Genomic DNA, 57,671 nt, shown 5'->3' with positions numbered 1-57,671 from the left:
ATGCTTTGTATTTTTTCTTGATATCCCTGGTTAAGTTAAACAGGTATTCGAGTTCATCTTGGTTGAAATCGCTGAACTTCAGGAAATGTTTGAGATCTTTCATTTCGATTCGTTAAGGAATTGTGTAATTACTGAAGAGAGTGTAGATACTAGAAGTTTAATTTGCTCATCGTCAAGGATCAAAGGTGGCAACAGTCGAATGACTTTATCAGCGGTCACGTTGATCAGTATTCCTGCCTCAAGCGCTAGGTCAGTGATAGGTGTACATGCTCGGTCTAGTTCAATTCCAATCATGAGGCCTTTATTTCGGATTTCGATAACTGAGGTTACACCTTTAAGATTGTTTGCTAGACCGTTAGTAATGGCGTCGCCAATATATGTTGCACGATCAACTAAGCCATCTAATTCGATGGCTTCTATAGTCGCCATAGCGGCTCGACTGACAAGTGGGTTTCCCCCAAAAGTCGAACCGTGAGTGCCTGGTGTTAATGTCTCTGCGGCTTTCCCGCGTGCTAGACATGCGCCGATAGGAATGCCATTACCCAAACCTTTGGCTAGTGTCATTACATCGGGAATGATCGCGTTATGTTGGTGAGCAAACCAAGCACCTGTTCTTCCCATGCCGGTTTGGACTTCATCGACCATCATGAGCCAATCAGCTTCGTCAGCTATTAGTCTTAGCTCATTTAAGTATTGGGGGGAGGGGATCTGAATACCACCTTCTCCTTGAATGGGTTCTACGAAAATAGCGACCACGTTTTCATTGTTGAGTGCAACTTGACGTATTGTTTCAACGTCTCCAAATGGTACTCTTGCGAAGCCCGATAAAAGAGGTTCAAAGCCAGCTTGAACCTTACGATTTCCCGTCGCAGAAAGTGTAGCCATTGTTCTGCCATGGAACGATTGTTCGGTGACAATAATGACTGGTTTTTCCACTCCTTTTTGGTGCCCATACAGTCTGGCGAGCTTGATGGCCGTTTCATTTGCTTCAGCGCCAGAATTCGAGAAAAACACAGTCTCCATCTTGGAGAGTTCGCATAGTTTAACTGCTAGCACTTCTTGCTCAGGTATCTGATAGAGGTTCGAGCAGTGAATTAAGGTGCTTGCTTGATCTTGGATCGCTTTTGTGACCCTTGGGTGATTGTGGCCTAATCCTGTCACTGCGATTCCACAGAGCGCGTCAAGATAACGCTTTCCTGAGGTGTCAAAAAGCCAAGCACCGTTTCCATGAGTAAATGCGACTGATTTTCTCCCATACGTTTTCATTACATGGCGCATAGTTATTCCTTAGTCCGCTCCCTATATTTTTTGCCAAATGTTGCTTTTTCTCTATATTTCTTTAAGTAGCATACCCTCAAATGAAAAACCCGCAGGACCAGCTGCGGGTTTTTAAAAACATCCAGCGGTTCAGTCGTTAGCCCATTGTTTTAATTGCACGAGAAAGTTTACTCTTATGCCGTGCCGCTGAATTTTTATGAATAATCTTTTTGTCCGCAATTGAGTCGATTCTACTTTGCGCATTTGCGTATGTACTGACCGCGACGTCCTTATCGCCAGCATATATTGCTTTCCGAACTTTTTTGATCATCGTTCGAAGCTCTGATCTAAGAGAAGCATTGTGGGCATTTCGTTTATCAGTTTGACGAGCTCGCTTCTTGGCTGATGCAATGTTTGGCATGTTTTTTAGTTCTGCTTGGCTGCTAATGAAAAGGCGCCGATTATAACCCTGCCTGTGGCTTTACGCAATATTGGTTAAATTTTTATACGATTTGGGGAAGAAAAACTGATAAGGTGAGCGCGTGAAGCGATATGTAGCTCACATTGAGCACACCAACGCCTAGAAATTATTAAAAATCATGGGTTTGTTTAAGTTTTTATCGGTTATCAGTTTCTTTACCTTGGTTTCTCGAATCCTCGGGTTAATCAGGGAAATGGTTATTGCCGCGAAGTTTGGAGCCAGCGCCTCGACTGACGCACTATTTGTCGCTTTTCGTATTCCCAACCTGTTGAGAAAGCTTTTCGCTGAGGGCGCCTTTGCTCAAGCCTTTGTTCCAATTTTATCGGAATATCGTGAACGAGAGGGCGATGAGCGAGCCAAATTATTGATTGGCCATGTCGCTAGTTTACTCTCTCTGCTGCTTCTGATTGTTTCAATAGTTGGTGTACTTTGTGCACCTTATCTGGTTTACGTGATTGCGACTGGCTTTAATGATTCAGCAGATCAGGCCGAGTTAACAGTAAATTTAATTCGTCTCACGTTTCCATATTTATTTTTCATATCTTTGACGAGCCTTTGTTCTTCTGTTCTGAATACTTGGAGTCGTTTTGCGGTTCCAGCGTTTACTCCGGCGCTGTTAAATATCAGCTTTATTGGATCGGCACTTTATTTAACGCCATTTTTTGATCCACCGATAATGGCTCTTGGGCTAGCCATATTAATGGGTGGCGCCGCACAGCTCCTTTTTCAGATTCCGTTTTTGCTGCGACTTAAACTTTGGCCAAGATTCCGTTGGAATCCTGCTGACCCAGGTGTGATTCAAATTTTGAAGAAGATGGCGCCCGCCGTATTGGGGGTCTCTGCGGCTCAGATTTCCTTGGTTATCAATACAAATATTGCTTCTAGAATGCAAACAGGTAGCGTGAGTTGGCTAACTTATGCGGATCGATTAATGGAACTGCCAGTTGGATTGCTCGGCGTCGCGATGGGCACTGTAATTTTGCCAGCGCTATCTATTTCTGTCGCAAACAGCAAAAAAGAAGAGTATCAAACCACTCTAGACTGGGGCTTAACCCTTATGTTGGTTATCTCAATACCGAGCGTGTTGGGGTTGGTCGTTCTATCCGAACCTATTCTTATGACACTATTTATGCGAGATCAGTTTTCGTTCGCAGATGTTTCTATGACGAAAATTGCGTTCTGGGGGTATGGCGTGGGTTTGGTTCCTATCGTGATGGTTAAACTTCTTGCCCCTGTTTTTTATGCCAATAAGGATACAAAGGCGCCAGTACAAATTGCTATTAAGGCTGTGTTTTTTACTCAGCTACTGAACGTCTTTTTTTTGATGTTTTTGCCGAATCATGTGAAGCACGCAGGGCTGGCCTTAGCGATTTCTGGAGGCGCTTGGTTGAACGCCGTTATGCTCATCACAAGTTTGCGTAGGCGAGGGCTATTTGTTGTCAGTAATAATTGGATATTAGTTTGCAGAGATTGTGCGGTAGCGGCTGGCGCAATGACTTTGACTATTGCTTATGTCTCTTTCAATATTGAGTGGTTGCATTTCGCTTCCTGGGGACGAGCCGGATTGCTCCTGTGTGTAATACTGCTTGGAGTAATAATCTACATACTTGGCTTGAAAGTCCTTGGCCATCGATTAAAGGATCTTTTGGTTGTGAAGCAACCCACCCAAACCTAAGGGCTTCTCTTAGCGCGCCTGTTTACTGACGATGGCGTCAACAGCGGTAGGATTAAGGTGCGGGGCAAACATGGATATGAAATCGTAAACATATCCGCGCATATAGGTGTTTTTTCGAATGCCAATACCGGTTGTGCTGGGTTCGAATAGGTGGCTGGCATCCATAGCTCTGATTTTATTATCGCGCAATGGGTCGAAAGCCATCATCGAAACTATCCCAATGCCGATCCCGAGCTCGACATACGTTTTAATTACGTCTGCATCTATAGCTGTCAGTATGATGTCTGGTTTTAAGCCGTTTGCCTCAAACGTTTGTTTGATGATGGGGCGACCTGTATGCGTTAAATCATATGTGATGATCGGATACGCACAAATCTCTTGCAAAGAAATATTTTTACTCTTTAACAGAGGATGTCGCGGTGGGGTTAGTACGCAGCGATTCCACTGGTAGCAAGGTAGCATCGCGAGCTCGTTAGTTAAAGACGTCGCTTCGGTGGCTATGGCAATGTCCGCCTCTCCCGACAACGTCATTTCTACTATCCGTGAAGGGCTGCCTTGGTACAGTGATAATCGTACTCTAGGATATTTTTCGCGGAATAGTTTGATGATGCTAGGAAGTGCATATCGAGCCTGTGTGTGCGTTGTCGCAATAGTTAAGCTTCCTGATGTTTCGTCCGAGAACTCGCTGCCTATCGTTTTTAGATTGCTTAATTCAATGAGCGCAACTTGGGATTTTTTGATGATTTCTTGGCCTGGCTCTGTAATGCCAACAAACCGTTTTCCTCGTCTGATGAAGATATCAACACCTAGTTCCTCTTCAAGCGCCTTAATCTGTTTGCTGATCCCGGGTTGGGATGTATATAGTTCGGTCGCAGCCTTTGATAAATTAAGGTTGTGTTTTGCAACCTCACATATGTATCTGAGCTGTTGTAGTTTCATGGGTTCAGCGATTCAGTTGATGATGGACTTAATGCTTCTTTGTTAGAACTTTGCAATATATAAATTTAATTCTATATAAGTTTTTTGATCTAGTATATGGCTATTTACCATAGTGCTTATCAGGGCTTTTGTAAAAGGCGATAGAATTGAGCCTTAATTAATCTTCACAAAATTATTTGTTAAATGCGAGTTTTAACACTCAGAGAGCCAGGATGCAAGATTGGGCGTGCCCTCACCATCGGTAATTTCGATGGCGTGCACTTGGGACATCAAGCCATATTGGAACATTTGGTATCTGTAGCTTCTAAAAAAAATCTCATTCCTTCCGTTTTGATTTTTCAACCGCACCCCGCAGAATTTTTTTCGCCTAGTAAAGCCCCAATCAGGCTTTATGGAATCCGGGAGAAAGTATGCTCGTTTTTTGACGCGGGTATTGAGCAAGTCTGTTTGCTCCCCTTCAATGTTAAATACGCCCGGATGCTAGCCGAAGACTTTGTGCATGATGTGCTGGTAAAAGAGCTCTCGGTGCAGTGGTTATTGGTTGGGGATGACTTTAGGTTTGGATCGGGCCGGAGCGGTGATTATCAAATGCTACAGAATCGTAGTCTTGAATTAGGTTTTGAGGTCGAGGCTAATCGAACCATTAAAATTAGCGAGGTACGCGTGTCTAGCACCGTTGTTCGAGAAGCTTTGTTGAGTGGGAATCTTAACTTTGCGGAAGAATTGTTAGGCAAGCGTTACAATATCATTGGTCGCGTAGTTCGAGGTGATCAAATTGGTAGGACGTTAGGATTTCCTACTGCGAATATACATTTTGGCAGAGAGTCTTTTCCTCTGTCTGGAGTGTTCACGGCTTATGTTGATGGCCCTGAACTTAATCAGCGGCCGGCGCTAGTAAGCGTTGGGAAGAGGCCTACCGTGAAGAGTAGGGGAGATGTTTGTATTGAGACATACATCCTTGATTTCGATGGTGATTTGTATGGCCAAATGCTTAATGTCACATTCGTTCGTAAAATTCGTGACCAAGAGGCGTTCACCAGTACGTGTGACCTTATTGATGCTATGAAAGAAGATGAAAGAAACGCTCGTCTTTCTTTTGAATTAAACGTTACTTAAAACGATGGCTGCATAGTATTAGGTATTCGTGACCATTAATGTTTAATCGCTTGAGGTAGTTGCTGAAACAGATGGACTATAAAAAAACATTGAATCTTCCTGATACGCCATTTCCGATGCGTGCGAATTTAGCGAAGCGCGAGCCTCTTTGGGTTGCACAATGGCAAACCGACGGCCTGTATCAAAAAATTCGAGAGAAAGCGAAGGGTAGACCTACGTTCATCTTGCATGACGGCCCACCTTATGCCAATGGTGATATCCATATTGGGCATGCTGTTAATAAGGTTCTCAAAGATATTATTGTCAAATCCAAAACGCTTGCTGGTTTTGATGCGCCGTATGTTCCCGGATGGGATTGCCATGGTTTGCCAATTGAACACCAGATCGAGAAGTTACACGGGAAGGGAATAGAACCTGCAAAATTTCGTTCTCTTTGTCGAGAGTACGCCGGGCAGCAGATAGACCGGCAAAGAAAAGATTTTATGCGTCTTGGTGTACTCGGGGATTGGGATAATCCCTATAAAACCATGGAGTTTCAAACTGAAGCTGATACGATTCGATCGCTGGCAAGCATTCAGCAAAATGGATTCTTGCAAGAAGGAGCTAAACCCGTACACTGGTGTCTTGATTGTGGCTCGGCACTCGCTGATGCTGAAGTCGAATACGAGGACAAAAAATCTCCAGCAATAGATGTTGGCTTTTCTGTTTCAGACACAAAGGCTCTGGCTTCCGCGCTGAGGTTTACGCACATCAACGATCCTGTATTTGCCGTGATCTGGACAACTACCCCTTGGACGTTGCCAGCAAATCAGGCGGTTGCTGTTGGAGCAGATATTGACTACTCGCTTGTTCGAATTTCGGATGGTTTGCTCATATTAGCTAGCGAGCTAGTTGGATCTTGTGTTCAGCGATATGGCATTTTGGAGTTTGAGATCCTATGTAATTTCAAAGGAGATAAGCTCGAGGGCCTTTGGCTTCAACATCCGTTTTATAACCGACGATCGTTAATAATTACTGGAGACCACGTGACCTTAGAAGCGGGAACTGGTTTGGTTCACACCGCCCCAGCTCATGGTGTTGAGGATTATGTGGCTGGTCTACGTTATGGCCTTGAGGTTGATAATCCTGTTGGTGCTGATGGTAAGTTCTATGCCTCGGTTCCCATTGTTGGAGGCATGTTGGTTTGGGACGCAAACAAAAAAATTATTGAGATTCTCCGTGAAAATCACAAGTTGCTGCAAGAGGTTGCGTATGAACACAGTTACCCTGTGTGTTGGAGGCATAAAACGTCAATTATCTTCAGAGCAACTAAGCAGTGGTTTATTGGACTCGATTGCGGTGAGGATTCCATTAGGAGTCGTGCAGCAAAGGCCATAGCTGAGACCTCTTTTTATCCCAGTTGGGGCCGTGCTCGATTAGAGGGTATGATCAGTAACCGACCTGATTGGTGTGTGTCTAGGCAAAGAAGCTGGGGGACGCCGATGTCGTTAGTGGTGCATGCTGAGACGGAGGAATTACATCCCGATACACCTGCTCTCATGGAGGCAGTAGCTAAGCGGGTAGAGATTAAGGGTATCGATGCCTGGTTCGAGCTTGACCTCGAGGAACTCTTAGGCGAAGACGCAAAGAATTGGAAGAAAGTCAGACATACGCTCGATGTCTGGTTTGACTCTGGGACTACACACAGGAGTGTTCTTGCGACGCGCGGAGATTTGACAAAGCCGGCGGATTTGTATTTGGAAGGCTCTGACCAACATCGAGGTTGGTTTCAATCAAGTCTTCTCACAGGTTGTGCGATCGATGGTCGGGCTCCGTATAAGAGTCTACTTACTCACGGATTTGTGGTGGATGGTAAAGGACGAAAAATGTCCAAATCCATGGGTAACGTAATAGCACCACAAAAGATCTCAGACACGCTAGGTGCTGACGTGTTGCGCCTATGGGCTGCGTCAACAGATTACTCTGCGGAGTTAACGATATCTGATGAAATTTTAAAGCGGGTGGTTGAAAGTTATCGGCGTATCCGTAATACGCTGAGATTCTTACTCGCTAATCTCAGTGATTTTGATCCAAAGGTAGATAGGCTAGACCCGGCTGATTGGCTTGAGGTTGATCGTTATGCGGTGCAAATTACTCAGCGATTACAGCAGAAAATTGAACGCGATTATGAGCAGTTTGAGTTTCATCATGTAGTGCAAAAATTTCAAACATTTTGTTCTGAAGATCTGGGTGGCTTTTACCTGGATATCCTGAAAGATCGACTCTATACAAGTGGGGAAAGTTCGCTTGAGCGGAAGGCGGCGCAGAATGCGATATGGCACATCACAAATTCTTTACTACGTTTAATGGCGCCGATCCTGTCATTTACAGCTGATGAGGCCTGGGCTATTTTCATTCGCGATGATCAAGATTCTGTGTTGTTATATGGCTGGTATGAGTTCCCTCATATCGATCAAGATTTATTGCCTAAGTGGGATCACCTGAGGCGATTGCGGGCGCTCGCACAGAAGAAACTAGAAGAGAAGCGAAGTGCTGGCGCTATTGGGTCCTCGTTGCAGGCTGAGGTTAGTGCGACTGCGTATGGACAAGACTACGACCTATTGAGCTCCCTTCAGGATGACTCGCGTTATTTATTCTTGACGTCCTCGTTTAATTTGACAAAAGGTGATTCGCCAGACTTTATTATGACGGTAGATAAGAGCTTGCATAAAAAATGCGAAAGATGCTGGCACTATCGGTCAGACGTAGGTTCCATCTCGGGACATGAAACTATTTGTGGGCGATGTGTCAGTAATTTATCTGGCGGTGGCCAGCAGAGACGTTATGTATAGCATCTTGTGTTCGATTGAGGTCAAACGTTTTGTCAAATGGTTGTTGTTTGCAGTGGTGCTCGTGTGTATTGATCAACTGACAAAGCAGTTGATTGTCCGGACAGTAGGTCCTTTTGACGTTAAGCAGGTGCTTCCATTTTTTGCAATTGTGTTTACGATGAATCCGGGTGCGGCTTTTAGTCTTCTGGCGGATGCATCAGGATGGCAAAGATGGTTCTTTTCTATCATTGCGATTATTGCAGTTGCCCTTTTGTTAGTTATGCTGTACCGAAGCACCAAAGACCGATTCTTATCGTTTGGTTTCGTTTTAATACTATCAGGTGCTCTTGGTAATTTAATTGATCGAATTATGCTTGGTGCGGTTGTTGATTTTATCTTGATTCATTGGCGAGATTTCCGTTGGCCTGTATTCAACGTGGCAGATTCTTGTATTTCTATAGGTGTAGGTATTTTACTATTTGATGGTTTTTTTCGGAAACGAGGCGAGGCGCGGCAAACTCTACCATGACGACTACCCCAATAGTTTCTGAGCTGCATTTAGCGAACCCGCGAGGGTTTTGCGCGGGGGTTGATCGAGCCATCGAGATTGTTGAGCTAGCTATTAAGAAGTATGGCGCCCCAGTTTATGTCAAACATGAAGTCGTTCACAACAAGTATGTTGTTGATGATTTGAAGTCTAAAGGTGCCATATTCATCGAGGATTTGAATGACGTGCCAGAGGGGCATATCCTGATTTATAGTGCGCACGGCGTATCGGTGCAGATTCGCACGGATGCGAAGAAGAGAAAATTACGGGTTTTTGATGCTACGTGTCCTCTAGTCTCTAAAGTTCATGCCGAAGTGGTTCGATATCGTAAAAAAGGTCTTGAGGTCATTATGATTGGTCACAAAGGACATCCGGAGGTTGAGGGGACTATGGGGCAGGTTTCAAGCGGTATTTTTTTGGTTGAAACTATCGATGACGTAAACAGTCTTGTTGTGAAAAATCCTGACTACTTGGCGTATGTGACTCAAACAACACTCAGTGTGGATGACGCCTCTCAGATTGTTAAAGCACTTGTGGCTAAGTATCCAAAGATAAAGGTCCCTGCGAAAGATGATATTTGTTATGCCACGCAAAATCGCCAAGATGCAGTCAAATTGCTCGCCGAGCATTGTGATCTGATTATTGTCGTTGGCTCAGCTAATAGCTCTAACTCGAATCGACTCAGAGAAGTGGCAGAAACCAGGGGTGTTCGAGCATTTTTGGTCGACAATGCTGCTGACTTGGAACCAGACTGGCTAACCGGGGTGACCAGAGTAGGAGTAACTGCGGGAGCCTCAGCTCCTGAGGTGCTTGTTGCTGCTGTCGTTGAGCGATTAAAAGAACTTGGGGTCACTGTTGTTAAGGAGTCTTCTGGTGTACAGGAGAATGTAGTTTTTTATGTGCCTGGTGTACTGCAGAGAAAAGCGTAAAAATTTCTGGTATCTTAAAAGTCAATACCATGAATATGTGATGGAAGTTTGTTATGGAGCCAACCACAGCTGTGCTAGATTTGATTGATCAGTTAAGGGATTGCGGCGTTACGCCGACTAAGCAACGCTTAACTATTGCTAAAGTTCTTTTTGGCAAGAAGCAGCATGTCAGCGCCGACCAGTTGCTAGAAATGGTGAGGCGGGAGGATTCTACTGTTTCTCGAGCGACTGTTTACAATACGCTGAATTTATTCTTGAATAAAAAGTTGATTAAAGCATTAATCATTGATAAGTATAAGGTTGTCTACGATACAAATACTTCGATTCATCACCATGTGTACTACGTCGAGACGGGAAAGTTGATAGACGTAAGCCCTAAAGATGTTGGGCTCTTAGAGTTGCCGCGGATCCCAATGGGGTTTGAGATTGAGGGTGCCGATGTTGTCATTCGTGTCCGTCGGATGCAATCTGCCTAGCAGTTTTATATATTTTTTTAGCTATATTTTTTCGGATAAATGTTCGGAATGATATCTAGTAGATTGAAAGGAATTACTGTGAATTACGAAAATATATTAGTCGAGAAGCGAGGCAATGTTGCACTTATCACATTGAATCGTCCTGAGGTGTTAAATGCTCTATCACCTGATCTTATGCGTGAATTGTCTTCGGCTGTCGATATGTTGGAGCCGGACCCAGCTGTGGGTTGTTTAGTCATCACCGGTAGTGAGAAAGCCTTTGCGGCAGGTGCGGATATTAAAGAAATGAAAATAAAGAGTTACATGGATGTTTATATGTCTGATTTTATCACCAGCGAATGGGAGCGCATTGCTCGGTGCCGTAAGCCGGTCATTGCAGCTGTTGCGGGTTATGCCTTAGGAGGTGGATGTGAGCTGGCTATGATGTGTGATTTTATTTTGGCTGCGGAAAATGCCAAATTTGGGCAACCAGAGATCAATCTGGGCATAATACCGGGCGCTGGCGGCACCCAACGATTACCACGGTTTGTAGGGAAGTCAAAAGCTATGGAAATGGCTTTGTTGGGTCAGGCTAGAATGATGGATGCAGCTGAAGCGGAACGGTGCGGTTTGGTTAGTCGCATTGTTCCCCTCAATGAACTTATTGATGAGGCGGTCAGTACGGGACAAAAGATTGCCGATTTGAGCCAACCTATAGTAATGATGGCTAAAGAAAGTGTGAACAGAGCTTATGAGACAACCCTTAATGAGGGTATTCGTTTCGAAAGACGTTTATTTCATTCCGCTTTTTCTACAGAGGATCAAAAAGAAGGAATGTCTGCGTTTGCTGAGAAGCGGAAGCCAAATTTTAAGAATAAGTAGTTTCTTAAGTTCTCACCGCCACAATATTTCTTATTCCTGTCCGCACGTATAATATCCGTTCTGCGCTGTTGTAGCTCAGTTGGTAGAGCAACTGATTCGTAATCAGTAGGTCGGCAGTTCGATTCTGCCCAACAGCACCAGTTAGAATAAGGGTTTCAAGGGGAACTTGCTCTGAAGCCCTTTCTAGTTTTTAGTGCATGTATTGACTATGGATTGACTAAATGACATAAAGGTCGAGTGGTATACTTATGATCTATGAACAATTTAATATCCATATCTGTTTTGGAAGATCGTAGGGACGGCATCCCAGCCACAGTGGAGGACCACGCAAACTTGCGCGCGTACATCCAATGGAGGCAGATTGATCCGAACAATATGCGCCAACTCAATCCTCCTCGTCCGATTGTGCGTGCCACTCCCGCAAGGCCATCAGGCCCACCTGAGTTGCGAGTAGTACCGACATCAAAGTAGTGTCACCCGTGCATTAACAAGTTAGTAATTCTTTCTGGTCTTTCAATAATTTATTTAATTGTTTTATCATTTTCCTAAATTCTAGGCCTCTACCGGTCTTGAATGAATTTTGAGATGACTTTCTTTTGCCTTCGGGGGTTTTAGCACCGGTCGATTTAGTCCAAGGCCTTAAGCGTTGAATTAATTCTGTCTGCAATTGATTGGCTTCGGCTTAAGATCAAGCAGACGGGTGTATGAGAGGCATAAGAATTTTTCATTATATGAAACTTAAGTGACATATATAAACCGGTATATTAAGCGCAGTAAATAAATTCTTTTGTCGTGACAATAATAAATATTCTGTACAATTTGTGGATACTCGAGAGGCAAATAAATGAAACGTGTAAACCTAGCATTATGTTTAGTGTTGCTACTACCGGCTTTATTGAGAGCGGAAACTGATGGTAACGAGTTGCTTGAGATGATGCAGCACCCTAATGGTCGCGAGGCAACTCAGCCATTCATCGATGATGTTTGGATTAAGTGGAATAATGGACTATTTTGTATTCCTGAAGAAAACATAAGGGAGACGACATTCGCAGCCGTTTTGTACTACCTAGAGAATCATCCTGAAAATCTTTTTCGGCCTCGACGTTATTTAATAGTGCAAGCGCTCAGAATAGGGTTCCCCTGTACTAAAGAATAAATTTCATTATTGGTCATAGAGGAGGACGCTGAAATCTAACTTCCTATCTTCGGGTTGAAGTCTTGAAGGCCCTATCATCAATCCTTAATACGCATGTCATGGCATAAAAGTTAGATCGCAATAGGGGTCTGTAGCATCCTCAATCGCGCCTCCCTAAAGAAGTCAATTTTATAATGCAGATCACGTCTCTTGATTACTGAGTAATATAAACATATCTTCCTAGGTATCGTTTAATCAATTGCCTTATTGGATCAAGATTTTTATGAAAATTACAGATGTTAAGGTGCATATCTTGCAAAGTACTTTGGATAAGCCCTTTGCCTTTTCCCAGGGGTGGGTCAAGGTGAGGTCTGCGACTATTGTTGAAGTTCAGACTGATCAAGGCTTAGTAGGTTGGGGTGAGGCCTTCGCGCAAGGCCTTGAGTCTCCACAAATAGCCGCATCAGTGATAGAGCACTCGCTTAAACCATTGATCTTGGACGCCAATCCGACGGACTTAGAAATCCTTTGGCATAAAATGTACAACCATACGCGGGACTTTGGGCGAAAAGGATCCATCATGGCGGCCATCAGTGCTGTAGATATCGCCTTATGGGATATTGCAGGAAAATTTTTTGAGGTTCCGATCTCTCAACTCATTGGGGGAAGGTTTCGAAATCAGGTCCAACCTTACGCCACAGGTTTTTATCGATTGAGCGGGCAGAATGAGGAGGGGCGATTGGCCGATGAAGCCATTGCGCACAACGAAGCAGGTTTTAAAGCAATGAAAATTAAACTTGGTTTTGGTGTAGATGATGACATTAGGGTCATGCGCCAAGTCGGGCGGGTGCTTGAGGGGCGAGGTGTTGAGCTCATGGTAGATACGAATCATGCTTATGGTCGCACTGAATCCTTACGGTTAGGGCGAGTACTTGATGAGTATGACCTGCGCTGGTACGAAGAGCCTGTTCCGCCGGAAGATATTGATGGGTATATTGAGCTTCGTACCAAATTAGCGACACCAATCGCTGGAGGGGAGAATGAGCACTCTATATATGGATTTCGTGAGTTGTTGAATCGCCATGCAGTTGATATTGTGCAGCCTGATATCGGATCTTGCGGCGGCATTACGGGAGCTAGGCATGCCTCGATACTAGCCCAAGCCAACGGAATAGAAGTTAATCCTCATGTCTGGGGTTCTGGAGTCTCACAGGCGGCCTCTCTTCAGGTTTTAGCGGCGCTACCCGATGCAGTTCATTCGTTATATCCAAGACAACCTATTCTTGAGTACGATCGATCATCGCATCCCTTTAGAAATGATCTGGTAGATCGACCCCTAACACTTAACAAGGATGCAATGGTTGAAATATCGGATGCTCCAGGACTTGGGATTCAAGTCAACAGAGAGATAATAAAAAGATTCAAGGTTAATTAAATTGCCTTGAAAGATTCATTATGTTTAATAGTGAAGTGTTAATTGACTTGTATCAAAAAACCTCATACAGAGCGTATCTTGGCAAGACCTATGTAGAATTTCGTGTTAACGAAAGGAACAGGGGTCAAAGTTGGTTTTTTAGAAGTCAGTGGGTAACTAGTTGGGCCTTTATTTCTGCAGAGAATCCTGGTTCTATTCGATTAACTGAGCGAACGAATGCAGGTAAGAGCGGTATATTATTACGATATTTGCGTACGAGAAATATGAAATATTTATTGGGATTAGGTATTCCTGACTCTGCTGATTGGCCCATCGAATTAGGTTTTTTTGTGTTAAATGTAAGTAGCCTTGAGGCAAGTCGGATAGGTTGTAAATTCAGACAAAATGCCATTTTGTTTTTTAGAATTTTGAAGCCAATTGAACTAATCTGGATAGCTTGAGCTCAGCCGCTCTCAATGTAATCCTGTTACCGAAATTTGCCCATGAAATTTCGGTCAATATAATCTTTCCAGTGCCATACCCATTTTCCGCTAGTACATAAAATATTTCTTGAGGCAACGGCATATTTGCTTCCCGCACTGATTAAAGCGAGGGCGTGTTTCTGGGGTATATATCGCTCAAGCGGCCTATCGTTCACTAGATTGTTGATGTTAGTAGTCAGTACTGCGGCTTGCTTCAATGCATAAACTCCGGACTTCGGATGCTGTAACCTCTCAATAGACCCAATATCTCCGACTGCAAAGAGATTATTGATATTTTTAACTTTGAGGTATTGATCCGTTTTAATAAATCCATCTTCTGTCGTAGGAAGATTGGATAATTTAGGCCAAGTACTCGCTGCAGCTCCAGTAGCCCATACCGTCAGGTCAGATTTAATTATTTTCCCCGAGGCGGTTGTGACATGCTCTTTAGATACCTTGACTACAGGATTAGCATAGTAGGTCGTCACATTTTTTTGATGGAGGATTCGGTGAAATTTACGCCGAATGGGCATGGGATGTGTGTCTAGAATATCATTAGAGCCAGTGATCATCGAGAAATTTAGATTGGTATAGCCACAGGTATCTGTGCGATATTTTAGCGCTAGCAAGATTTCAAGACCGGCCGCCCCACCTCCCACAACAGTGACCTCAAATTTTTGTTTCATGGGTGCGTTAGCAACTTTGTCTAGAAAACAATTGATTTTATCGAGCAGCTGATCAATTGGTTTTACCGGAATAGCCCACTGTTTAGCGCCAATTGTTGAGTAGAGGTTTGGTGTTGATCCGATATTGATAGATGCTAGGTCATATTCATGCTGGTCTGTTTGAGTATGTATTCGTTGCTCGTTGTGTGAGACTCGAGTTACAGATTCTTGAATAAAATTAAATTTATATCTATTACATAGCTCTTCAAGATCAATATGACACTCACTAGCTGTGTAATGACCCGATATTAGGCCAGGCAGCATGCCTGAGTACGGTGTGTATCGATCGCCACTAATTAATGTTAGCGCAACATCAAGAGACGATTGCTCGCCCAGTCGTCGAATAGTTTCTAAATGCGTATGGCCGCCACCAATAAGTACAAGTTTCTTCATTTATATTTGAGCGAGTAATCTTATATTATGCACGGTGACTAATGGAATGATTATCAGTCTTTATAGTCCGTGTGTTAATTGAGGCATGTATTCAGTGAGTCGATGGTAATCGGCAATTTCATCTACGTCCCATAATATCGGCAACTCTTGCCAGGTACGACTGTGTGTTTTTAAGTTAGATCGAATCTGATGCATTACTTGGTTAGTGCCCCACGGGACGTTGTGAAATATTGCTGGGGAGAACGTATGCGTCCCTACCAAAGAAAATCCGCCGTCTTCTACAGGAATGAATACGTATTCGTGCCGATCTAGTTCAAGAAATGCTCTTTTTAGCATAGCTTTATTGATAGAAGGGCAGTCACATCCAATGAGGAGTACTTTTTTATGATTCTCTAAACCCTTGTTAAGGCTAAAAGCCATTCGCTCAACTAGAGACTCTCCAATTTGAGGCTTCAGATGATTATTAGAGATCAGTGTCGTAAAGAAAATATGATTGATATCTGGTGTGACCCATATCTCAAGATTTGACGACATGTTTGTAGCCACCTTTAAGGTATGAAGTGTCATACGTTGATGTAATTCACACGATCTGTCTGAGCCTAATTCGGGAATAAGTCTTTTTTTAACTGCACCTGCAACAGGTGTCCGCGTGAAAATCTGAATTAAAGTATTGTGTTCTTTATTGGTAGAGTTAGTCATCTTTTATCGTATTGTTTTTTTAACCAATTTGGGTTTGTCCCGAAAAAAAACAATAGTCGCAGAGCCCACATTTTAAAGATTGTTCTCAGAGGTCCATTTTCCTCCCATCTTCTGACCGATGTCTTTATTCGCGCGCTACTCACGAAGGGTTGTCCTACACGTTTTAGTTTTTTTGAAAAAACAATATCCTCCATGATTGCTATCGACGGAAAAAGGCCTATAGCTAAAGAAATATCTTTACGAACAAAAATTCCCTGATCACCAGTAGCAATATTGGTGATTCTTGACCGCAGATTCATCATGGACTCAATGATCCGAAAAATTTTCTTCTGATGATTTAAGTGCACGTTGAACCAACCCCAAGAGTGGTGGTGCAGGGCTAATTCAATGATATCTTCGAATTCGAAACAAATCGAAGAATCTGCATGTAAGAACCATAAAAATTTACCGTTCGCACTTAGTGCTCCTGCGTTCATTTGTTTTGCGCGTCCTGGATGTGAGTGGATAATCTGATCCGCTGTGTGGCGTACGATCTCCAAGGTGTTATCGGTGCTACCTCCATCTACTACGATTATTTCCGTTTTGCCCGACTTTTTAGTATGCAGCTCATTAAGTAATAAAGGAATAAGTTGTTCTTCGTTTAAGACAGGGATGATTACCGATATGGTGATGTCTTCTGCTGACATGAGACGATGCGCTACTCCGAAATGCTTTTTTTTTATGACCAATCGCATATGGTATAGACAATTTATGCATTGATTAGGGATACAAGCTGTTGCTCTTTTTCAAAGGATTCGAACTGATGTTTTGTCATATACCATTTATCAAATGTTGAAATTAAAATAATTAATGCTGAAACTAATCGAAAAGATGTTACGGTTTTAAAGTTTTAGGTGATGATAATGATTATCGACGCAGGAATTGGTGATATATCTCTAGGACCTTTAGAATCTTTTGAGGAGCGTGTTTCCTTTTCCACTCTCCTGCTACATATTTGTTGGCTTCTGAGAATGTTGGGTAGATATGCGTAGTAGCGAGAATCTTATTAAGTCCTAATTTATATTTCATAGCGAGAACAAATTCAGCAATAATTTCAGAGGCATGTTCACTCACAATAGTAACGCCGATTATTCGATCAGATTTTGGCCGCGTTAGTACTTTGATAAAACCATGGTCTTCTGAGTCCGCAATTGCGCGATCGAGATCATCTAGTCCGTATGTCGTAGCTTCGTAAGCTATGTTTTGTTTGTTTGCTTCGTTCTCATTTAACCCCACTCTTGCAACTCCGGGATGAGTGAATATAGCCCACGGTACAGATGAAAAATCGATAGTAAATTTTCTAAATTGACCAAAGAGGGCATTTACTACCGCATGCCAGGCTTGATGAGCAGCAGCATGAGTGAACTGCATTCTGCCAGTCACATCTCCGCATGCGTAGATATTTGGAAACTTCGTTTGTAGAAAATCATTTGTAGGTAAAACAATATCGTCTGTACAAATAGCATCTATATCTTCTAGTCCGTAACCTTTTATATTAGCTTGCCTTCCAATAGCAAAAAGAACTTGATCAAAAGATAGACTAACCTCACCATTAGGACTGTCGCAAACTAGTGTTTGCACCCCATTTTCCTTAATGAATCCCTTAGCTCGATGGCGTGTTAATACCGCGACACCTTCATCCGATAACTGGTTTTCGAGCATCTTGGCGACATCGGTATCCTCTTTCAAAAGAATGCGATCAGCAGATTCTACCAAAATGACCTGAGAGCCCAATCGTTGGAAGGCTTGTGTTAATTCACAACCGATCGCGCCGCCGCCAATGATGATCAGACGTTTTGGTAGCTCATCTAGATCCCAGACGGTGTCAGAAGTGATGTGGTTGATTTCGTTGATATTGGGTAGGTGCGGAATGATCGGGCTGGCCCCGGCCGCTACAATAATTGATCGAGCGCTGATTATTTTTTCACCTCCTACGCTATTAATTGCTATCGTCCACGGCGTAATGATTTTCGCATTTCCTTGATAGCATGTCACGCCTAGTTCTGTGTAACGATTTATTGAGTCATGAGGCTCTATTTTCTTGATAATCTTATGGACTCGTTTTATTACGTCTGAAAAATTGAAGATTACGTCAGCTTTTTGGATGCCTAAACGGTTAGATTGTTTTGCTTGTTCAATGAAATGGGCAGTTTTAATTAACGCCTTCGAAGGCACGCATCCCGTATTGAGGCAATCACCTCCCATTTTGTGTTTTTCAATGAGAGCCACTCGTGCATTCAAGGCAGCACCTACGTAGGAGGATACAAGTCCCGCGGCGCCACCCCCAATTACTATTAGGTTATAGTCGAAATGTTTTGGTTTCGACCATCTGGCATAGACTCGATGTCGGTTCATTAGATCTGATAAAACTTTTGCGGCAATGGGGAATAGCCCGAGAATACAAAGAGAAATAATCAAATTTATTGAGAGAATGTCGCCGATCGAATTTAGAGTAGCGAGTTGGGTTCCGGCATTTACGAATATTATGGTTCCGAGGAGCATTCCGATTTGACTGACCAGATAGAACGTTTGCGTCTTGATTGGTGTCAGAGCCATCAACACATTGATTGCAAAGAACGGGAAAATCGGAACTAACCTCATCGTTAGTAGGTAAAAAGGCCCGTCTTTCTTTATACCTTCATTGATGATTTTTAATTTGTCGCCAAAACGTGCTCTAACGGAGCTGCGAAAAAAATATCGCGTGATCAGAAAGGCAGCTGTTGCGCCAATAGATGAGCAAAAAGATACAAGGATAGTTCCTAAAACTAGGCCAAATATTGCTCCTCCTCCGATTGTCAGAATCACCGAGCCAGGTAGTGAAAAAGCCGTCACGATGATGTAGATTAAGGCATATATCAGACTTAGTCGGACCGGATGGTCTTTAAAGTAAATCTGTAATTCAGAGTAGTTATCTTTGAGGGATTGTAGGTTTAATTGCGCAAGTAGATTGAAAGCGTTTTCACGAAAAAAAATAAAGACTAATGCGATGATCGAGGTGGTAATAATTAAGCCTATCCACTTCTTATGAGAATTTGTGAGTTTCATACTCTAAGGATTGCTGTCTATCGTTGTTTTAAATCAAACTTTAATATTTGGTTGAAATAATACTTATGGAAGTCAAATCTGTGGTCTAGTTGAAACCTCTGATTATTGTTTGGGGTTAAGATTAAAACGCCAGTGAATGAGGTCGTCATGTCTTTAGAGCTTTGCCTGTTTGATCTTAATGACTATATTCTATTCGAACTAGATCAACATCAACATCAACATAGACATAGACATAGACATAGACATCTCCCTTTCCTAGCCTAAAAAGTTTTTGAGTTGTTCTATTTTTTATCTTGTCTAGGATTGTGCTGCGGCTGCTATTACATACGTTTTATTGTAGTGCTCCGCTGCAACTAGAGCCCTGTCCAGCGGTGCAGCCAAAGCAGTGATCTCTAACTGCAATCGATTTCCCTTTGATATTGTCTATATTTAAATTTCGTATATGAATCTTTTTTGTTGCGTCTCCAAGAGGGATGCCCAGCATCTGATTAAAATCACAGTCAAATAGGTAACCTTCCCAGTCAATAGAAATTAATGTTTTGCACATGACGGACTTAACATTCTCTTCTCTATAGTTGTCCTGCAGTAGTTGCAAGTAAGTTTCGAATTGACCACGACTCACTAAAGTACTGCCAAAGCGTTTTATAGGCATGTTCGTTATGGTCATTAGTGCATCAAAGTGCACATCATAGTTATTGGCTAAATGTTCCTTATATTCCGCTTCTAGCGTTTCTTGCGGCGGTGGCAAGGTTGCACCCAAAGGGTTATAAACCAGATGCAATTGCAGTTTGGGGTTTCCTTCCCCATAACCCACTTTGTTTAGTCTGCGTAAGCCTCGAATACTTCTATCGAATACGCCGTCCCCTCGTTGTGAATTGACGTTTTCTTCCGAATAGCAAGGCAGTGAAGCCGCGATAATAACCTTATGATCCGATAGAAAATCAGGTAGGTCCTCGTGGCCAGGTTCAGACAGGATCGTTAAGTTGCATCGGTCAATTACTGAAATCTCACGCCCCCGCATTTCGGAGACAAGCTCTCTAAAGTGGGTGTTGAGTTCTGGAGCTCCGCCTGTGAGGTCAACTACATTGGGTTTTACTGCATCAATGAATTGTATGACCTCTCCAATGGTATCGCGCGTCATTTGTTCTGTACGATTGGGGCCAGCATTGACATGGCAGTGAAGGCATGCTTGGTTACATCGATAACCCAGATTGACCTGTACGGTTTCAATCTGTTTACGCTTGAGAGCTGGAAAATTTCTAGATTTAAGAAGCGATAGGGTGTCGTGCATAATGTGAACTTTTTTTATATTTTAATAGATTGAATATTAACAAAATTAAATAATTGTTATTCCTCATGGATTTAGAGGTTGATGCTAAGTAATATGTGTGTGGAGATTGCGCAACATGAATTATTAATTCAAAAATTGGTTCTTAGAGTTCTCTATTGTTTTAATTTAAAGTGAAAAGCGACGAACGTTTATTTTTTGATTTTGATTTTTTTACTTACAAGATCTGATGATAGCTTAAGTTATGGTAGACAACTGAATGTCTACTCTAAATTTGGCAAATGGTGTGCTATATGTAGAAATTGAAACACTTATCCAAGCGTCGCATGACCTTATCTGGACTACATTAACAGACCACAACCGCTTGGCAGAATATATTATAGGAATGTAATTAAGTGGGCTGCTGCGTTATGATGGATTGGCATTGTTTGTGCCTGTATTATTTATAATTAGCGTTAGTATAACTATTGGCTAACGTGCGCGACAAGTTTAAGTTTGCAACATCTAACTGAGACATTCTGAGACAGCAAGTCGACAGTGTAGGGAGACCATATATGCTTGATATTCGTTTTGATAATGTCACGATCATTGACGGGACTGGAAAGCCTGGGTCTTTGGGATCTGTAGGCGTTCAGGAGGGCCGTATTCTCGAGGTTGGATCTTGTTATAGGCGAGCGAAAGAAACAATTGATGCTTCAGGCTTGTGTCTGATGCCCGGCATTGTTGATAACCACACACATTACGATGCGCAAGTGACTTGGGATCCCTATTGCAATCCATCACCTCTGCTGGGCGTCACCACTCTAGTCATGGGGAATTGTGGGTTCACGATCGCACCATGCCATCCCAGCGATCGCGATATTACGATGCGAAATCTAACCCAAGTCGAGGGTATGTCCATTGATGCGCTCAAAGATGGTATTGATTGGAGCTTTGAGACATTTCCCCAGTACCTAGACATGCTCGAGAAAAAAGGAGTTGTGCCTAACGTTTGTTGTTTTGTCGGGCACTCCAGCGTTAGAACTTATGTCTTACGGGGTGACGCTGCGACGAGAGTTGCTACGCCTCAAGAAGTCCAACAAATGAAAGCTATTGTCATTGAGGCAATGGAAGCGGGTGCTTGTGGTTTTGCAACGACGCGGTATCCAGGACATAACGGAGAGCATGGCATCCCTATGCCTTCTAGACTTGCCGATGATGCTGAAATGTTGACTTTGTCTGGTGCATTAAAGAATGTAGGGCGAGGTGTTTTAATGATGACCAAGTCATTTGATATGCCTATAAGCAATATAGAGAAACTGAGTGCGGAAGCCAATCGGCCTTATTTAATTGCAGCGCTTCTGCACTCACATCTTGACCCGAACAAAACTTTTTCTGACTTATCGCAAATAAAAGCGGCTCAGTCGCGTGGTAATCGTTTGTATGGAGCCGTATCGGCATGTCCACTCAGTATGGATTTTTCTTTCCACTCACCATATCCCCTTGAAGGTTTTGCATGTTGGCACCCTTTGATGGATCTAGACGTTGAAGCTTATAAGGATGCGCTAGCTGATCCAGGTTTCAGACAAGCATTTATGGATGAGTTGAATAGTGGAGAGGTAAAGGTTTTTAGTGGGCAGTGGGATAAAATCTATGTCGCTCAAGTAGCCAGCGCGGAAAATTTTTCTCTTGAGGGTAAGTCTATTGCTGATTTGGCTGAGGTGTCGCACAAAGCCCCGTTTGACTTCATGTTGGATCTAGCGCTTGAAGAAAACCTCGATACGATGTTCACTGCGACCATCATGAATTCGGATGAGGATGCTGTAGGGAAAATGATGTGTGATGAAAACGCAATTATTTCACTTTCTGATGCTGGAGCTCATTTAACATTTTTATGTGATGCTGGATTTGGGTTACACGTTTTGGGGTATTGGGCGAGAGACAAGAAAATCATGCCGCTGGAAAAGGCGGTACATAAACTGACCTTAGAGCCAGCTAAACTATTTGGAATTAAAAATAGGGGTTACATTGGCCCAGGTGCCTGGGCAGATTTATTACTATTTGATCCAAGTACTGTGGGCCGAGGTCCTACGCAGCGGCTGCATGATCTACCTGCAGGGGCCTCCCGTCTTACAACTCCTGCCTTAGGTGTTCATGGCGTTTGGGTTAATGGACAGAAAGTTGCTGATGGAGATGGTTTCGTTAGCGGTGTGCCACTTGCTGGTCAAGTGATTCGGGAGTATGACGCGTACTAGCGCGTGTCTCACCAATGGTATGTTCGGTTTTTATTGCAGTAGTTGTTCAAGTTTTTTGACAAGCTTTGCATTCATGGGACTTATTGAGGACGAAAAACTAAAGGCGCGGGTCCCGTCGCGCGATATTAAATACTTATGAAAGTTCCAGCTTGGAGATACGCCCGTCATTGACTGTAATTCGGAAAAAATCGGATTGCTGTTTGGCCCAACCACATCGGTCTTTTCGACCATCGGAAAATTGACGCCATAGTTAAGTCGGCAGAAATCTTGGATGTCTTTATTGGATCCCGGCTCCTGATCTCCAAAATTATTTGCTGGAAAGCCAATCACCACAAGGCCTTTCTCGGCGTACTTTTGGAAGAGCGATTCTAGTGCCTCATATTGAGGTGTATTGCCACATTGACTCGCCGTGTTGACGGCTAAAATCACCTTGCCTTGATATTCGCAAAAGTCAATAGACTGACCGTTTAGGTTATTTAGACGGGCATTCAATACCTTTGGGCATTCGGCACTCATAACAGCTTGGGTGGTACACATACTTATAAGGAGCACTAAAATATTTTTTAACATGAGGCAGAACCGCTTTCTATCAAATATGATGGTAACACATAATTTATCTATTTTTGCTGTGTTACAGAAGGAATCGCTGTGGGACCTCTTGAAAATGTAAAGGTTCTTGAGTTGGGGCAGTTAATTGCTGGGCCATTTTGTACAAGGGTAATGGCTGAGTTTGGGGCTCAAGTGATTAAAGTTGAATCTCCCAAAGGGGGTGATCCCCTCAGAAAATGGAGGAAGTTATACAAAGATAAGTCACTTTGGTGGTTGTTGCAAGCCAGGAACAAACAGTCAGTGACAATCAATCTAAAAGAAAAAGACGGGCAAGCGATCGTTCGACGTTTGGCAAAAGACGTTGATGTTGTCGTGGAAAATTTCCGACCGGGTGCCATGGAAAAATGGGGTTTAGATTATGACTCCCTTGCGAAAGAAAATCCGGGTTTGGTGATGGTGCGTTTATCGGGGTATGGCCAAACAGGCCCTTATCGTGACAGACCTGGGTTTGGGGCTATTGGCGAGGCGATGGGTGGGCTGAGACATGTCACTGGGTACCCTGACCGGCCACCCGTAAGAGTAGGTATTAGTCTGGGTGATGCGGTGGCGTCACTATATGGTGTTATTGGCGCATTGATGGCGCTTAGGCAACGTGACACTTCGGGCAAAGGGCAGATTGTTGATGTTGCTTTATACGAAGCTGTTTTCAGTCTGATGGAAAGTATGGTTCCGGAGTTTGATTATTATGATTTTGTTCGGGAGCGGACCGGTTCTACGTTACCGGGGATTGCTCCCTCTAATTCTTATTTAACAAAAGATGGTAAGTATGTAGTCATAGGGGCTAACGGCGATTCCATTTTTAATAGGATGATGCTCGCTATTGATCGCGTCGATTTGGCGGTTGATCCTGAGTTGTCGGGCAACGATGGCAGGGCGGCTCGTAGTGATGAATTAGATACGATTATCGGTGACTGGTGTGCGTTGCATGACCTGCAGCATGTGCTTAAGGTACTGGAAAAAGCTGAGGTGCCGTCGGGAAAAATATACGATGTTGCTGATATTGTTTCTGATGTCCACTATCGTGCGAGGCATATGATTGAAGAGTTTGCATTGTCGAAAGATGAAAGTCTACTTATCCCAGGGATTGTTCCAAAGCTTTCTGATACTCCGGGTAAGACGCAATGGTTGGGGCCCGATCTAGGCGAACATACTAATGCGATTTTATCTGGCGCAGGTTACTCAGTGGAGCAAATTCAAGATTTTAGAGATCGGAATATCGTCTAATCATGTATAAGTATGGTTATGACTAATCGATCTAACTAAGGTGGACAACTTGAGCCAAAGCGGGATATCAAACATGCTAAATGACGGATACACGAAACGGCATCTTTGGGCTTGGTCGATGTATGATTTCGCGAATTCAGGTTATACGACCGTAGTCATAACCGCCATTTTTAACGCCTACTTTGTATCTATCGTTGCTGAGAATGAGGTTTGGGCTACGTTTTTATGGACGTTAGTGCTCTCTTTTTCCTACTTGCTTGTAGTGATTACCGGGCCGGTTGTGGGAGCATATATAGATGTGACGCGGTCTAAAAAAAAGGTATTGTTTGTAGTTACGCTAGGTTGTGCGCTGAGCACTATTGTGTTGTCAACTGTAGGCCAAGGTGAATTGTGGTTTGCTACACTATTTTTAGTAATTTCAAATTACTTCTTTAGTATTGGCGAAAATATCATTGGCTCTTACCTCCCAGAAATAGCTAAAAAGGAATCAGTTGGTCGCGTATCGGGAATTGGCTGGGCTATTGGGTATTTTGGTGGCATCTTGACCTTGGCTTTATCTCTTGTAACCATTTCTCAACTGGAGTCGATGGGTTGGGAGGCTGAGCAGTATGTGCCAATGACCTTGATTATCACGGGCGTTATCTTTCTTTTAGCGGCTTTACCTACATTCATTTACTTGGATAGAGACGAAGCAAAGAAAATAGACAATCTAAGTATTGCGTTTGTGACCAATCGATTTCTGGATACGCTGCGTCAGGGGCGCAGGTTTGTTGATTTGTATCGGTTTTTGTTGAGTACAGTTTTTTTTCAGGGCGGGGTTCAAGCGGTCATAGCGCTTGCCGCTATATATGCGCAGCAAGTGATTGGATTTACCTTTACTGAAACCATCATGTTGATTATGGTTGTTAATCTTACAGCGGCTTTGGGCGCATACATCTTTGGTCGGCTGCATGATTTTTTGGGCCATCAGCAGTCTTTGATCGTCATATTGATCGGATGGATTGTAGTGACATTATTGGCATGGTTATCTGATAGCCGACCCAGTTTCTGGGTAACCGCTAATTTGGTTGGGTTGTTGCTTGGTGCTTGCCAATCTAATGCTCGGGCGTTTGTGTCGGTCCTGACGCCGATAAGCAGGAAAGCCGAATTTTTTGGACTTTGGGGTATATCGGTTAAGTGTGCATCGATCCTGGGACCGCTCACCTATGGGGCTCTTACCTGGCTCACGAATGGAGACCATCGAAATGCGATTTTATCTTTAGTAGTCTTGTTTGTAATAGGCCTGTCTATTCTAATGACCGTTGATGCCGAGCGAGGCATGTCGGCCGCTAGGCATTCGTATTAGCTGTTATTTGGTGATGCGGAATAGTTAATAAGTCGCCAACTACCGAAGTTATTTTTTGTTTCTTCTGGCAGATTTTGGTCTAAAGGCGCTGCAAAACTCCTCCTGGCAATCAATATAAGGTCCGCCAATCAAGTCGATACAGTACGGTACCGCGGAAAATATTCCGTGCGTAATTGTTTTTCCCTCGGTATTTTTCAGCCCTTCGAGAGTTTCTTTGATTGCTTTGGGCTGACCAGGCAAGTTTATGATGAGGGTATGCTTTCTGATTACGGCGACTTGCCGAGATAGAATCGCAGTCGGTACAAAATTAAGGCTGATTTGACGCATTTGCTCACCAAAACCAGGCATTATTTTATCTGCGATTGCTAAGGTCGCTTCTGGTGTGACATCCCGGAGAGAAGGCCCGGTGCCTCCAGTTGTAAAGACCAGGTCGCATTTATTTTGATCCACGAGTCCTATGAGGTTCTCTTCAATTATTTCCTGTTCATCGGGAATAAGTTTTTCAACATATTCGATAGGATTAGCTAGGGCGCTGTCTAACCATTGCCTCAAAGAGGGTAATCCCTCATCTGTATAGACACCACTTGATGCACGGTCACTGATTGAGATGAGGCCAATGCGTACTTTTTCTCTACTCATAAAAAATCGATGCCTTTTCCTTGATGTGTATGTGCCTAATTTTAATAAGAAACTATAATAAATTACGTCACTTATCCGTTCTTTTCTTGGAGAACTGTTGATATGAGTTTGAATAACTTACGGTAGGATGATTTTGACTTATTCGACAATGTTCCGCGACAATCTGAAATTAGAGGCTCCAGTTCGGATGAGTCTGCAGTAGGGTAGAGAGCGGAGAAATCTTTTAAACTCTGCTCATCATCTAGAAGTTTGTTACGCCATGACTCTGTTGCGTGAAGCAGTTTTACTTTAGCCGCAGAAGGTTGTTTAAGTTGTTCAAGCTGTATGCGTATTGGATCAACATCAATATTCCGCATTATTTTCCCTATGAATTGCAGTTGCCTACGTTTTGCGCCGTTTTGCCTTATATTTTTTGCTTCAAAGACTTCATGTTTTAAGGAATCTGGAAGCTCAAATTTGTTTAAAACGTCTCTCGGCAGAGCCACGAGGGATTCGCCGATATTTTGTAGATCTTCCATTTCTTTTTTTAGTTTTGTTTTGCTTGGTCTTGATGAATCCATAAGTCTGATAGGAAGTTGGTTGTGGTGATATCATTCAATACGTTAGTCGTATTTAACATTTTGAGTTTCTAAGTACTTTTCGTTAGTGTTTTTTTAGGTGAGTGATATAAAAAATGTCCCAAAAAGAGTTTGCGTATAGCATAGACCAATTCAAAGAAATTGCGGAAAAAACCCTACAAATGGCCAAAGCTCTAGGAGCAAGCTCAGTCGAAGTGGATCTTAACGAGGGTCTAGGTAGTGCGGTATCAGTTCGAAAAGGTGAGGTCGAGAATCTGGAATATAGCCGGGACAAGGGTTTAGGCTTGACGGTCTACGTTGGATATCGAAAAGGATTTGCCAGTACAACTGATTTAGGCGCAGAAGCAATTGGACATACAGTAGAAGCCGCTGTATCGATAGCTCAACTGACTGCAGAAGACTCGTTCTCTGGATTGGCTGATCCAGACCGATTGGCGAGAGAAGTCTGTGATCTTGATCTTTACCATCCATGGCATATATCCATGGAGGATTCAATAGACCTTGCTCGCGAGTGCGAACAAGCGGCGTTTGACGTGAGTCCTGAAATTAAGAATTCTGAGGGCGCTAGCGTATCGGTTCAAGAGGGCCAGTTTGTGTACGCGAACTCAAATGGGTTTATGCAAGGGTTCCCCAGCACACGTCATTATATAAGTTGTTCGGTGACCGCTGGTGAGGGAGATCAAATGCAGAGGGATGGGTGGTGGAGTACCGCGCGATGCGCGGAAGATATGGAGTCTGCCTATGAGATTGGCAAGCGTGCCGGGAGTCGAGCTCTCGGAAAGGTGGGTGCAAAAAAAATCAATACCAAGAAAATACCTGTTCTTTTTGAAGCGCCCTTAGCTTCAGGAATACTGAGGCATTTTGTGTCAGCGGTCAGTGGTGGCAATTTGTATCGCCAACAATCTTTTTTGGAGGGTAAGGTTGGAGAAATTGTGTTTCCTGAGCTTATATCGATTGAAGAAGATCCTTTCGTGCCTCGAGGCTTGTCTAGTACTTCGTTTGATAATGAGGGTGTTCAAGCAACTAAGCGATCCATTGTTTCTGCAGGACGGCTAGAGGGGCTATTTTTGAGTACCTATTCAGCTAAAAAACTGGGGTTAGCTTCGACCGGAAACGCAGGGGGTGCTCATAACCTGTTTGTCCGTTCTCTTAGGGCTACATATGAGTTTAGTGATTTATTGAAAATGATGCATACAGGTTTTCTGGTTACCGATCTTCTTGGGCACGGAACCAATATGGTGACTGGAGATTATTCTCGAGGCGCATCAGGCTATTGGGTGGAAAATGGGGAAATCGCGCATCCTGTTCAAGAGGTCACTGTAGCGGGTAATCTTAAAGACATGTTTAAAGCTATCAGTGCAATAGGTAATGATGTTTTGAATCGTTCTTCTTTTAAGGTAGGGTCTGTTCTGATAGATTCAATGACTGTTGGCGGTGAATAAACAATCTGAAGAGAGCGTGCGTGCGATATCGTTGCGTCAAGCGTTATTGGTTTTCTTACCATTCGCGTGCGGCTATTTTCTGTCGTATTTATTTCGCTCCATTAATGCGGTCATAGCCCCAAATCTGATTTCCGAGTTTGATTTGAGTGCAAGTGAATTGGGTCTATTGACCTCAGTTTACTTCTTAACTTTTGCATCTTTACAAATTCCTATTGGGGTCTTCCTTGATCGTTTTGGTCCCCGGCGAGTGAATGCGACGTTGCTAATCTTGGCGTCTATTGGTGCTTTTATTTTTTCTAGGGCCGACAGCTTCCAGAGTTTACTTTTAGGCCGTGCATTTATTGGCTTTGGTGTGGCGGCTTGTTTGATGTCGAGCATCAAGATGTTCTCCTTGTGGTTCCCAAAGGAAAAGCTTCCGGAAATGACTGGGAGAATTATGTTTATTGGTGGTCTTGGAGCAATTTCTGCGACTGCCCCGGTAGAGTACGCGCTGTCTTTTACTGGATGGAGAGAATTCTTTCTAGTTCTATGTGTTGCTACGGTTGTCGCATCAGCAATTGTGTTTTTTTTGGCTCCAGATAGAAAAAATGCTTATGACATTGGCTCGACGAAGGATCAATTACTGGGGGCGCTGAGTGTGTATCGATCGCCAATATTTTGGCAAATCGCATTAGGCTCAGTAATACCTCAAGCATTCAATATGTCTGTGCAAGGGTTGTGGGCTGGGCCTTGGCTATCAGATGTGGCTGGACTAGATCGCACGAGCGTAGCCATGCATCTGTTAATGTTAGGTATTGCCACGATGCTCGGCTTTCTCTTCTGGGGTGCTTTTGCTACGCGAATGAATCGACGTGGCATTGAGCCGATCGTGATACTTATTTGGGCTACGGTTGCTTATATGGCCTTGCAGCTTCTTCTTGTTTTTGAGGTTACTCAGGCGCCATGGATCATTTGGATTGGGTGGGGATTGTTGGGCACATCTGGCAGCTTAGCGTTTTCAATTATCTCCCATAGCTTTCCAGTACAACTTACGGGACGTGCCACCACCGCATTAAATCTTTTAGCGTTTACAACGGCATTCGGGTCTCAATGGTTATTCGGTATCATATTAAATCAATGGGACGCCGTAGATAGTGGTTATGCGCCAGAAGGGTATGTCCGTGCTTTCAGTATTTTTTTAATTCTTCAGGTATTAGGATTTTCTTGGATGGTGCGCGGGTATCTAAAGCATCGAAGCACTTAAAATATATCATTTCTAGACTTAAACATTCATGACAGAAAATATAACGATCAGGCTCCCTTTGCTTAAGTTGATTCTCGGCTCAGCAATTTTTGCGTATGAGAAGCGCTTCGTACTTGCTCGTTCGCTATGGTTGCCGTTTGTCATTGGAGTGACTTTATCGTTTGCTGATTCTTCCAGCGTGAAAATCATCGGCGAGGAGATTGCAGTTGGTGAGGTAACGGGTAGGTATGGTGTTATGTTATTTGTCCTTACTGCTATGTTTTTCATCACAGTCATAGCCTCTGTCCGTACATATCGAGTCTTATTGGAGTGTGACTTAGCTAAGATTTCGTGGATTTCGTGGGGATTGTCGGAAACTAAATTCACTCTAGCCATGTTTTTTTTAGCGATGATATTTATGATCGTGTTGGTCATTACGAGTACGATTCTTGTGAGTATTTTTAATGCCTTAGGGGATGTTGGCTATTTGGCCATGCTCAACTTCTTGCCACCGATTTATATCGCTGCGAGATTTATACTCGTGTTTCCTGAAGTGAGCAGAAATCCTGAGATTGGGCTCTTTGAAGCCTTTAAGTGGTCTTGGATGGTCACTAGAGGAAATGGCCTGTTGTTGATGTTTTTGGCAGTTATTTTTCCTGTGGCAATCGCCCTTGCGATTAACTGGTTTAGTCTTACTGGGATCCCCTTTGCAAAGCTTACCGGTACGATATTAGTATGGTTTGTCCTACCTTTTGAGGTAGCGCTAATCGCACTGAGTTACTCGACGATACAAAAACTCAGTTAACGCACTGAAAGAACTGGTGCCAACTTTTTGTGTGCATCGAGCAATGTTTTCTCAGTGGTCGCCCAATCGATACATGGATCTGTGATGGATATACCGTACTGCATTTTGCTCCGGTCCTGAATTAATTTCTGGTTGCCAGGACCTATGTTGCTCTCAAGCATCATGCCAATAATCGATTTATTCCCATCAACGACTTGATTGATACAATCGATGAAGACGAGGGGTTGTAGATTGTGATCTTTGTTTGAGTTCGCATGGCTACAATCGACGATTATGTTTGAAGGTAGCTTAGGTTTAGCTTCACTAAGTTCTTTTTCAACTAAAGATATGGATACTGAGTCGTAATTAGGTCCTCTTGATCCTCCTCGAAGCACGATATGCCCGTAGCTATTACCCTTCGTATGAGTGATCGCAACTTGACCATCGCTATTAATACCTAAAAAACTGTGCGGATTAGACACTGAGTGGAGAGCGTTGACCGCTACAGACAAGCTGCCATCAGTTCCATTTTTAAATCCGACAGGAGAAGATAGTGCGCTAGCCATTTCCCGATGAGTTTGAGACTCGGTCGTTCGAGCCCCTATGGCGCTCCAAGAGATCAGGTCGCCTAAGTACTGAGGGCTGATTGGATCAAGGGCTTCTGTGCCTGCAGGTAACCCCATTTCATTGATATCGATCAGTAGCCGTCGCGCGATACGAATGCCTTCTTCGATATCGAAAGATTCATTCATGTGCGGGTCATTGATGAGTCCCTTCCAGCCTACCGTGGTACGTGGTTTTTCAAAGTAAACCCGCATCACAATCATCATTGTCTCGAAGACCTGTACCGAGAGTTTTTGCAGTCTACTGGCGTAGTCCATTGCTGCTTTTGTATCGTGTATGGAGCAGGGACCAACGACCACCAAGAGACGCTTATCTTTTCGGTCCAAAATGGCTTCGATAGATTTGCGCCCGTTGATAATGGTTGATATGGCCTTATCGGGCACTGGCAGCTCGCTTTTTATGATTTGCGGTGTAGAGAGTATTTGCTGCGCTTTAACATTTAGGTTGTTGATTAATTCTTGGCTCATATCTTGATGTAATTATTCTTATATTTTGATTGTGAATATTAGTTTCTGAACACAAATTACGAATTAAATTTATATTTTTATCGTTAGATAAGATACAGTATAAAATTAGTGCTAACCTTGTAAACCCATCCATTCATTGTATTTATTTACCTGTACAGTAGCGTATTTTTCATTTGGGCGCCTCGTGGTCAGGCTTATTGAGATTTTATTTAAACCGATGTCCATTCAGTGTTATAAAGATTTAACTATGATTTTTTCATCTTTATTTTTGCTCTTCACTAGCGTATTTCTGAGTGGGTAGCCAAAAGTGGCTGATTCAATCTCAAAAACATCACCATCTTGAGTCTTAATATTTTTCGTAAAGCTTCCGTTGGCCGCACCAAAAAAGTGTATGTGAACATCACCTGATCGTCTGAATTCGGGGTACTTGAAGTGGTGGTGTTCTAAGTTTTGAATTGAGTGAGACATATGGTTATCGCCTGATAGCCATTCATCCTCCCAAATCACCACATTCGACCTTAAGAGTCGTGCGCTGCCTTGAACATCCAGTGGTAAATCTCCGATTAATAGCTCGGGACCATACGAGCAATGTCTTAATTTCGAGTGGGATAAATATAGGTAGTTTTGTCTCTCCATGATATGGTCAGAGTACTCATTGGCGAGAGCGTAACCCACGCGCCTTACAGCTGAGGTCTCATCAATTAGGTAGATACCAACTAGTTCAACTTCCTCCCCACCATCTAGAGCATAAGCTGGCCATATTAGCTCTGCTTCAGGATCTACGACCCAATCCCCGTCTCCTTTATAGAACCATTCCGCTTGAGTTCCGATTTTTGTGCCGTTTGGTTTACCACCATCCAGACCCCATTTAAACATTTTCATTGAGTCTGTTAACGATGACTCGTCTCGATCAAGTTTTGCGTGCATGGAGTCTCGGGCATTGACGCTCTCGAGGTGAGATAACCCTGTTCCTGAGACTAGTTGATGATAAGGGTTGGGGTGATGAAAGGGGACATGAATCCTCTTTTCAGCGAGGATTTGATCCATCGTGTCCTTTTCTTCGCTTGACCGCTCGTTGATGATGTTCTCAATAAATTCTCGTTTCTTAATCGATTCTAGTGCTAGCTCATAGGTGGTAGTGGCTCCTTTAATAGTGTGCACGACGCCACCCTCAGATACCCGACCAACTCTCCTTGCGCCATCTCTCCCCTTAAATTGAATGATTCGCACTGATTACCTCCACGTTAGTTATTATGTTAGTTCTTGCCTGCAATATTGGCTATTCTAATGAAACATTCATATAAATTTAGAATTACTGAGACATCATGCCTAAACGGTTGGTGATCAATGTGGGGAGTGAGATCAATGCGATTGCAAGTGAATGGGGTGACGTTAAATTATGAAGTTTTCGGGGACTCAGGCCCATGGGTTGTTTTAAGTCATTCGTTGATGTGTGATTTGAAGATGTGGGGGGCGCAAATTGATGCGCTTAAAAGTCATTACCGAGTTTTGGCTTTTGACACGCGAGGACATGGTGGAAGCGAGGCGCCAGAGGGTGCGTATACGCTTGATCAGTTAGCGATCGATGCAAAGGCATTGCTCGATAGACTGGACATAAAGAACCCTCATTGGATCGGGTTGTCTATGGGAGGCATGATCGGCATGACTTACGCAATCAAGTTTCCAAATTCATTCGCTTCTCTTGTTTTATGTGACACTACAAGTCGTATGCCTTTGGAGGCGCAACCCGCATTGCGGGAACGAATCGCCATAGCAAAAAAAGAAGGTATGAAGGCGTTAGTATCTGGGACCATGGAGCGATGGTTTACAGACTCTTTTTTGAGTCAGCCTCGACCCGAGATCGAATTTGTCGCTAGTCTGATTGAGAAGACACCGGTAGCTGGTTATGTGGGCTGCTGCCATGCGATTTCACAGATAAATTGCACAGAGCGCTTGGCAGAAATTAAAGTACCGATTAAGATTATTGTCGGGGACTCAGATGTTGGGACACCGGTGTCTATGTCAAAAGAGATTCAAGCTGCAGCCCCTGGGTCAAGTCTAACGGTTATTGAGGGGGCGTCTCACTTATCGAATTTGGAGCAACCTCAACAATTTAATAAGGCATTGTTAGATTTTTTGAAAGAGCATTCGATGCGGTGAGCTAAACTTGAGGAATGATGGTGATGTGATTTGGTGGCTTTTCTATGAATTTACGTAAGATTTGAAACGTATCATAGTCGAATTTTTTCGACGGTAAAAGGCGATATTTATTGCTTGAGTTGTTGCCTGCAACTCGGTATTCAAGGTAAGCCCAATTCCTAACTCTATGTTTTTCTACGAGGCTGCCTCGCTCACTTTGCTCGATCAAAAGTACTTCACCCTTAAAGGGCCAGCTTGGAATTAAAAATTTATTTAGCGCCAGTGATAGTCGCATCGCGTGATTCAGCTTCGATTCCTTTTCAACGCAAGCACCCATACAAACTCCTAATTGATGGGAGAAGCAAGATCCTAATCCAGGCTCTATAGCCAATGTTTTTAGGCAAAGATTGTAAGTTTTCGATAGATCTCTAAGAGTCTTCAAAGCTGCTTTTTTACTCTCGAAAATACCGTAAATGGAACCGAATGGGATCGCAGTAAATTCTAATAGCTCCTTAATTTGAGGATCTTTTGGCCCGTCAATTGGATCCCAATGAATTGTAAAACTTTCTTTTTTTTGTCTCAGTTTTCGGTTGTACAAGGGGCTCATCGTCTTAACGAGTTGGGACTCCAATAGCAATGCGCCCAGCTCACTTGCCGACTCGCACCATTCGATTTGGGTTATGTTTTGATTGATTTTGAGGTCTTTTTTATTTGAGTGATCTCCGCTGAAATGAGAGTTGATTCGCATACGTAAGTTCTTACTTTTTCCAACGTATAGGACACAACCATTTTCACCTTTAAAGATGTAGATGCCAGGGCAAGAGGGGATAGCATCAACCATTTCTTTATCGATTCCTTTTGGAAGCGAGGATCCCTTGAGTAGCTTTTCTATCGAAGAGGAGATTAAACAAGACTCAAAGTTTTTTTGGACGTATTGAGCGAAGCCCCAGATTGCTCTAGTGTCAGTCATCGCGCGATGACGGGTTCCGCAAACCAATGAAAGTCTTTTGATTATGCTATCTAATCCGTGCTTCCTTTCTTCTGGATAAAGGAGCCGAGAGAGCTTGACCGTGCAAAGCAAGCTAGGAGAATATTTAATCCCGTTACTTTTGAATTCATTTCGCAGAAAAGCGTAATCAAAGCGAACATTATGTGCGACTAAGATCTTTCCATCTAAACGGGCGAATAAACTTTCATAAATGTCACTAAATGTAGGTGCATTTTTGACCATTTCATCGTTAATTCCTGTAATCATTTGAATGTTGAAAGGAATTTTTTTTTGCGGATTTATCAGTGTTTGCCATTCGTCCTGATATTCTCCATTTTTGACCGATATGAGACCGATTTCAGTTATACGATCTGTGTCAGTCATGGCTCCAGTTGTTTCTAAATCAAGAAAGACAAATTCGCCTAAAAACATATTGTGTCAGTTAAAAGAAATAATATTTATAATGTGTGGTGAGAATATGTCGCTATTATAGTCGCTACTAGTTATTACTTAATCCGCGCATAATCTATGAATCAATTGTTTAGAGATATCCAGCAAGCTCATCGAGATATTTCTCCGAGTATCCAGAAGACACAGTTTGTGCAATCGATCACGTTATCGAGCCTACTTTCGTGCCAAGTATATTTGAAGTTTGAGAATCACCAGTTCACAGCGTCCTTTAAAGAACGTGGCGCCTTGAATCGGATCCTCTCAATGAGCCCGGCGGAGCGTGCTAAGGGTGTTATTGCAGCATCTGCAGGAAATCATGCTCAAGGGCTGGCCTATCATGCAACAAGGCATGGAGTTCGATCTGTTATCGTCATGCCTCGTATTGCTCCACAGGTTAAGGTTACGCATACGCGTGCATTAGGGGCGGAAGTCTTGCTGCATGGAGATAATTTTGATGCGGCACGAGAATATGCGTTAGAGCTTGCAACAGAAAAGGGGTTAATTTTTGTTCACCCTTATGACGACACTAAGGTAATTGCCGGTCAGGGAACAATTGCATTGGAGATGTTAGACGCTATCCCTGATTTAGACGCGATTCTTGTTCCAATCGGAGGGGGGGGCTCATCGCTGGCATTGCAACCGCCGCTAAGGCAATTAATCCCAATGTAGAAGTTTATGGTGTTGAGTCCGCTCATTTTAATTCTATGTATGCTCGAATTAAAGGTGTACCTGCCTGTTTTGGTTCGGTCACGATAGCTGATGGGATCGCTGTTAAAGAGCCAGGGAAACTGGCCTCTAAAATTGTATCCGAATTGGTTACTGATATTTTTCTTGTTGCCGAGGACGAAATTGAGGAAGCAATACTTCTTCTGCTAGAGATTGAAAAGACGCTTGTTGAGGGGGCGGGTGCTGTTGGTTTAGCGGCGCTCAAAAGAAACAAAGACTCATTTAAGGGTAAAAAAGTGGGGTTAATTCTTTGTGGCGGAAATGTAGACCCATTGACACTGACCGCGATTATCGAGCGCGGCATGGTTAAATCAGGTCGTTTAGTTCGTATAAATGTACACATGACCGATTTACCTGGAGCGCTGGCTGTGGTAACGCGCATTCTTGGTGAATGTAATGCCAATATTGATGAGGTACATCACCAGCGCACGTTCACTGCGCTACCTGTGCAAAGTGCGGAGGTTGAATTCTCTCTCAAAACTCGTGATCATCAGCACATAGAGGATATTATTTCGGCCTTAAGTGACAATGGTTTTGCGACTAGTAAGGTTTAACTTTTTTTGAGACTTCGTTTGACAAAATCAAGTCGGTCTTGGCCCCAGAATAACTCCCCTCCAATTATGTATGTTGGTGCGCCAAAGACGCCACTATCAATTGCGTATTGCGTGTTGCGTTCTAAATCTTTTGCAGATTGATCGTTGGCGGCCAGACCAAGTAATTCATCACCATTTAAGCCACAATTTTCAAGAGATGTTCTGACTTCATCAGGCGATGCCATGTTTCTATTCTCCACCCAGCAGCCTTTCATTAAGCTAAGGCTAACTTCCATTGCCTTATCCGATCCGTAGGCATTAACCACAGCAACAACAATCAAAGATACCAGGGTGGCATTGTAGGGAAAGTACTCCGGCCTAATGATGATTGGCGATTGTAGGAATGATTTCCATCTTTTTAACTCGGAGATTCTATAGTTTTGACGTTGGGTCGACCGTTGGGCTACGGCTACCCCTCCAGTGGCTGCAAAAAGCTTTGGGACATCAAAGGGGAATACATTGATGACCGCACGGTGCTCAGTCGCTAAAGCATACAGGCGTTCATGTCCTAAATATGTCCATGGAGATGGGGGAGAAAAAAAATAATCAATGGTTTTGGACATAAGGCTTACAAATTTAGATGTTGATGGGAATGTGTTGGTGGTCTTTAACGTGCTGGAGCGACGCCCATTCCGCATAACCCGAACTTCACGATAATGGGGTTTGTGACGGTTTCTCCTTCAAGTGGGGAGATATGGTAACCCTCTGCATCAGTTGATGCTGGTGTTTGCGCTTGAATAATGGTGCTGACTAGGCTTAGTAGCGAGAAAGAGATTGTGACAACTATGTTCATCTCAGTGTCCTTTGCAAGTTATTGCGTTGAATCCATCTTAATCTAATTTATAGATCTATTCGACCGTCCAAAGTAGATTAGGCATAGATTGCGGTGTTCGAGGGTGCGAGCTTGGATTTATTTCTCGGAGTAATTGGAGGGCACAAATTTCTGCTCGAAGTGTTAATTATGATTGCCCAACATATAATTGTTATACATATAGTTGTTTAGGCAATTAAATATGGTAAAATTTATCGCTTGGGAGGAGGACTGATTTTGTTACGTGAAGATTTATCGAGAAATTTCGGTTTTATGGTGCATGACGTGGCACGATTACTGCGTCAAGCTTTTGATCGTAGAATGAAAACTCTGGGCCTCACGCGATCACAATGGTGGGTTTTGACTCATCTATATCGAAATGATGGCGTGACTCAATCTGAACTGGCCCAAATCCTTGAGATCGATAAGCCGTCCTTAGGTCGTTTACTTGACCGAATGGAAGCTAGTGGCTGGGTTACCCGGGAGGAGGATTCACAAGACCGTCGTGCTAAACGCGTGCTCCTAACTCAAGAGGTAGGTCCTGCAATGAAAGCCATGCGCGCGGCTGCGGCGGATTTAAGAGAAGAGGCTTTAACTGGAATTTCAAAATCTGAGCAGGAGCAGTTTGTAGATACTCTTTTGCAACTCAAATTAAACCTAGCCTCACTAGAAAGTCGAACGCCAAGTGATGGTAGTTCTTTTGATAAAGATAAGGAGTTGGTCTCAAAATGAACATGTCGGAAAAAAATATTTATGTGGCCTTACTCTATTTGGTACGTATCTTTTTTATCTTAGTGCTGCCGATTTTTGTAGCAATTACAGCGATGTACCTATATGCGCACGGTGGGGCCGTTGTTGAAACAGAAAATGCGTATATCAAGGCTGATATTGTAATTGTCAGTCCGGAGGTTTCATCCAGAGTTACCAATGTCGAGGTTGAGGATAATCAATTTATCGAAAAGGGTGCTCTTTTATTCGGTATGGAGCATGCAGGTTTTGTGGTCGAAAAACAGCGAGCTGAAGCACAGATGGGCTTGGTACGAGCCGAAGTAGCTTCATTGAAAGCGGAATATCAGGTTGCTCAAGTCGAGAAAGAGGAAGTGAAATCAATGATTGCGTTCCAAATGAAGCAACTCAAGAGGCAGGAGACATTGCGGGAGCACGGTATGGGTAGGGCTGATCAATATGATGAGGCATTGCACAGGCTGGAGTTAGCTAATGCGCATCTAACTACATTAGATAAAAAGTCAAAAAAAGTTTTAGCTGGTTTGTTAGGTGATCCAAATTTGAACCCAGAGAAAGATCCTAAATATTTAGCAGCAGTGGCGATCTATGACACAGCTGACCTAGGAATCAAAGATTCATTTGTATATGCGCCTGTCAGTGGAATTGTGAGTAACATGAAACTTCAAGCTGGGGAGTATGTGAATCGTGGGACTTCGATTTTTAGCATTATTTCGAGTGATCGTGTATGGATTGAAGCTAATTTTAAGGAGACACAGCTTACTTGGATGAAAGTAGGACAAAAAGTCGAGATCAGTGTGGATGCCTACCCCGATTTTCAATGGAATGGTATCGTCGCGACTATCGCGCCAGCGACTGGTGCTGAGTTCGCAATTCTTCCTCCTCAAAACGCGACTGGAAACTGGGTGAAGGTTGTGCAGCGGCTACCGGTTCATATTGCGGTTGAACAGCCCGAGGGACTACCACCACTGCGCGCAGGCATGACAGTGACTGTTGGTGTGAGCACTGGCGTGAGTAGAGGGTTGCCTCGACCAATAAACCTACTCGTTGCTAAGGGGTGGCTACCTGAATTTTTAAAACCTTAACTTTATTGTTCTACTAAATCTAAGTTATTAGGGTAATGGCGCCAGCTGAAAATACTGTCAATCGAGGAGCTGAACATCCGTATTTAATTAGCGCGTCTGTTGTGCTTGCTTCCTTGTTGTATTCAATCGATTGGACGATTGCAGTAGTTGCTCTACCGCATATGCAAGGTGCATTCTCGGCGACACAAGATCAAATAAGTTGGGTGATTACTTCTTATATTGTTGCGTCAGCAATTATGATGCCCATGGCCGGTTATTTGACTAACCGCTTTGGTCGGAAGAGGGTTTATGTTTTAGCTGTTACTGGATTCATTTTATCTTCCATATTCTGCGGTACCGTGAGTACACTCACATTTGAGGTTATTGCTCGCATCGCGCAAGGCATGTCTGGGGCATTTTTAGTGCCGGTGTCGCTAGCGATCATGCTTGATGTGTTTCCCGAGAAAGATCATCCAAAAGCAATGGCTATTTGGGGTATGGGTTGGGCAGGATCCTTCATTGGACCTATTCTTGGAGGGGCGCTCACAGAGTATTTCTCGTGGAGATATATATTTTTTATTAACGTGCCATTAGGTATAGCAGCACTAATCGGTTGTTTGCTATTTCTTCCTACAGATATTCCAAGGAAAATAAAAGATCAGTTAGATTGGTTTGGATTTCTGACATTGGCAATTGGTATTGCCTCGCTACAGATGATGCTAGATCGCGGCCAGCGCCTCGATTGGTTTGAGTCAGGTGAGATAATTTTCGAGGGTTGCCTTGCATTAATCGCTATATACATGTTTAACGCACATGTCATGACGAAAAGAAATCCGTTCCTAGATCCAAAGTTATTACTAGAAAGAAATTTTTTCTTAGCATTAATTTTGGTTGCCTTTTACGGTTTATTGACAGTCCCTCCCATGGTTTTGCTTCCAACGTTTCTTGAGGAGCTCATCGGGTATGAGATCGTTGATGTCGGCATTCTTCAGTCATCTCGAGGGATTGGAGTGCTTTTAGCTATGGTTTTAAGTACTCGTATTTCGGGCATTATCAATGTACGTGTCCAGATAGCGTTTGGTTTGTCTTGCCTTGGTATATCATCCCTCACAATTGCTTTTTGGACTAGTGACGTTGGCGTCTGGCCAATTCTCTGGACTGGTTTTGTCAGTGGTATTGGTTCAGGTGTTATGATGGTTCCCGCGCAGATTGTGGCATTCTCCCGAGTGGCCGCGGCACACAGAACCGAGGGGGCGGCAGTATTCAATTTAGTTCGTACGATATTTAGTAGTGTTGGTATTTCATTGATTTTGGCGATTTTTATATATACAGGTGCTACTGGAAGATCAGAGCTGGTAGAACACGTAAATCTGTTCAATGATGCGTTGAATAATATACCGGTAGCAAGTGAAGGATATTCATTAGAAACGTTGCAATCTCTGACTGTTTTAGATAATGAGGTAGATCGACAATCAAAATTACAGGGTTATATCGCAAGTTTTTTTGTACTTGCAATAGCTTCTTTTATGGCGATTCCTATTGTTTTTCTGATCGGTCGCGTAGATGTTAAGAGGCAAGATGGTGGTGAAAGTTCAAATCAAGCCCCAATCGATTGATGATGAATAAATTTTTTGCTTAAATAATTTAAAAGGTATCCATGAATATTGAGAAAATAGCTAAGGCACGACGCAGTCTTTTGTTCGTACCTGGCCTTCGGCCAGACATGTTTGTGAAGGCACTAAGTGAGTCTACGGATATTATTTGTATCGACTTAGAAGACGCGGTGGCACTTCACAGAAAGAATGAATCAAGAGCTCTAACGATGGATTTGCTATCAAAAAAATATGAGACATCATCGGAGATAATGGTGCGAATCAATCCTATTACGACTCGACATGGGTTGAGTGACCTAGATTCCTTGTTTGATTTAAAGTTTACACCAGACGCTTTAATGTTACCCAAGATTAAATCGGCAAGCGAGATTCGTATTCTTGATGAGTTGCTCTCAACGGAAAACACGAGGCATCTAAGTTTTTGTGTGATTATTGAGACGAATGCAGCATTAGAACATGCGATTGATATCGCACGCTCGTGCTCGCGCATCACCTCTTTAATTTTAGGTGGAGTGGATATGTCGGCGGATCTTAGATGTAAAAGAGATTGGCAATCGCTACTCTATACCCGCTCGCGTTTGGTGCATGCCGCGGCAAGTGCTGGCATTGATCTGCTAGATGTGCCATATCTGGATTTGATGGATAGTGATGGGCTAGTGCGAGAAACAATCTCCAGTCGAGATCTTGGGTTTACCGGTCGAGCAGCAATTCATCCAAAACAGTTACCCGTCATCAATCAAATTTTTACGCCTTCTCAAGAAGATATTGATCGGGCACGTAGGGTGTGTGCTGCGTTTGAAAGTAGTGATACGGGTTTGGTAGTCGTTGATGATGAACTGATTGAGCTACCTGTTGTACGTTCTATGTACCGATTGTTAGCTATTGCTCAGATGATTGATGAGTCCTAAGGTATTAAAAGCATAAGGCCTTGTTATTGGAGATCAAATTCTTTAGCGATTAGTTCGTATGATTTGACACGAGTTCTATAGTCTCCAGTGATTGTTAGGATCATAAGCTCATCAGCTTGAAAATCGTTTTTAATTTTAGACAACTGCACTCTTATGTTTTCTGGAGTGCCTAAAATAACCCGACTGCGTTCTTGTTGAATGATTTCTTTTTCACGCTCTGAGTATGGCCACCCAGCGGCTTCTTCACTTGGCATTATTTCAGATTCTTTTCCCGTCGCCATCATAACACGGCGATGGTCTATTGATGCGGCAAGATGCTCAGCCTCTTCGTTAGATTCTGCGCAAATAACGAAAACGCAAACCATTGAGGTTGGTTGCGTCTCGAGGTGAGATGGCGAAAATGTTGAGCGATATTGTTGACTTACGGCAGCACCGCCGAATGGGTTAATGAAATGGGCAAACGCAAAGCGTACTCCGAGATATGCGGCGAGGCAACTGCTGTAATCGGAAGATCCAAGTAGCCAAACCTCAGGACAGGTGTCGCCCTGTGGCATTGCTTTGACTGAATTGAAGGGATGATCTTCTCGTAACTCGTTGCGGAGCCAACCAATCAGATCAACTACTTGGTTAGGAAATTCGTTTATGGAATAGAGGGCGCTTTCATTGATTGCTTTAGCCGTTAACATGTCGCCGCCGGGGGCGCGACCAATGCCAAGATCAATGCGTCCAGGACATAAAGCTTCTTGCATACGGAACGTTTCAGCAACCTTGACTGCGCTGTAGTAAGGCAGGAGTACCGCACCCGTTCCAATGCGGATACGCTTAGTTTGCTGTCCAATCGCGGTAAGAAGTACTTCTGGACACGCGCTCGCAAGGCCCCTCATATTGTGGTGCTCTGCTAGCCAATAACGATGAAATCCAAGGTCATCGGCTATTTTCGCTAAATTAACCGTTTCCTTAATTGCTGTATTGGGGGAGTGGCCTTTTATAATCGGGCTTTGATCAAGGATGGATAGTTTCATTAGTTCCGAACTGTTGGTCGATTTTTATTTATTGTAAGTCTACGGGAGCCAAGGTATGTCATATTAGTACAAATAAGTTTAAATAAAATTGTTTAAATTTTTTTTGAAATACATTTCTTATAAGGTGTTCTAAGAGGTGCCGCACTGGACCCTTGAGTGATTTTTCAACGGATTGATGCCTTCTTCCTTTAGGGAGCTGTCGGCACCAAAAAGTTAAAAATTCAGTAGAATGATCATTTTTGGATTGAAGAAGAAGTTATGAGCAATATATTTCACTGTGCTGTAGAGGCGGGCAACCTTGAAGAGACGGTCAAATTTTACACGGACGTCTTGTTTTGTAAGACTGATAACTCTGAAGAGGGTAAATGGGTCGATATAGATTTTTGGGGTAATGAGTTAACCTTACATGCTTCGGCGCCGAGGAGGAGGATGCATGGAGACCGTCATAATGTAGAGATGGGCGCAGTTGTGGTTCCGCATTTCGGAGTACATCTTGAGCGAGATGTGTTTGATAAAATTAGAGAAAGCGTAGCCAATACTGTTGGGTTTATAGATGAGCCTTATATTCGTTTCGGTGGAACTGAGTACGAACAGCAAACATTTTTCGTCATGGACCCGAACTTTAATGTACTTGAAATTAAGTCTTTAGCAAAAATGCCGGCACCTTCTAAGTGATCAAAGGGCAGTAGATTCAAATTGCTTGATGATGTTGTTTTGCTAAAGTGTTATTGGGGGCATACGAGTTGAGTCAGAGCGCGAGGATATTCATTCTCGTAAATAAGTATTTTATTTATTTAGTGTCGCGAGCTGCACAATATGAAATAGCGTTAATAATATTCGTAGGGTTTTTTAGTAACATTCGATTTTTCTAGATCAGATCGTTCCGACAGATTTTGTTCTCTATCCCACCAAATGCTTCTTGCTTTTAGTTGTTTTTCTCTCAGATCAGGATTTGCTTTAAATAATGATTTGATGAAAGTTGTTGTGTCCGATTCGTAAGGTTTTTTTGGCATGGTAGTTTGATTTTTGACCTTAAGTTCTTAATTTATATGAGGCCTAATTATAAAGCAGGTTCGGCCCGATGTGAGTCAAAATGAACAAAAAAATTTTCCCGCCGTCACCTAAGATAGCTCCTTATACGTACTCGTTACATGGTGAGGATCGAAGCGATCCTTACCGCTGGCTGCAAAATAAGAAATCCAAGGAGGTCAGGGCTTATCTTAAAGCCGAAAACGGGTATACCGACGAAATGATGAGGCCCAGTCGAATGCTGCAGAAACGATTGTTTCGAGAGTTTCTAGGTCGAATTAATGAGACTGACGAAAGTGTTCCTTATCAAATAGAAGATTATTTGTATTTTACAAAAACGAAAAAAGGTAAGCAATATCCGATTCTATATAGAAAAAGCAGCGCTACAACTCGACCAAAAGTGGTTCTTGATTTAAATGTTTTGTCTAAGGGACGATCTTATGCCAGCCTCGGTAATGTGGAAATCAAACCTGGATCAACACACGTAGCTTATTCGATAGACTTTACGGGCTTTCTGAATTTTGAGTTACGACTGCGGTCGATTAAAGATAAGGAGGAGACAACGCTCTACCGTAATAGAGTACGTTCTTTTGCGTGGGGAAATGATGGGCGATATCTATTTGTTGTTCTGGAGGATAAGGCGAAACGACCATATCAAGTTTGGCGCAGGGATACAGTAGATGACAGAACATCCCTTGTTTACGAGGAGAAGGATCCTCGTTTTTCTGTATCTGTCGTTCGCTCACGAAGCGGTAAGTATTTATTTGTTCATTGCTCGAGTAGCACGACCAGTGAGGTTTTATTTGTTGGTGGGGGGGAACCTTTAAAAGCGTTAAGAATTTTTGCTAAGCGTAGATCAGGTCATGAGTACTATGTAGAGCATGGCGAGTCTGGGTTTTACGTCCTAACGAATAAACAGGCGAAAAATTTTCGCGTGATGTTTGTCAAGGAAGACGCCACAGCGGAGAAACTATGGGTGGAGGTTATTCCACATCAGCGAGATTTGGTTATCAACGATATTGATGTCTTCAAAGGGCATATGATTGTAATGGAAAGAATGCAAGGCTTTCCTCGACTTCGAGTCGTTAATCTCAGAACATGGTTCAGTCAAGACATCCCCCTACCTGAGCGCTTATGTTCTGTTTCTGGCTATTACAATGAGGAGTATGACTGTGACGATTATTTGTTTGAATATGAATCCTATAATTCGCCGGAATCAGTGTACACCTATCACTTTAACTCTCGAAAAATTACACTGCTCAAACAGGATATCGTTAAACAGGGGTACCGGCAATCTCAATATGCCACTGAGCTGATTGAGGTACGAGTTGGGGATCAGGCGGTTGTGCCAGTGACTATCGTTTATAATCGCAAAATGCGAAGTGCTAGACCGAGTCCCATGTTACTCACGGCTTACGGTGCATATGGCATTCCCAGTGATCCTTGCTTTAGTGCGACTAGATTATCTTTATTAGACCGGGGTATTATTTTTGCAACAGCCCATGTCCGCGGGGGTGGAGAGCTCGGAGAAGCGTGGCACGATCAGGGAAAAATGTTGCTGAAGCGACATACTTTTACCGATTTTATAGCATGCACGAAGCATTTAATTGCTTCTGGTTATACCGATCCGGATAGCTTAGTGATACAAGGAGGCAGTGCCGGTGGTTTGTTAGTTGCGGCGGTAACCAATATGGCACCAGAATTATTCTGTGGCGTACTAGCTGATGTTCCGTTCGTTGATGTGATTAACACAATGTTAGATGAGACATTGCCACTTACCATCGGAGAATTCGAGGAGTGGGGCAATCCAAAGTTGAAGGCATACTACAAATATATAAAATCGTACTCACCCTACGAAAATATTGTGGCTCAAAATTATCCTGCTATGCTGGTACAGACATCTATAAACGATAGCCAAGTAATGTTTTGGGGGCCAGTAAAGTATGTAGCGCGCTTGCGCAAGCTTAAAACTGATGATAGGCCATTGCTTCTCAACATAAACATGGATGCTGGGCATGGTGGCGCGTCTGGCCGTTATGATTTTTTAAGAGAAATTGCATTTGAGTACGCATTTATTCTTGGTGTTTTTGGGTTAAAGACTTAGTTGTTATTCAACATTTATTATTAAATTAATAAATTATTTTTTTAAACTTTAATCAGATAATTGCAAAAATATTATTCAGCTTATGAGCATCCGAAAACAGATGATTGATTTTCGTAGCGATACAGTTACCAAACCCACATCCAAGATGCGTATAGCTATGACACGTGCAGAAGTCGGGGACGATGTGTACGGTGAGGATCCTACGGTTAATGAATTGGAAGCCTTGGCAGCTAGCGTGAGTGGTAAAGAGTCGGCACTTTTTGTAGCCACTGGTACTCAAAGTAATTTGATCGCACTTCTAGTGCATTGTGAGCGCGGCGACGAATACATTGTTGGCCAACAAGGGCATACCTATAAGTATGAGGGAGGAGGGGCAGCGGTGCTGGGCAGCATACAGCCTCAGCCATTGGATTACGAAAAAGATGGAACGTTAGATTTGAGTGCTGTAGAGGCTGCTATTAAGCCCGACGATATACATTTTGCTCGTACGAGACTTCTGTGTCTTGAAAATACTCAAGCAGGTCGACCTCTTCCTATTAAGTATTTAGAGGATGCCAGATTTTTTTGCGATCGTACTGGCTTGTCACTGCACCTGGACGGCGCGCGTTTATTTAATGCAAGTGTTGGTCTTGGTGTTGACGTTACCACCATAACGCAATTTTTTGATACGGTATCGATCTGTCTTTCTAAAGGTTTAGGAGCGCCAGTTGGCTCGATTTTATGCGGCCCTGCAGATCTTATACGCAGGGCGAGACGATGGAGGAAGGTGCTGGGTGGTGGTATGCGGCAAGCTGGTATTATTGCGGCGGCAGGGATTTATGCGTTGCATAATCACGTGGAAAGATTAGAGTTAGATCATACAAGGGCGCGATTATTATTCGATAAATTACTGAATCTTAATCACCCGAAACTGAAGGTTTTGGGTGCTCATACCAATATGGTGTTTATCTCATTCCATAAAGCAGATGTGACCAGTATTGCCATCAATCTTCGCGCTAAAAACATTTTCATTACTCCTGGAAAATCAGTACGGTTAGTGACTCATCTGGATGTGAACGACGATGATGTCGAGATCTTTGTGGCCGAGTTAGTCGCTGCACTAAACCAAGTTGACTAATTCGGTGCTGACTCAGGACTGTTGAAGAGACCGTTCTATCGTTTTGACAATGGCATCTGGCGGTTGAGCACCCGATAAGCCAATAGATTCATTGATGATGAAGAATGGAACGCCTTGTATTCCAAGGCGAGTTGACCGCTCTATATCTTCTTTGATTTTGTCCATAAAGAGACCATCATTTAGAACAGCCTCAATATCAGTCTTACAGAGTCCAATATCGGTCGCAAGCGCAACAATGTTAGCTCTATTGGTTAGGTCTAAGCCGTCAATAAAAAATGCTTTAAAAAGATTCTCAATAAAATCATGATCACGTTGAATTGTTTCTGCGGCATAGACTAGGGCATGTAGGATGGCAGAATTTGGTTGGTTTTTAATTTTATCAAAGTGTAGCTCTAACCCAACTTCTTGACCGGACCGTTGAATTCGGTCGTAAACTATTGCTGCGCGTTCTGCGCCGCCAAATTTTGATGATGTGTATTCAGCACGGGAGATTCCGCTTGGCGGTAGTTGTGGGTTCAATTGAAACGACCGCCACTTAATTTTTATATTTTTGGCCTCCTCGTGCTTTGCGGCGAGTTGAGTTATCGCTGCTTCTAGATTTCTTTTACCAATGAGACACCAAGGACAAACCACATCAGAGAATATTTCAATTGAGACCATATCGATTACTGCTTTTATAATTAGAATGAGATTAAAGGTTTTCGACGAAGGATTGTAACAATATTTTGCTATCTGGTTTAAGCGACAAATAGGCATTTCTTGCGGTGTTTGCTTCACCTTCGTGCCATAGAATAGCCTCCTCTGTGGTTTTCGCACGACCATCATGTAGTAATGAGCCTCCAGCCCTCAAATGTTCCCCAATACCTATTATGGGAGCCGTTCGCCAGTCCTCTGATTGAGCTTGAAATTCTTTAAATCTATCGTTTAAGCCACTACCCCTATCATGAAGTAGGAGGTATGTATACAGGGTAACGCTGTGGGTGTTCTGACTATTACTTGATAAGTTAGCGTAGAGGTCAGTACGGGCGCAGATGTTACATCCAACCATTTCGAAATAATTCTTACCTTCGTACCACGTTTTATTTCTTTTAGTGTTGGGGAATGGTTTATTAGTTTTAAGAAATTCTGCGATTGAGATAATTATATCTTCAAGAACTTCATGACCACCTACAGTATTTAATGCTTTGCAGATTTCTTGTTTAGCAGTGCATGCATTGTTTGGGTATGAAATTGATGTGATGCCTAATTCATCCCTAAATGCTTTGCTAATTTGATCCGATAGAGAGGGGGATGATGGTTTATATCCGACGTGTCCTACTTTTGTTTTTTAGTGATCAGATCAATGACGTAATTAATACGTCCGTTTAGTCCTAGTTTCTTTTGCTCGGCAACGATTAATTTGAGCCGATCTTCATCGATCGACCCTAATAAGCCAATACCAGTTAGGTCTCTGCCCATACGAAGTGAGATTATTATGTTCGGGCCTAACTCATTAAACCTTAACTCAGTGATCTGGGGGGGGGAATTTAATGAACTGTCATTCTATTTTTTTATTTTTTTAGTTTAAAGTGAAAGTCCCCTCTCTGGGTAATTTACCTGTGACGCCGAACAGGCTTAATTCATTCCCGTATTCAGGATGACCAGACTCTCCATCTAAATCCCAAATTTTCAAAATAATAGGGCGTATCTTGCCATTTGAAATGTCGGCCATGTAAGGATTCGTTCCGTTGTGGTGACAGTCAATATACGATTCCCCGTTTGAATGGGGTCCGCGTCCCCAGGAGTCATTACTTAAAGAAGAAATCACCTAGCGAGTGTTAAACAGCTCAGTCCCTTTTTTTCGCTACATCGAAGTCTGAGTGAGCCCATAGAGGTATGAATAAGGCCAGGCTTAGAAGAGCCGAAGAGCCATTGATATAGCTGATTTTTGCGCTAACCGTGTTGTCATAGACTGGTAAAGCAGAAGTTTTGTCTGTAGATCGTTTACTCTAATACGGTTCTTTCCATGAGCCTCTCTTATAGCTCAATTGGCCAGTTAATTCCTGCAGTGACGCCACCATCAACCCTAATCGTCTGACCTGTCATAAACTTCGATGCATCAGATGCTAGAAAGATTGCAGAGCCAACTAAATCAGAAACGGTGCCAAGTCGCTCGAGTGGGGTATTTGCTTTTCCCCAAGCTTGCATGGTTTCATCGGACCAAACTTTTCTGGTTAAGTCTGTCAAGATAAATCCAGGCGCAATGGAGTTTACGCGTATCCCGTGCCGCCCCCACTCGTTAGCTAAACCTCTAGTCATCATCAGGACACTCGCTTTGCTCATTGCGTAAGGAGTCGTTCCCCGCAGAGGTGCATATGTATTCAGTGAGTCCACATTGATAATTGAGCCACTTTGCTGTGCAATCATTTTCTTTCCAACAGCTTGAGCAATAATCCATGCCCCTTTTGCGTTTATGTCAGTAATCCAATCATAATCCTCAGGTGTATATGCCTCAGCCTTCATGCGCTTATTAACCCCTGCGACGCTTACGAGCGTATCGATTCTTCCGTGCCGAGAGGCAACTGAATTGACCAATGCATTAACGTCTTTTGAACTCGAGACATCACAGACTTCTGCGTGGATAGAATTAGCCTTTGCTGAAATCTCCGTTACGGTTTTTTTTAGTGCTGCTTTGTCACGACCAGCAATAATGACCGTTGCTTCTCGGTACGCAAATGCTGATGCGATTTCTTTACCAATTCCTCGGCTACCACCAGTGATGATAACGACTTGATCTTTGACGGAAAATAATGCATCTGACATGGGAACCCCATTTAATCGATGATAGATTGATAGACCAAGTTTCTTAAGAGAACTCGGTGTTCGTTTCTTCTATAGGGGTCTTGTGACATGAAGGATACGACTAACTCCTCTACTGGGTCAATCCAAAAATACGTGCCACCGTAGCCGGCCCAAAAATATTCGCCTACTGAGCCCGGCCAGGCTGATTGGCCATTTTCGAGTCTGATTGCGAAACCTAACCCAAAACCGTAGCCAGGCCCAGGTAGATAGAGAGTACCTTTACTGATATTTTCATTGATGTGATTTACTGACATAAAACGAACTGTTTTTGGAGACAAGATACGTACCCCATTCAGTTCACCGCCATTAAGCATCATTTGGCAAAAACGAAGGTAATCATCCGCAGTAGAAGAAAGCCCACTTCCACCAGAAAATAAGGTCACAGGTTTTTTCACATCGGTGAGATTGATTTTTGTTCCTGTCTCGGTGTCAATCATGTTTTCCGCAACACGATTATGTTTGTTTTCTGGTACGCCATAACTTGTGTCTTTCATTCCTAAGGGGATGAAAATAGTCGTACTCAAGTATCGATCAAGTGTTGTACCTGATACCACCTCGATTACTCTTCCTAAAACGTCTGTCGATCGGCCATATTCCCATGTGGACCCGGGTTCATATGCTAAAGGTAGTCCGGCTAAAGTATTAGAATAATCTTCAAGGGTCCAGTTTAAAGAGCTATGGGGTTCCCATAGGTCTGCTGCTAAATATTTTTCTTTTACTAGTGTTCTTTTTCCGAATTCGCCATAAGTTAACCCCGACGTGTGGCGCATAAGGTCTTGAACTGTTATCTGGGTACGGGCATTTTGGGTCTTAAGTAGTGTAATCCCATCACCATTTACTGTTTCAATCCCAACTTGCACATCTTTAAACATCGGGAGGTATTTTGAAACAGGATCTGACAAGGACAATAGGCCAGATTCTACGAGCGTCATTGCTGCGACACTTACGATGGGTTTCGTCATCGAGTAAATCCGAAATATTGAATCTTGAGCCATCGGAATGTTCGATTCGATATCCTGCCAACCTATGGCATTGGAGTACACCAATTTACCTCGGCGTGCGATGCGTATGACGACCCCGGGTAAACTTTTGGCTTCAATACGATTTTCAAAAGCCTGAGTTATTCTTTGCAGTCGGTCTGAAGAGATTCCCACGCTTTCTGGTTGTGCCGTAGGTAATGGGTTTGAGTGACTCGTGTTTGCAATACCCAATGCTAAAAATATAAATGCAAAGTACTTTGCTAGGTTTGTTATTGTCATTTTTAGCCCTGTTCCCGTATTAAGTGGTTTTTTTAATGGGTAGTTTCAAAGTCTATTTTACTTTTATTAAAGGCGTCTGATACTTTTAAGTTATAAAAAATAAAAGATATTTGTATTAAGTGTGGAATGACGTAAAATCCCCCTCCAAAGCTCGATACAATGTTTTTTTGAAAGTCACCTTTGGTTCGTCTTGCAGCTGATTTGAAACCTACGCACCGAGCAATACTATTCATGATGGGTATGGTTTTTTTATTCGCCATGCTTGAGACAACGGCAAAGTCTTTGAGTCAATCGTATCCGGTGCCTCTTATCGTTTGGTTTCGGTATGTCACACACTTCGTCTTGATGCTATTGCTTCTAGGGCCCAGATATGGGTCTCGGTTGATTAAAACAGATAATCCTAAGGCGCAGATTTTAAGGGCGATGCTTTTAATGGGGTCAACGCTACTCTACTTTACGGCATTAAGCGTTTTACCTTTGGCTACGGCAAAATCGATCGGTTTTATTTCCCCATTAATGGTGACAATGTTTGCTTTTTGGATATTGAAAGAACAGGTCTCTAGGCCTAGATGGGTGGCAGTGTTAGTTGGATTCGTTGGGGTGTTATTAGTAATTAATCCCACAAAAAGCTTCGATTGGTATTTTGTGCTCCCTCTGCTATCCGCAATTTTTTACAGTATGTATCAAATCATGACGCGTCACTTCAGCAATCGAGAACATCCAGTTGCGACACTCTTCTACACGGGCTTGGTTGGATCACTGTTACTTAGTCTGGTGGTCCCTGTGTTTTGGGTTACTCCGCAGTTTGCCGACCTCCCAAAGTTTCTTTTCTTAGGATTCGCTGGAGCAGTCGGACACTTCATGCTGATTAAAGCGATGGAATTAGAAGATGCTTCATTTTTATCCCCGCTCGGGTACGTACAACTTGTTTGGGTAACCCTTTTTGGTTATGTGGCATTCAACCACGTCCCAAGCACAATGGGGTTTGTCGGAATGGTAGTTATCGTGGGCGCTGGGTTATATGTCGCGTTGGGGCAAAAACCCCGTCACGCTGAACTGACCACTATTGCTAACGAATAATTAGCGATAATTACGCTATCGCTGCAGTCACACGAATTTCTACTTTGTAATCAGGCGTGGCCAGCTTGGATTCAACGCAGGCCCTGGCTGGGGTATGCCCTTTAGGGACCCACATATCCCAGATAACATTCATATCTGCAAAGTCTTTCATGTCGGCTAACCATATGGTGACTGATAGTATCTTGGTTTTATCCGAACCATTTGAGATGAGGTAACCGTCAATGGTGTCGAGGATTTGTCCGGTTTGTCCTTGAATGTCGGTATTGGGGTCTCCAGCCACGATACCTGCTGTGTAGATTATGTTGCCATGTATTACGGCTTGGGACATTCGGTTATTAGAGTCAATTCTCGTGATGCTCATAAGTAATCCTTAATAGTTTTAATATTTGTTGATTTTAGTTTGAGCCAGGGATTGCTGCACGAGATATTTTCATGGTGACCATTTCCTCGGCAACGGTTGGGTGGATCGCGACGGTATCGTCGAAGTCTTTTTTAGTCGCCCCCATTCGAATAGCAACGGCAAAACCTTGCATCATTTCATCCATCCCAAGCCCAATCCCATGACAGCCGACCACTTTTTCTTCTGGTCCAGTAACGACTAGTTTCATGAGGCATTTCGCCCCATTAGCGTTGAAGGCAAAGTGCATCGGTTTGAAACTGCTTTCATAGACTTTGACATTGTGTGCCCCGAATTTTGTGACTGCCTCGTGTTCGGTAATCCCGACGGTTCCTATCGGAGGATGGCTAAAAATAACTGTTGGAATGTTTTCGTAGTTTAAATGTCGATCTTCTTGCCCATTAAATAATCTATCAGCGAGGCGCCTACCTGCCGCAATAGCAACGGGCGTTAACTCGTGGTGCCCTGTGATGTCACCCACGGCAAAGATTCCAGGAACATTTGTTTCTTGATATTTGTTGACAGTGACATGACCAGATTTTGTCGTTTTCACGCCAACGTTATCTAGGTTTAGGGTCTCGGTGTTGGGTGTTCGACCGGTTGCCCAAATGACTTGATCGAATCCAGAGTATTCATCTCCGTTATTTGACTTCAATAGAAGAGTCTTATTGTCTTCTATGATTTCCTTAAATTCAGTGTTTTTAATGATTTGAATTCCGTCTCTCTCCATTTCGCTCATCAGTACTGATCGAATGGAGTGATCGAAGTGTCGTAAAACTTCAGTTTTTCGTAAAAATAAGGATACGTGTGAACCAAGCGTATTCAATAACCCGGAGAATTCTACAGCGATGTAGCCAGCACCGATGACGGCAATTTTTTTGGGTTGCTGTTCGAGCTCAAAAAAGCCGTCTGAGGTAATGCCCAGCTGAGCGCCCGGAATCGCCGGGACCAAAGGATAACCTCCTGTGGCGACCAGTATGCGGGTGCTTTGATAGGTGTTGTCGCCAACGCGCACGGTATTGTGCGACTCAAAAACAGCGTCGCCTTTTATAACTTCGACGTTATTACCATCTAGACCACGCTCGTAGCCGGCATGGAGGCTTTGGATGTAGCTGTCTCGTTGTGCTTTGAGTTTGGACCAATGAAACTCCCCAAGATGCGTGTCAAAACCATAATTTTTTGCTTCTTTTACTGCCTCATGAAGACTCGCGGCAGTCCACATTATCTTCTTGGGAACGCAGCCGACGTTAACACAAGTGCCACCTATTCGACCTTTCTCGATCAGTGCTACTCGAGCACCATAAGATCCCGCGCGATTGGCTGTCGCGACTCCGCCGCTACCGCCCCCAATTACAATCAGATCATACTGAGACATGCTACTCTTTACTCCATAATGTTGATTACTGCCCGCTAGTCTATATGATTAAATGTATTTTATTGTGAATTGTAGTTAACAAGTTAAGTCAGTCGTGTACTCATTCTTGCGGGCCTTAATAGTGGATTAAAAGGGATAATATGCAGCCAGTTTTACTGTTTGATGTTAATGAATCATTACTGGATCTCAAAACGCTTGAGCCACATTTTAAAACGCATTTCGGAGATGAAATCATGGTGAGCGAATGGTTTGATCAGGTAATACAAACTGCTATGTTATCCGTGATTCTTGGATGGTCTCGCAATTTTTCGGAAGTCGGTCGCTCTGCTTTGGAAATGGTTGTGGAGCGCCACGATCTCTCACTATCAGAAAGTATGTTGAGTGATATTGTTGATGGAATGAGAAAGTTGCCACCACATGACGATGTCATTCCTGCACTCAAGAAACTTAAATCATTAAATTTTCGTATGGCTGCGTTGACCAACTCGCCGGTAGCTGTCGCTCAGGAGCAATTGGCGCACGCAGGATTAATTGACTTTTTCGAAACGGTTATTTCGGTAGAGGAAGTTAAGACGCTTAAGCCTGACCCAAAAGTCTATCGTTATGCGACTGAGAAAATGAAGGTTGATCCAGAAAATGCCTATCTAATTGCTGCGCATGCATGGGATGTTGCAGGCGCAATGGCGATTGGTTGTAAGGGGGCATTAATCAAGCGGTTTGGTATTGCCTCCAACCCAATTGCACCGGTACCGACGATTACAGCCGATAGCCTAACTTCGGTTGCCGATCTTATTTGTGACACTTGTTGGTATAACGCGGACTAGAGAGGGTAGATGTGATTAAGTTATTTTATTGGCCAACTCCGAACGGACATAAAATTACGATGTTTTTAGAGGCGGCTGGTTTGGCGTATGAAATTGTTCCTATTAACATCAGTCGTGGGGAGCAGTTTGAGGAGTCGTTCTTAAAAATCGCCCCCAATAATCGTATGCCAGCGATTGTTGATGAAGAGCCGGTTGACGGAGGGGATCCCATTACTGTTTTTGAGTCCGGAGCTATTTTGCAGTATTTGGCGGAAAAGACGGATCAGTTTATTCCAAATAATTTGCGTAAGAAAGTCCGAGTAATGGAGTGGTTATTCTGGCAAATGGGTGGTTTGGGTCCGATGGCAGGTCAGAATCACCATTTTGTATCTTACGCGCCAGAGCCAATTCCCTATGCTATTGAGCGTTATGTTAATGAGACGGGGCGGCTATACGCGGTTTTAGATAAACAACTCAATGGGCGAGACTATATCGTGGATGACTATTCCATAGCAGATATGGCTTGTTACCCGTGGGTGGTTTTGCATGAGCGGCAGCGACAGAATCTTGATGACTTTCCTGCGATAAAGAAGTGGTATGAACGTTTAAGAGCTAAAGAGTCTGTGGTGAGAGCATATGCACGAGGAAAAGAAATCAGCCGAGTACCAGTGGTAGATGATGAGGCAAAAAAATTCTTATTTGGTCAAGGGGTACATACAATTCAAGGAAAGGATTAGTCCATGATTAAACTATTTGACTTAGCGACGAAGTATTCTGAGGTTAGATTTTCTCCATATTGCTGGCGTATAAAATATGCTTTAGCGCATAAAGGTCTGAACTGGGAGGAGGTTCCGGTTTGTTTTTCTGAAAAAGAACAATTACCCGTGCCAAACGACGGTAAGGTTCCAGTTTTGGTTGATGGGGATGAAGTTGTTTTTGACTCTTGGGATATCGCACTTTTTCTTGATAAAAAATATCCACAACATCTATTATTTGATAGTGATGAGTCTCGAGCGCAATCCTTATTTGTGAAGTGCTGGTCAGAGACGGTGTTGCATTCATTAGTTTCTCGTATGGCCATCTTGGACTTCTTTGGTTTACAAAAGGATGTTGATCAAATATATTTCCGAGAAAGTCGAGAAAAGCTTCGCGGTGTCACTCTGGAAGAATGGGGGGGTAATCCCAAAGTCGCACGTATAGATTTCTTAAAGGCCTTAGAGCCTCTGCGCCAGATTTTAAGCTGCCAAGCTTTTCTGGGTGGGAAAAGCTCTAATTTTTCAGATTACATTATGGTTGGTATTTTTCAGTGGCTTCGCTGTGGTTCTGGGGTAATCATTTTTGACAGAACTGATGATGTTTATGCGTATCAAGAAAGATTACTGGATTTGTTTAATGGCTTAGGCCGATCTGCTCCTGCGTACCCCACAGCAATCCGATCATAAATTGGCCGTTCAATCTAGGACGATTCGTCTATATTGAATGTTAGTTATTTCTAGTTCGTCCCTTCCATTCGGGGTGTCTAGATAAACGCGATCTCCTATGCGGGACTTTAATAAAGATGTTGCTAGCGGGGACATCCAACTGATCAACCCTTTTTTTCCGTCTGCTTCGTCAATGCCGACGATAGCTACAGTTTCTTTTTGGGTATTTGACCTTTGAAATGAGACTGTTGCACCAAAAAATACTTGGTCAGTTTCCTCTCGTTGTACTGGGTCTATTGCCACTGCTGACTCTAATTTTTTTGTGAGAAGTCTTATTCGCTTATCGATTTCACGCAACTTTCTTTTGCCATAGATATAGTCCCCATTTTCTGATCGATCTCCGTTTGAGGCTGCCCATGAAACGACTTTAACGAGTTCGGGGCGCTCGATGTCAATTAAACGTAACGCCTCGTCTTTGAGTCGCTTCATTCCATCGGGCGTGATGTAGTTCTTTGATGTCATTGAATGTAAATTGCTTGATCAAAAGTAAAAGGTATCAGTTGGTATTTTCAGAAAAACCACTTGGACTTACAGGTCGGTACCTGTTTCGACCTATCTGGGTCAAATTATTGTAATATTATAATTCGCGTCTAGGGTTAAAAAGTAAACTTATTCTCAGCAGGAATATTAATAAGGAGTAACCATGACTATTAAAGTAGGTGATCACGTTCCGCAATGTACGCTATATGAGTATATTAATGAGGAAACAGAAGATTGCAGCATCGGACCGAAATCATTCAAGTTATCTGAGCTTGTGAAGGGTAAGCGTATTGCTTTATTCGCACTGCCGGGTGCTTATACACCGACCTGTTCGGCGAAGCACCTGCCAGGTTACGTCGGAAAGGCAGATGAACTTAAAAAGAAGATTGATGAAATCTGGTGCGTATCCGTCAATGATGCCTTCGTTATGGGCGCTTGGGGACGAGAAAATAATGCGACGGGTGCTGTTCGCATGATGGCAGATGGCGGTGCTGAATTTACTAAGGCAGTAGGAATGGACCTTGATCTTACTGATAAAGGATTGGGTGTGCGTTCTAAGCGCTACTCCATGCTGATTGAAGACGGAGTTGTTAAAGCAATTAATGTTGAAAAGGCTCCTGGCCTTATGGAAGTTAGTGGCGCCGACAATATGTTGAAGCAAGTTTAAGTTGCAGATTTAAACGTCTGTTTTTTTGTACGCTGTTTTTTTCTGATTAAGTTTTGACTAAAAATTTCCTAAGGCATTCCGTTACCCGATTGGGCTGCTCAGCCATGATGGCATGTCCAGTGCCTGGTAGGACTTTGACTAGACTGTTAGGTAGCGCATTGCTCAAGCTCTTGGTACGGGACGCGGGAGTCATTCGGTCCTGAGATCCCAAAAGTAACATATTAGGGCAGTTGATTTTTTTAGCTGAAGAAATGCCCTCGTCGTATGTGTTACATGCGATGAAATCCGCATGTAAAACTCCTGGCTGAGCGCGATTCATTAGCTTGAGGCTTACCCCTTGCATTGATAGGCCGGGAATATCATTTTTTCCTAGCTTTGCCCGTCTGCTAAATGAATATTGGTTCACAAGTCGGTAGGCGACTTTGGGATTACTTTTGGATGCTTCCAATAACTGGTCTGAAACAGGCATGGGGACGTTGATACCTACCATTGCGAGTTGAT

General features: G+C 43.2%; 55 protein-coding genes, 1 tRNA gene and 3 pseudogenes (1 of these 59 running past the window's edge). 32 read left to right on the top strand and 27 right to left on the bottom strand.

What is annotated here, in order from left to right; all coding sequences use genetic code 11:
- From argF to rpsT, 3 genes are all read right to left on the bottom strand, one after another.
- On the bottom strand, nt 1-103 hold the 5' end (the start) of the coding sequence (gene argF, locus O3A65_00295; GenBank protein ID MDA1330901.1) for an ornithine carbamoyltransferase. Its footprint begins 809 nt before the window's first position; only the first 103 of its 912 coding nucleotides appear in the window; the start codon lies at nt 101-103; its stop codon lies off the left edge, out of view.
- Nucleotides 100-1,278, bottom strand: coding sequence for an aspartate aminotransferase family protein (locus O3A65_00290; protein MDA1330900.1), 1,179 nt, complete (start codon nt 1,276-1,278; stop codon nt 100-102). Before O3A65_00290 ends, argF begins: the two co-directional genes overlap by 4 nt.
- 136 nt (nt 1,279-1,414) lie before the next feature.
- Complete coding sequence (rpsT, locus tag O3A65_00285; GenBank protein MDA1330899.1) at nt 1,415-1,678, bottom strand: 30S ribosomal protein S20; 264 nt, start codon at nt 1,676-1,678, stop codon at nt 1,415-1,417.
- 178 nt (nt 1,679-1,856) lie between these two features.
- Between rpsT and murJ the strand changes: the two genes are divergently transcribed.
- A complete protein-coding gene (gene murJ / locus O3A65_00280) occupies nt 1,857-3,413 on the top strand; it encodes a murein biosynthesis integral membrane protein MurJ (protein MDA1330898.1) in 1,557 nt (518 codons plus the stop codon).
- Nucleotides 3,414-3,422: 9 nt separating this feature from the next.
- On the opposite strand, the gene O3A65_00275 is transcribed toward murJ, so the two are convergent.
- Nucleotides 3,423-4,352: a CysB family HTH-type transcriptional regulator gene (locus tag O3A65_00275; protein MDA1330897.1), complete on the bottom strand. Its 930-nt coding sequence runs from the start codon at nt 4,350-4,352 to the stop codon at nt 3,423-3,425.
- A gap of 183 nt (nt 4,353-4,535) precedes the next feature.
- On the opposite strand from O3A65_00275, the gene O3A65_00270 reads away from it, so the two are divergent.
- From O3A65_00270 to O3A65_00220, 11 genes are all read left to right on the top strand, one after another.
- The gene (locus O3A65_00270; GenBank protein ID MDA1330896.1) at nt 4,536-5,468 is read left to right on the top strand and encodes a bifunctional riboflavin kinase/FAD synthetase; all 933 of its coding nucleotides are present in this window, start codon (nt 4,536-4,538) and stop codon (nt 5,466-5,468) included.
- 71 nt (nt 5,469-5,539) lie between these two features.
- The gene (gene ileS, locus O3A65_00265; protein MDA1330895.1) at nt 5,540-8,299 is read left to right on the top strand and encodes an isoleucine--tRNA ligase; all 2,760 of its coding nucleotides are present in this window, start codon (nt 5,540-5,542) and stop codon (nt 8,297-8,299) included.
- Entirely contained in the window at nt 8,292-8,807 is a 516-nt protein-coding gene (gene lspA / locus O3A65_00260) for a signal peptidase II (protein MDA1330894.1), read from the top strand. Before ileS ends, lspA begins: the two co-directional genes overlap by 8 nt.
- Nucleotides 8,804-9,754 (top strand): 4-hydroxy-3-methylbut-2-enyl diphosphate reductase, encoded by a 951-nt coding sequence (gene ispH, locus O3A65_00255; GenBank protein ID MDA1330893.1) that lies wholly within the window; start codon nt 8,804-8,806, stop codon nt 9,752-9,754. The genes lspA and ispH overlap by 4 nt, the downstream gene beginning before the upstream one ends.
- A gap of 53 nt (nt 9,755-9,807) precedes the next feature.
- Nucleotides 9,808-10,230, top strand: a complete 423-nt coding sequence (locus tag O3A65_00250) for a transcriptional repressor (protein MDA1330892.1) — start codon at nt 9,808-9,810, stop codon at nt 10,228-10,230.
- Nucleotides 10,231-10,308: 78 nt separating this feature from the next.
- Complete coding sequence (locus O3A65_00245) at nt 10,309-11,091, top strand: enoyl-CoA hydratase (protein MDA1330891.1); 783 nt, start codon at nt 10,309-10,311, stop codon at nt 11,089-11,091.
- Between the two features lie 64 nt (nt 11,092-11,155).
- Nucleotides 11,156-11,231, top strand: a tRNA-Thr gene (locus O3A65_00240).
- A gap of 115 nt (nt 11,232-11,346) precedes the next feature.
- Nucleotides 11,347-11,562, top strand: coding sequence for a hypothetical protein (locus O3A65_00235; GenBank protein ID MDA1330890.1), 216 nt, complete (start codon nt 11,347-11,349; stop codon nt 11,560-11,562).
- Nucleotides 11,563-11,935: 373 nt separating this feature from the next.
- Nucleotides 11,936-12,247 (top strand): Rap1a/Tai family immunity protein, encoded by a 312-nt coding sequence (locus O3A65_00230; protein MDA1330889.1) that lies wholly within the window; start codon nt 11,936-11,938, stop codon nt 12,245-12,247.
- A 262-nt stretch (nt 12,248-12,509) separates the two neighbouring features.
- Nucleotides 12,510-13,661: a mandelate racemase/muconate lactonizing enzyme family protein gene (locus O3A65_00225; GenBank protein ID MDA1330888.1), complete on the top strand. Its 1,152-nt coding sequence runs from the start codon at nt 12,510-12,512 to the stop codon at nt 13,659-13,661.
- Between the two features lie 20 nt (nt 13,662-13,681).
- Complete coding sequence (locus O3A65_00220) at nt 13,682-14,101, top strand: DUF3293 domain-containing protein (protein ID MDA1330887.1); 420 nt, start codon at nt 13,682-13,684, stop codon at nt 14,099-14,101.
- A gap of 26 nt (nt 14,102-14,127) precedes the next feature.
- On the opposite strand, the gene O3A65_00215 is transcribed toward O3A65_00220, so the two are convergent.
- From O3A65_00215 to arsS, 5 genes are all read right to left on the bottom strand, one after another.
- Nucleotides 14,128-15,240: an FAD-dependent oxidoreductase gene (locus O3A65_00215; GenBank protein ID MDA1330886.1), complete on the bottom strand. Its 1,113-nt coding sequence runs from the start codon at nt 15,238-15,240 to the stop codon at nt 14,128-14,130.
- Between the two features lie 60 nt (nt 15,241-15,300).
- Entirely contained in the window at nt 15,301-15,939 is a 639-nt protein-coding gene (locus tag O3A65_00210) for a TIGR04282 family arsenosugar biosynthesis glycosyltransferase (GenBank protein ID MDA1330885.1), read from the bottom strand.
- Entirely contained in the window at nt 15,936-16,625 is a 690-nt protein-coding gene (locus tag O3A65_00205) for a TIGR04283 family arsenosugar biosynthesis glycosyltransferase (protein ID MDA1330884.1), read from the bottom strand. The genes O3A65_00210 and O3A65_00205 overlap by 4 nt, the downstream gene beginning before the upstream one ends.
- Nucleotides 16,626-16,845: 220 nt before the next feature.
- Entirely contained in the window at nt 16,846-19,023 is a 2,178-nt protein-coding gene (locus O3A65_00200) for an FAD-dependent oxidoreductase (protein MDA1330883.1), read from the bottom strand.
- A gap of 331 nt (nt 19,024-19,354) precedes the next feature.
- Nucleotides 19,355-20,314 (bottom strand): arsenosugar biosynthesis radical SAM protein ArsS, encoded by a 960-nt coding sequence (arsS, locus tag O3A65_00195; GenBank protein MDA1330882.1) that lies wholly within the window; start codon nt 20,312-20,314, stop codon nt 19,355-19,357.
- Between the two features lie 551 nt (nt 20,315-20,865).
- Here arsS and O3A65_00190 point away from each other — a divergent pair.
- The gene (locus O3A65_00190) at nt 20,866-22,545 is read left to right on the top strand and encodes an amidohydrolase family protein (protein ID MDA1330881.1); all 1,680 of its coding nucleotides are present in this window, start codon (nt 20,866-20,868) and stop codon (nt 22,543-22,545) included.
- Nucleotides 22,546-22,575: 30 nt separating this feature from the next.
- On the opposite strand, the gene O3A65_00185 is transcribed toward O3A65_00190, so the two are convergent.
- Complete coding sequence (locus tag O3A65_00185; protein MDA1330880.1) at nt 22,576-23,115, bottom strand: glutathione peroxidase; 540 nt, start codon at nt 23,113-23,115, stop codon at nt 22,576-22,578.
- A 45-nt stretch (nt 23,116-23,160) separates the two neighbouring features.
- Here O3A65_00185 and O3A65_00180 point away from each other — a divergent pair, with 45 nt between their 5' ends.
- Nucleotides 23,161-24,378: a CaiB/BaiF CoA-transferase family protein gene (locus O3A65_00180; protein MDA1330879.1), complete on the top strand. Its 1,218-nt coding sequence runs from the start codon at nt 23,161-23,163 to the stop codon at nt 24,376-24,378.
- A 73-nt stretch (nt 24,379-24,451) separates the two neighbouring features.
- On the top strand, nt 24,452-25,723 hold the full coding sequence (locus tag O3A65_00175) for an MFS transporter (GenBank protein ID MDA1330878.1): 1,272 nt from the start codon (nt 24,452-24,454) through the stop codon (nt 25,721-25,723).
- A gap of 48 nt (nt 25,724-25,771) precedes the next feature.
- Here the strand turns inward: O3A65_00175 and mog are convergent, their stop codons facing one another.
- A complete protein-coding gene (mog, locus tag O3A65_00170) occupies nt 25,772-26,362 on the bottom strand; it encodes a molybdopterin adenylyltransferase (protein ID MDA1330877.1) in 591 nt (196 codons plus the stop codon).
- Between the two features lie 71 nt (nt 26,363-26,433).
- On the bottom strand, nt 26,434-26,922 hold the full coding sequence (locus O3A65_00165; protein ID MDA1330876.1) for a DUF615 domain-containing protein: 489 nt from the start codon (nt 26,920-26,922) through the stop codon (nt 26,434-26,436).
- Between the two features lie 113 nt (nt 26,923-27,035).
- Between O3A65_00165 and pmbA the strand changes: the two genes are divergently transcribed.
- Genes pmbA through O3A65_00150 form a run of 3 tightly spaced genes read left to right on the top strand, consistent with a single transcriptional unit; the run spans nt 27,036 to nt 30,409 of the window.
- On the top strand, nt 27,036-28,382 hold the full coding sequence (gene pmbA / locus O3A65_00160; GenBank protein ID MDA1330875.1) for a metalloprotease PmbA: 1,347 nt from the start codon (nt 27,036-27,038) through the stop codon (nt 28,380-28,382).
- Nucleotides 28,375-29,625, top strand: a complete 1,251-nt coding sequence (locus O3A65_00155) for an MFS transporter (protein ID MDA1330874.1) — start codon at nt 28,375-28,377, stop codon at nt 29,623-29,625. Before pmbA ends, O3A65_00155 begins: the two co-directional genes overlap by 8 nt.
- Before the next feature lie 28 nt (nt 29,626-29,653).
- On the top strand, nt 29,654-30,409 hold the full coding sequence (locus tag O3A65_00150; GenBank protein MDA1330873.1) for a hypothetical protein: 756 nt from the start codon (nt 29,654-29,656) through the stop codon (nt 30,407-30,409).
- Here the strand turns inward: O3A65_00150 and O3A65_00145 are convergent.
- Both O3A65_00145 and gguC read right to left on the bottom strand, forming a co-directional pair.
- Entirely contained in the window at nt 30,406-31,479 is a 1,074-nt protein-coding gene (locus O3A65_00145; GenBank protein ID MDA1330872.1) for a 3-deoxy-7-phosphoheptulonate synthase, read from the bottom strand. The two genes, O3A65_00150 and O3A65_00145, sit on opposite strands and share 4 nt — an antisense overlap.
- Nucleotides 31,480-31,710: 231 nt before the next feature.
- Nucleotides 31,711-32,709 carry a GguC family protein gene (gene gguC / locus O3A65_00140; GenBank protein ID MDA1330871.1) on the bottom strand — a complete coding sequence of 333 codons (999 nt, stop codon included), beginning with the start codon at nt 32,707-32,709 and terminating at the stop codon, nt 31,711-31,713.
- A 135-nt stretch (nt 32,710-32,844) separates the two neighbouring features.
- Between gguC and O3A65_00135 the strand changes: the two genes are divergently transcribed.
- Nucleotides 32,845-33,639: an alpha/beta fold hydrolase gene (locus tag O3A65_00135; GenBank protein MDA1330870.1), complete on the top strand. Its 795-nt coding sequence runs from the start codon at nt 32,845-32,847 to the stop codon at nt 33,637-33,639.
- A gap of 1 nt (nt 33,640) precedes the next feature.
- On the opposite strand, the gene O3A65_00130 is transcribed toward O3A65_00135, so the two are convergent.
- Nucleotides 33,641-35,038: an exonuclease domain-containing protein gene (locus O3A65_00130; GenBank protein ID MDA1330869.1), complete on the bottom strand. Its 1,398-nt coding sequence runs from the start codon at nt 35,036-35,038 to the stop codon at nt 33,641-33,643.
- Between the two features lie 96 nt (nt 35,039-35,134).
- On the opposite strand from O3A65_00130, the pseudogene O3A65_00125 reads away from it, so the two are divergent.
- A pseudogene (locus tag O3A65_00125) lies at nt 35,135-36,336 on the top strand (threonine ammonia-lyase).
- On the opposite strand, the gene O3A65_00120 reads toward O3A65_00125, so the two are convergent.
- Nucleotides 36,333-36,938 (bottom strand): 2-hydroxychromene-2-carboxylate isomerase, encoded by a 606-nt coding sequence (locus O3A65_00120; protein MDA1330868.1) that lies wholly within the window; start codon nt 36,936-36,938, stop codon nt 36,333-36,335. The pseudogene O3A65_00125 and the gene O3A65_00120 sit on opposite strands and share 4 nt — an antisense overlap.
- A gap of 50 nt (nt 36,939-36,988) precedes the next feature.
- A pseudogene (locus O3A65_00115) lies at nt 36,989-37,117 on the bottom strand (rod shape-determining protein RodA).
- Nucleotides 37,118-37,423: 306 nt separating this feature from the next.
- On the opposite strand from O3A65_00115, the gene O3A65_00110 reads away from it, so the two are divergent.
- The 4 genes from O3A65_00110 to O3A65_00095 are packed head-to-tail and all read left to right on the top strand — an operon-like array spanning nt 37,424 to nt 41,515.
- On the top strand, nt 37,424-37,918 hold the full coding sequence (locus O3A65_00110) for a MarR family transcriptional regulator (protein ID MDA1330867.1): 495 nt from the start codon (nt 37,424-37,426) through the stop codon (nt 37,916-37,918).
- On the top strand, nt 37,915-39,015 hold the full coding sequence (locus tag O3A65_00105) for an HlyD family secretion protein (GenBank protein MDA1330866.1): 1,101 nt from the start codon (nt 37,915-37,917) through the stop codon (nt 39,013-39,015). Before O3A65_00110 ends, O3A65_00105 begins: the two co-directional genes overlap by 4 nt.
- Before the next feature lie 35 nt (nt 39,016-39,050).
- Nucleotides 39,051-40,610 carry a DHA2 family efflux MFS transporter permease subunit gene (locus tag O3A65_00100; protein MDA1330865.1) on the top strand — a complete coding sequence of 520 codons (1,560 nt, stop codon included), beginning with the start codon at nt 39,051-39,053 and terminating at the stop codon, nt 40,608-40,610.
- A 41-nt stretch (nt 40,611-40,651) separates the two neighbouring features.
- Nucleotides 40,652-41,515: a CoA ester lyase gene (locus O3A65_00095; protein MDA1330864.1), complete on the top strand. Its 864-nt coding sequence runs from the start codon at nt 40,652-40,654 to the stop codon at nt 41,513-41,515.
- Between the two features lie 23 nt (nt 41,516-41,538).
- On the opposite strand, the gene O3A65_00090 is transcribed toward O3A65_00095, so the two are convergent.
- Complete coding sequence (locus O3A65_00090; GenBank protein ID MDA1330863.1) at nt 41,539-42,537, bottom strand: LLM class flavin-dependent oxidoreductase; 999 nt, start codon at nt 42,535-42,537, stop codon at nt 41,539-41,541.
- Between the two features lie 258 nt (nt 42,538-42,795).
- Between O3A65_00090 and O3A65_00085 the strand changes: the two genes are divergently transcribed.
- From O3A65_00085 to ltaE, 3 genes are all read left to right on the top strand, one after another.
- Nucleotides 42,796-43,212, top strand: a complete 417-nt coding sequence (locus O3A65_00085; protein ID MDA1330862.1) for a glyoxalase — start codon at nt 42,796-42,798, stop codon at nt 43,210-43,212.
- A 418-nt stretch (nt 43,213-43,630) separates the two neighbouring features.
- Nucleotides 43,631-45,670: a S9 family peptidase gene (locus tag O3A65_00080; GenBank protein ID MDA1330861.1), complete on the top strand. Its 2,040-nt coding sequence runs from the start codon at nt 43,631-43,633 to the stop codon at nt 45,668-45,670.
- Nucleotides 45,671-45,752: 82 nt separating this feature from the next.
- Nucleotides 45,753-46,787 (top strand): low-specificity L-threonine aldolase, encoded by a 1,035-nt coding sequence (ltaE, locus tag O3A65_00075; GenBank protein MDA1330860.1) that lies wholly within the window; start codon nt 45,753-45,755, stop codon nt 46,785-46,787.
- A gap of 12 nt (nt 46,788-46,799) precedes the next feature.
- Here ltaE and O3A65_00070 read toward each other — a convergent pair whose 3' ends face one another.
- The 5 genes and pseudogenes from O3A65_00070 to O3A65_00050 form a co-directional block, all read right to left on the bottom strand.
- Nucleotides 46,800-47,447, bottom strand: a complete 648-nt coding sequence (locus O3A65_00070) for a DsbA family oxidoreductase (protein ID MDA1330859.1) — start codon at nt 47,445-47,447, stop codon at nt 46,800-46,802.
- Between the two features lie 31 nt (nt 47,448-47,478).
- Nucleotides 47,479-48,245: pseudogene (locus tag O3A65_00065) on the bottom strand (hypothetical protein).
- A 100-nt stretch (nt 48,246-48,345) separates the two neighbouring features.
- Entirely contained in the window at nt 48,346-48,498 is a 153-nt protein-coding gene (locus O3A65_00060; protein MDA1330858.1) for a hypothetical protein, read from the bottom strand.
- Between the two features lie 305 nt (nt 48,499-48,803).
- Nucleotides 48,804-49,589 carry an SDR family oxidoreductase gene (locus tag O3A65_00055; GenBank protein ID MDA1330857.1) on the bottom strand — a complete coding sequence of 262 codons (786 nt, stop codon included), beginning with the start codon at nt 49,587-49,589 and terminating at the stop codon, nt 48,804-48,806.
- 11 nt (nt 49,590-49,600) lie between these two features.
- Nucleotides 49,601-50,887, bottom strand: a complete 1,287-nt coding sequence (locus O3A65_00050; GenBank protein ID MDA1330856.1) for a serine hydrolase — start codon at nt 50,885-50,887, stop codon at nt 49,601-49,603.
- A gap of 180 nt (nt 50,888-51,067) precedes the next feature.
- Here O3A65_00050 and O3A65_00045 point away from each other — a divergent pair, with 180 nt between their 5' ends.
- Complete coding sequence (locus tag O3A65_00045) at nt 51,068-51,967, top strand: DMT family transporter (GenBank protein MDA1330855.1); 900 nt, start codon at nt 51,068-51,070, stop codon at nt 51,965-51,967.
- A 10-nt stretch (nt 51,968-51,977) separates the two neighbouring features.
- Here O3A65_00045 and O3A65_00040 read toward each other — a convergent pair whose 3' ends face one another.
- The gene (locus tag O3A65_00040) at nt 51,978-52,328 is read right to left on the bottom strand and encodes a RidA family protein (protein MDA1330854.1); all 351 of its coding nucleotides are present in this window, start codon (nt 52,326-52,328) and stop codon (nt 51,978-51,980) included.
- 34 nt (nt 52,329-52,362) lie between these two features.
- Nucleotides 52,363-53,739 carry a glutathione-disulfide reductase gene (gorA, locus tag O3A65_00035; GenBank protein ID MDA1330853.1) on the bottom strand — a complete coding sequence of 459 codons (1,377 nt, stop codon included), beginning with the start codon at nt 53,737-53,739 and terminating at the stop codon, nt 52,363-52,365.
- Between the two features lie 140 nt (nt 53,740-53,879).
- Between gorA and O3A65_00030 the strand changes: the two genes are divergently transcribed.
- The 3 genes from O3A65_00030 to O3A65_00020 are packed head-to-tail and all read left to right on the top strand — an operon-like array spanning nt 53,880 to nt 55,984.
- The gene (locus O3A65_00030) at nt 53,880-54,563 is read left to right on the top strand and encodes a haloacid dehalogenase type II (GenBank protein ID MDA1330852.1); all 684 of its coding nucleotides are present in this window, start codon (nt 53,880-53,882) and stop codon (nt 54,561-54,563) included.
- A gap of 11 nt (nt 54,564-54,574) precedes the next feature.
- Nucleotides 54,575-55,279 carry a glutathione S-transferase N-terminal domain-containing protein gene (locus tag O3A65_00025; GenBank protein MDA1330851.1) on the top strand — a complete coding sequence of 235 codons (705 nt, stop codon included), beginning with the start codon at nt 54,575-54,577 and terminating at the stop codon, nt 55,277-55,279.
- A gap of 3 nt (nt 55,280-55,282) precedes the next feature.
- Entirely contained in the window at nt 55,283-55,984 is a 702-nt protein-coding gene (locus O3A65_00020; GenBank protein MDA1330850.1) for a glutathione S-transferase N-terminal domain-containing protein, read from the top strand.
- Between the two features lie 9 nt (nt 55,985-55,993).
- Here the strand turns inward: O3A65_00020 and greB are convergent, their stop codons facing one another.
- A complete protein-coding gene (gene greB, locus O3A65_00015; GenBank protein MDA1330849.1) occupies nt 55,994-56,485 on the bottom strand; it encodes a transcription elongation factor GreB in 492 nt (163 codons plus the stop codon).
- A gap of 181 nt (nt 56,486-56,666) precedes the next feature.
- Between greB and O3A65_00010 the strand changes: the two genes are divergently transcribed.
- Complete coding sequence (locus O3A65_00010) at nt 56,667-57,170, top strand: peroxiredoxin (protein ID MDA1330848.1); 504 nt, start codon at nt 56,667-56,669, stop codon at nt 57,168-57,170.
- A 46-nt stretch (nt 57,171-57,216) separates the two neighbouring features.
- Here O3A65_00010 and O3A65_00005 read toward each other — a convergent pair.
- On the bottom strand, nt 57,217-57,671 hold a 455-nt coding region (locus O3A65_00005), incomplete at its 5' end, for an alpha/beta hydrolase (protein MDA1330847.1).

The sequence above is a fragment of the Pseudomonadota bacterium genome (assembly GCA_027624715.1).
Lineage (GTDB): Bacteria > Pseudomonadota > Gammaproteobacteria > Burkholderiales > Eutrophovitaceae > Eutrophovita.
This window is presented reverse-complemented; position numbering and strand designations above follow the sequence as displayed.

What these genes read in the sequence shown, in the direction of transcription:
- pmbA (MDA1330875.1), top strand. Translation starts at nt 27,036, where the DNA reads ATGTCCCAAAAAGAGTTTGCGTATAGCATAGACCAATTCAAAGAAATT.
- ileS (MDA1330895.1), top strand. Translation starts at nt 5,540, where the DNA reads ATGGACTATAAAAAAACATTGAATCTTCCTGATACGCCATTTCCGATG.
- O3A65_00250 (MDA1330892.1), top strand. Translation starts at nt 9,808, where the DNA reads ATGGAGCCAACCACAGCTGTGCTAGATTTGATTGATCAGTTAAGGGAT.
- O3A65_00070 (MDA1330859.1), bottom strand. Translation starts at nt 47,447, where the DNA reads ATGGTCTCAATTGAAATATTCTCTGATGTGGTTTGTCCTTGGTGTCTC.
- greB (MDA1330849.1), bottom strand. Translation starts at nt 56,485, where the DNA reads ATGACATCAAAGAACTACATCACGCCCGATGGAATGAAGCGACTCAAA.
- O3A65_00200 (MDA1330883.1), bottom strand. Translation starts at nt 19,023, where the DNA reads ATGAAACTCACAAATTCTCATAAGAAGTGGATAGGCTTAATTATTACC.
- mog (MDA1330877.1), bottom strand. Translation starts at nt 26,362, where the DNA reads ATGAGTAGAGAAAAAGTACGCATTGGCCTCATCTCAATCAGTGACCGT.
- O3A65_00085 (MDA1330862.1), top strand. Translation starts at nt 42,796, where the DNA reads ATGAGCAATATATTTCACTGTGCTGTAGAGGCGGGCAACCTTGAAGAG.
- O3A65_00290 (MDA1330900.1), bottom strand. Translation starts at nt 1,278, where the DNA reads ATGCGCCATGTAATGAAAACGTATGGGAGAAAATCAGTCGCATTTACT.
- O3A65_00225 (MDA1330888.1), top strand. Translation starts at nt 12,510, where the DNA reads ATGAAAATTACAGATGTTAAGGTGCATATCTTGCAAAGTACTTTGGAT.
- O3A65_00020 (MDA1330850.1), top strand. Translation starts at nt 55,283, where the DNA reads ATGATTAAACTATTTGACTTAGCGACGAAGTATTCTGAGGTTAGATTT.
- O3A65_00190 (MDA1330881.1), top strand. Translation starts at nt 20,866, where the DNA reads ATGCTTGATATTCGTTTTGATAATGTCACGATCATTGACGGGACTGGA.
- O3A65_00185 (MDA1330880.1), bottom strand. Translation starts at nt 23,115, where the DNA reads ATGTTAAAAAATATTTTAGTGCTCCTTATAAGTATGTGTACCACCCAA.
- O3A65_00095 (MDA1330864.1), top strand. Translation starts at nt 40,652, where the DNA reads ATGAATATTGAGAAAATAGCTAAGGCACGACGCAGTCTTTTGTTCGTA.
- O3A65_00215 (MDA1330886.1), bottom strand. Translation starts at nt 15,240, where the DNA reads ATGAAGAAACTTGTACTTATTGGTGGCGGCCATACGCATTTAGAAACT.
- O3A65_00210 (MDA1330885.1), bottom strand. Translation starts at nt 15,939, where the DNA reads ATGACTAACTCTACCAATAAAGAACACAATACTTTAATTCAGATTTTC.
- O3A65_00030 (MDA1330852.1), top strand. Translation starts at nt 53,880, where the DNA reads ATGCAGCCAGTTTTACTGTTTGATGTTAATGAATCATTACTGGATCTC.
- O3A65_00120 (MDA1330868.1), bottom strand. Translation starts at nt 36,938, where the DNA reads ATGTCCAAAACCATTGATTATTTTTTTTCTCCCCCATCTCCATGGACA.
- lspA (MDA1330894.1), top strand. Translation starts at nt 8,292, where the DNA reads ATGTATAGCATCTTGTGTTCGATTGAGGTCAAACGTTTTGTCAAATGG.
- O3A65_00090 (MDA1330863.1), bottom strand. Translation starts at nt 42,537, where the DNA reads ATGAAACTATCCATCCTTGATCAAAGCCCGATTATAAAAGGCCACTCC.
- O3A65_00270 (MDA1330896.1), top strand. Translation starts at nt 4,536, where the DNA reads ATGCGAGTTTTAACACTCAGAGAGCCAGGATGCAAGATTGGGCGTGCC.
- O3A65_00220 (MDA1330887.1), top strand. Translation starts at nt 13,682, where the DNA reads ATGTTTAATAGTGAAGTGTTAATTGACTTGTATCAAAAAACCTCATAC.
- O3A65_00230 (MDA1330889.1), top strand. Translation starts at nt 11,936, where the DNA reads ATGAAACGTGTAAACCTAGCATTATGTTTAGTGTTGCTACTACCGGCT.
- ltaE (MDA1330860.1), top strand. Translation starts at nt 45,753, where the DNA reads ATGAGCATCCGAAAACAGATGATTGATTTTCGTAGCGATACAGTTACC.
- arsS (MDA1330882.1), bottom strand. Translation starts at nt 20,314, where the DNA reads ATGCACGACACCCTATCGCTTCTTAAATCTAGAAATTTTCCAGCTCTC.
- O3A65_00055 (MDA1330857.1), bottom strand. Translation starts at nt 49,589, where the DNA reads ATGTCAGATGCATTATTTTCCGTCAAAGATCAAGTCGTTATCATCACT.
- O3A65_00235 (MDA1330890.1), top strand. Translation starts at nt 11,347, where the DNA reads ATGAACAATTTAATATCCATATCTGTTTTGGAAGATCGTAGGGACGGC.
- O3A65_00135 (MDA1330870.1), top strand. Translation starts at nt 32,845, where the DNA reads ATGCGATTGCAAGTGAATGGGGTGACGTTAAATTATGAAGTTTTCGGG.
- O3A65_00080 (MDA1330861.1), top strand. Translation starts at nt 43,631, where the DNA reads ATGAACAAAAAAATTTTCCCGCCGTCACCTAAGATAGCTCCTTATACG.
- gorA (MDA1330853.1), bottom strand. Translation starts at nt 53,739, where the DNA reads ATGTCTCAGTATGATCTGATTGTAATTGGGGGCGGTAGCGGCGGAGTC.
- O3A65_00150 (MDA1330873.1), top strand. Translation starts at nt 29,654, where the DNA reads ATGACAGAAAATATAACGATCAGGCTCCCTTTGCTTAAGTTGATTCTC.
- O3A65_00165 (MDA1330876.1), bottom strand. Translation starts at nt 26,922, where the DNA reads ATGGATTCATCAAGACCAAGCAAAACAAAACTAAAAAAAGAAATGGAA.
- O3A65_00145 (MDA1330872.1), bottom strand. Translation starts at nt 31,479, where the DNA reads ATGAGCCAAGAATTAATCAACAACCTAAATGTTAAAGCGCAGCAAATA.
- O3A65_00275 (MDA1330897.1), bottom strand. Translation starts at nt 4,352, where the DNA reads ATGAAACTACAACAGCTCAGATACATATGTGAGGTTGCAAAACACAAC.
- murJ (MDA1330898.1), top strand. Translation starts at nt 1,857, where the DNA reads ATGGGTTTGTTTAAGTTTTTATCGGTTATCAGTTTCTTTACCTTGGTT.
- O3A65_00130 (MDA1330869.1), bottom strand. Translation starts at nt 35,038, where the DNA reads ATGTTTTTAGGCGAATTTGTCTTTCTTGATTTAGAAACAACTGGAGCC.
- O3A65_00105 (MDA1330866.1), top strand. Translation starts at nt 37,915, where the DNA reads ATGAACATGTCGGAAAAAAATATTTATGTGGCCTTACTCTATTTGGTA.
- O3A65_00040 (MDA1330854.1), bottom strand. Translation starts at nt 52,328, where the DNA reads ATGAGCATCACGAGAATTGACTCTAATAACCGAATGTCCCAAGCCGTA.
- ispH (MDA1330893.1), top strand. Translation starts at nt 8,804, where the DNA reads ATGACGACTACCCCAATAGTTTCTGAGCTGCATTTAGCGAACCCGCGA.
- O3A65_00100 (MDA1330865.1), top strand. Translation starts at nt 39,051, where the DNA reads ATGGCGCCAGCTGAAAATACTGTCAATCGAGGAGCTGAACATCCGTAT.
- O3A65_00050 (MDA1330856.1), bottom strand. Translation starts at nt 50,887, where the DNA reads ATGACAATAACAAACCTAGCAAAGTACTTTGCATTTATATTTTTAGCA.
- O3A65_00175 (MDA1330878.1), top strand. Translation starts at nt 24,452, where the DNA reads ATGCTAAATGACGGATACACGAAACGGCATCTTTGGGCTTGGTCGATG.
- rpsT (MDA1330899.1), bottom strand. Translation starts at nt 1,678, where the DNA reads ATGCCAAACATTGCATCAGCCAAGAAGCGAGCTCGTCAAACTGATAAA.
- O3A65_00060 (MDA1330858.1), bottom strand. Translation starts at nt 48,498, where the DNA reads ATGGCCGACATTTCAAATGGCAAGATACGCCCTATTATTTTGAAAATT.
- O3A65_00010 (MDA1330848.1), top strand. Translation starts at nt 56,667, where the DNA reads ATGACTATTAAAGTAGGTGATCACGTTCCGCAATGTACGCTATATGAG.
- O3A65_00205 (MDA1330884.1), bottom strand. Translation starts at nt 16,625, where the DNA reads ATGTCAGCAGAAGACATCACCATATCGGTAATCATCCCTGTCTTAAAC.